The 57,033-nt window shown below is 63.6% G+C and carries 53 protein-coding genes, 2 tRNA genes and 1 other RNA gene (2 of these 56 running past the window's edge); 28 read left to right on the top strand and 28 right to left on the bottom strand.

The features are described from left to right. A protein-coding gene (locus tag D4Q51_RS06560; RefSeq protein ID WP_205689453.1) for a TonB-dependent receptor crosses the window boundary here: on the bottom strand, positions 1-288 show its beginning. Its footprint begins 2,100 nt before the window's first position; the window shows 288 of its 2,388 coding nt (coding positions 1-288); its start codon is at positions 286-288; the stop codon falls past the left edge of the window. A 265-nt stretch (positions 289-553) separates the two neighbouring features. On the opposite strand from D4Q51_RS06560, the gene D4Q51_RS06555 reads away from it, so the two are divergent. Further along, positions 554-3,004 carry a PhoX family protein gene (locus D4Q51_RS06555; RefSeq protein ID WP_120076945.1) on the top strand — a complete coding sequence of 817 codons (2,451 nt, stop codon included), beginning with the start codon at positions 554-556 and terminating at the stop codon, positions 3,002-3,004. A 299-nt stretch (positions 3,005-3,303) separates the two neighbouring features. On the opposite strand, the gene D4Q51_RS15930 is transcribed toward D4Q51_RS06555, so the two are convergent. The 3 genes from D4Q51_RS15930 to sppA form a co-directional block, all read right to left on the bottom strand. Continuing rightward, positions 3,304-3,828 (bottom strand): hypothetical protein, encoded by a 525-nt coding sequence (locus tag D4Q51_RS15930; protein WP_240624588.1) that lies wholly within the window; start codon positions 3,826-3,828, stop codon positions 3,304-3,306. Positions 3,829-4,139: 311 nt separating this feature from the next. After that, positions 4,140-4,214 (bottom strand) — tRNA-Val (locus D4Q51_RS06545). Between the two features lie 81 nt (positions 4,215-4,295). Then, positions 4,296-6,200, bottom strand: a complete 1,905-nt coding sequence (gene sppA, locus D4Q51_RS06540; RefSeq protein WP_120076944.1) for a signal peptide peptidase SppA — start codon at positions 6,198-6,200, stop codon at positions 4,296-4,298. 112 nt (positions 6,201-6,312) lie between these two features. Between sppA and D4Q51_RS06535 the strand changes: the two genes are divergently transcribed. From D4Q51_RS06535 to D4Q51_RS06525, 3 genes are read left to right on the top strand one after another with little or no spacing between them, the layout of a single operon-like run. Then, a complete protein-coding gene (locus tag D4Q51_RS06535) occupies positions 6,313-7,344 on the top strand; it encodes an aspartate carbamoyltransferase catalytic subunit (RefSeq protein ID WP_120076943.1) in 1,032 nt (343 codons plus the stop codon). Further along, positions 7,341-8,564, top strand: coding sequence for a dihydroorotase (locus D4Q51_RS06530; RefSeq protein ID WP_120077048.1), 1,224 nt, complete (start codon positions 7,341-7,343; stop codon positions 8,562-8,564). The genes D4Q51_RS06535 and D4Q51_RS06530 overlap by 4 nt, the downstream gene beginning before the upstream one ends. Further along, the gene (locus D4Q51_RS06525) at positions 8,557-9,315 is read left to right on the top strand and encodes an SDR family NAD(P)-dependent oxidoreductase (protein ID WP_120076942.1); all 759 of its coding nucleotides are present in this window, start codon (positions 8,557-8,559) and stop codon (positions 9,313-9,315) included. The genes D4Q51_RS06530 and D4Q51_RS06525 overlap by 8 nt, the downstream gene beginning before the upstream one ends. Positions 9,316-9,382: 67 nt before the next feature. Here the strand turns inward: D4Q51_RS06525 and D4Q51_RS06520 are convergent, their stop codons facing one another. From D4Q51_RS06520 to D4Q51_RS06510, 3 genes are read right to left on the bottom strand one after another with little or no spacing between them, the layout of a single operon-like run. Then, positions 9,383-10,846, bottom strand: coding sequence for a tetratricopeptide repeat protein (locus tag D4Q51_RS06520; protein ID WP_120076941.1), 1,464 nt, complete (start codon positions 10,844-10,846; stop codon positions 9,383-9,385). A 14-nt stretch (positions 10,847-10,860) separates the two neighbouring features. Beyond that, complete coding sequence (locus D4Q51_RS06515) at positions 10,861-11,316, bottom strand: hypothetical protein (RefSeq protein ID WP_120077047.1); 456 nt, start codon at positions 11,314-11,316, stop codon at positions 10,861-10,863. Between the two features lie 11 nt (positions 11,317-11,327). Continuing rightward, positions 11,328-12,050, bottom strand: coding sequence for a ParA family protein (locus D4Q51_RS06510; RefSeq protein ID WP_120077046.1), 723 nt, complete (start codon positions 12,048-12,050; stop codon positions 11,328-11,330). A gap of 264 nt (positions 12,051-12,314) precedes the next feature. On the opposite strand from D4Q51_RS06510, the gene D4Q51_RS06505 reads away from it, so the two are divergent. The 4 genes from D4Q51_RS06505 (at position 12,315) to bfr (ending at position 15,669) form a co-directional block, all read left to right on the top strand. Next, positions 12,315-13,379, top strand: a complete 1,065-nt coding sequence (locus D4Q51_RS06505) for an SPOR domain-containing protein (protein WP_120076940.1) — start codon at positions 12,315-12,317, stop codon at positions 13,377-13,379. Between the two features lie 75 nt (positions 13,380-13,454). Continuing rightward, entirely contained in the window at positions 13,455-14,732 is a 1,278-nt protein-coding gene (locus tag D4Q51_RS06500) for a DUF418 domain-containing protein (RefSeq protein WP_120076939.1), read from the top strand. A 109-nt stretch (positions 14,733-14,841) separates the two neighbouring features. Next, positions 14,842-15,033 carry a (2Fe-2S)-binding protein gene (locus D4Q51_RS06495; RefSeq protein WP_120076938.1) on the top strand — a complete coding sequence of 64 codons (192 nt, stop codon included), beginning with the start codon at positions 14,842-14,844 and terminating at the stop codon, positions 15,031-15,033. A gap of 132 nt (positions 15,034-15,165) precedes the next feature. After that, a complete protein-coding gene (gene bfr / locus D4Q51_RS06490) occupies positions 15,166-15,669 on the top strand; it encodes a bacterioferritin (RefSeq protein ID WP_120076937.1) in 504 nt (167 codons plus the stop codon). 6 nt (positions 15,670-15,675) lie between these two features. On the opposite strand, the gene D4Q51_RS06485 is transcribed toward bfr, so the two are convergent. The 6 genes from D4Q51_RS06485 to D4Q51_RS06460 form a co-directional block, all read right to left on the bottom strand. Then, complete coding sequence (locus D4Q51_RS06485) at positions 15,676-15,876, bottom strand: hypothetical protein (RefSeq protein ID WP_120076936.1); 201 nt, start codon at positions 15,874-15,876, stop codon at positions 15,676-15,678. A 134-nt stretch (positions 15,877-16,010) separates the two neighbouring features. Further along, positions 16,011-16,520 carry a DUF2721 domain-containing protein gene (locus D4Q51_RS06480; protein WP_120076935.1) on the bottom strand — a complete coding sequence of 170 codons (510 nt, stop codon included), beginning with the start codon at positions 16,518-16,520 and terminating at the stop codon, positions 16,011-16,013. Positions 16,521-16,541: 21 nt separating this feature from the next. After that, positions 16,542-18,026, bottom strand: coding sequence for a ribosome biogenesis GTPase Der (der, locus tag D4Q51_RS06475; RefSeq protein WP_120076934.1), 1,485 nt, complete (start codon positions 18,024-18,026; stop codon positions 16,542-16,544). Positions 18,027-18,074: 48 nt separating this feature from the next. Beyond that, on the bottom strand, positions 18,075-18,650 hold the full coding sequence (locus tag D4Q51_RS06470; RefSeq protein WP_120076933.1) for a DMP19 family protein: 576 nt from the start codon (positions 18,648-18,650) through the stop codon (positions 18,075-18,077). 28 nt (positions 18,651-18,678) lie between these two features. After that, on the bottom strand, positions 18,679-19,116 hold the full coding sequence (locus D4Q51_RS06465; RefSeq protein WP_120076932.1) for a VOC family protein: 438 nt from the start codon (positions 19,114-19,116) through the stop codon (positions 18,679-18,681). 202 nt (positions 19,117-19,318) lie between these two features. Next, complete coding sequence (locus D4Q51_RS06460; protein WP_120076931.1) at positions 19,319-20,065, bottom strand: TorF family putative porin; 747 nt, start codon at positions 20,063-20,065, stop codon at positions 19,319-19,321. Between the two features lie 287 nt (positions 20,066-20,352). Here D4Q51_RS06460 and D4Q51_RS06455 point away from each other — a divergent pair, with 287 nt between their 5' ends. Beyond that, complete coding sequence (locus tag D4Q51_RS06455) at positions 20,353-21,177, top strand: metallophosphoesterase family protein (protein WP_120076930.1); 825 nt, start codon at positions 20,353-20,355, stop codon at positions 21,175-21,177. A 1-nt stretch (position 21,178) separates the two neighbouring features. Here D4Q51_RS06455 and rnpB read toward each other — a convergent pair. From rnpB to D4Q51_RS16055, 4 genes are all read right to left on the bottom strand, one after another. Further along, an RNA gene (gene rnpB / locus D4Q51_RS06450) (RNase P RNA component class A) lies at positions 21,179-21,584 on the bottom strand. A gap of 46 nt (positions 21,585-21,630) precedes the next feature. After that, a complete protein-coding gene (locus D4Q51_RS06445) occupies positions 21,631-22,338 on the bottom strand; it encodes an N-acetylmuramoyl-L-alanine amidase (RefSeq protein ID WP_120076929.1) in 708 nt (235 codons plus the stop codon). Continuing rightward, positions 22,335-22,988, bottom strand: a complete 654-nt coding sequence (locus D4Q51_RS06440; RefSeq protein ID WP_120076928.1) for a histidine phosphotransferase family protein — start codon at positions 22,986-22,988, stop codon at positions 22,335-22,337. The genes D4Q51_RS06445 and D4Q51_RS06440 overlap by 4 nt, the downstream gene beginning before the upstream one ends. Before the next feature lie 138 nt (positions 22,989-23,126). Next, positions 23,127-23,822 (bottom strand): Mov34/MPN/PAD-1 family protein, encoded by a 696-nt coding sequence (locus D4Q51_RS16055; RefSeq protein ID WP_338068458.1) that lies wholly within the window; start codon positions 23,820-23,822, stop codon positions 23,127-23,129. A gap of 62 nt (positions 23,823-23,884) precedes the next feature. Between D4Q51_RS16055 and D4Q51_RS06425 the strand changes: the two genes are divergently transcribed. The 5 genes from D4Q51_RS06425 (at position 23,885) to D4Q51_RS06405 (ending at position 28,092) form a co-directional block, all read left to right on the top strand. Beyond that, positions 23,885-24,847 (top strand): RluA family pseudouridine synthase, encoded by a 963-nt coding sequence (locus D4Q51_RS06425; RefSeq protein WP_120076927.1) that lies wholly within the window; start codon positions 23,885-23,887, stop codon positions 24,845-24,847. Positions 24,848-24,970: 123 nt separating this feature from the next. Then, complete coding sequence (gene rpoH, locus D4Q51_RS06420) at positions 24,971-25,873, top strand: RNA polymerase sigma factor RpoH (protein WP_205689452.1); 903 nt, start codon at positions 24,971-24,973, stop codon at positions 25,871-25,873. Between the two features lie 95 nt (positions 25,874-25,968). Then, positions 25,969-26,640, top strand: coding sequence for a monofunctional biosynthetic peptidoglycan transglycosylase (mtgA, locus tag D4Q51_RS06415; protein ID WP_120076925.1), 672 nt, complete (start codon positions 25,969-25,971; stop codon positions 26,638-26,640). A gap of 4 nt (positions 26,641-26,644) precedes the next feature. Beyond that, positions 26,645-27,598, top strand: coding sequence for a cation diffusion facilitator family transporter (locus D4Q51_RS06410; RefSeq protein ID WP_120076924.1), 954 nt, complete (start codon positions 26,645-26,647; stop codon positions 27,596-27,598). Further along, complete coding sequence (locus tag D4Q51_RS06405) at positions 27,595-28,092, top strand: GFA family protein (protein WP_120076923.1); 498 nt, start codon at positions 27,595-27,597, stop codon at positions 28,090-28,092. The genes D4Q51_RS06410 and D4Q51_RS06405 overlap by 4 nt, the downstream gene beginning before the upstream one ends. Before the next feature lie 40 nt (positions 28,093-28,132). Here D4Q51_RS06405 and D4Q51_RS06400 read toward each other — a convergent pair whose 3' ends face one another. The 3 genes from D4Q51_RS06400 to D4Q51_RS06390 all read right to left on the bottom strand — a co-directional run bounded on the left by D4Q51_RS06400 (position 28,133) and on the right by D4Q51_RS06390 (position 30,668). After that, positions 28,133-28,345, bottom strand: a complete 213-nt coding sequence (locus tag D4Q51_RS06400; protein ID WP_120076922.1) for a hypothetical protein — start codon at positions 28,343-28,345, stop codon at positions 28,133-28,135. A gap of 152 nt (positions 28,346-28,497) precedes the next feature. Next, on the bottom strand, positions 28,498-29,772 hold the full coding sequence (gene clpX, locus D4Q51_RS06395; protein WP_120076921.1) for an ATP-dependent Clp protease ATP-binding subunit ClpX: 1,275 nt from the start codon (positions 29,770-29,772) through the stop codon (positions 28,498-28,500). Between the two features lie 200 nt (positions 29,773-29,972). Then, positions 29,973-30,668, bottom strand: a complete 696-nt coding sequence (locus tag D4Q51_RS06390) for an ATP-dependent Clp protease proteolytic subunit (RefSeq protein ID WP_120076920.1) — start codon at positions 30,666-30,668, stop codon at positions 29,973-29,975. Between the two features lie 226 nt (positions 30,669-30,894). Between D4Q51_RS06390 and D4Q51_RS06385 the strand changes: the two genes are divergently transcribed. From D4Q51_RS06385 to D4Q51_RS06375, 3 genes are all read left to right on the top strand, one after another. Further along, positions 30,895-33,021, top strand: a complete 2,127-nt coding sequence (locus tag D4Q51_RS06385; protein ID WP_162925181.1) for a TonB-dependent receptor plug domain-containing protein — start codon at positions 30,895-30,897, stop codon at positions 33,019-33,021. A 75-nt stretch (positions 33,022-33,096) separates the two neighbouring features. Continuing rightward, positions 33,097-34,626, top strand: coding sequence for an amidase (locus D4Q51_RS06380; protein WP_120076918.1), 1,530 nt, complete (start codon positions 33,097-33,099; stop codon positions 34,624-34,626). Positions 34,627-34,774: 148 nt separating this feature from the next. Continuing rightward, positions 34,775-36,817: a TonB-dependent receptor plug domain-containing protein gene (locus D4Q51_RS06375; protein ID WP_162925179.1), complete on the top strand. Its 2,043-nt coding sequence runs from the start codon at positions 34,775-34,777 to the stop codon at positions 36,815-36,817. 66 nt (positions 36,818-36,883) lie between these two features. On the opposite strand, the gene tig is transcribed toward D4Q51_RS06375, so the two are convergent. Both tig and D4Q51_RS06365 read right to left on the bottom strand, forming a co-directional pair. Next, entirely contained in the window at positions 36,884-38,482 is a 1,599-nt protein-coding gene (gene tig / locus D4Q51_RS06370; protein WP_120076916.1) for a trigger factor, read from the bottom strand. 65 nt (positions 38,483-38,547) lie between these two features. Then, positions 38,548-38,632, bottom strand: a tRNA-Leu gene (locus tag D4Q51_RS06365). Positions 38,633-38,793: 161 nt separating this feature from the next. Between D4Q51_RS06365 and D4Q51_RS06360 the strand changes: the two genes are divergently transcribed. Together D4Q51_RS06360 and D4Q51_RS06355 are read left to right on the top strand one after the other, a co-directional pair. Further along, the gene (locus tag D4Q51_RS06360; protein ID WP_240624587.1) at positions 38,794-39,087 is read left to right on the top strand and encodes a hypothetical protein; all 294 of its coding nucleotides are present in this window, start codon (positions 38,794-38,796) and stop codon (positions 39,085-39,087) included. A gap of 33 nt (positions 39,088-39,120) precedes the next feature. Next, positions 39,121-39,414, top strand: a complete 294-nt coding sequence (locus D4Q51_RS06355; protein ID WP_120076915.1) for a DUF3297 family protein — start codon at positions 39,121-39,123, stop codon at positions 39,412-39,414. A 150-nt stretch (positions 39,415-39,564) separates the two neighbouring features. Here the strand turns inward: D4Q51_RS06355 and D4Q51_RS15660 are convergent, their stop codons facing one another. Both D4Q51_RS15660 and nhaA read right to left on the bottom strand, forming a co-directional pair. After that, entirely contained in the window at positions 39,565-40,170 is a 606-nt protein-coding gene (locus D4Q51_RS15660; protein WP_162925177.1) for an SMI1/KNR4 family protein, read from the bottom strand. A 26-nt stretch (positions 40,171-40,196) separates the two neighbouring features. Then, a complete protein-coding gene (nhaA, locus tag D4Q51_RS06350) occupies positions 40,197-41,423 on the bottom strand; it encodes a Na+/H+ antiporter NhaA (RefSeq protein WP_120076914.1) in 1,227 nt (408 codons plus the stop codon). A gap of 147 nt (positions 41,424-41,570) precedes the next feature. Here nhaA and D4Q51_RS06345 point away from each other — a divergent pair, with 147 nt between their 5' ends. The 5 genes from D4Q51_RS06345 (at position 41,571) to D4Q51_RS06325 (ending at position 47,730) form a co-directional block, all read left to right on the top strand. Further along, positions 41,571-42,974 (top strand): glycosyl transferase family protein, encoded by a 1,404-nt coding sequence (locus tag D4Q51_RS06345; protein ID WP_120076913.1) that lies wholly within the window; start codon positions 41,571-41,573, stop codon positions 42,972-42,974. A 35-nt stretch (positions 42,975-43,009) separates the two neighbouring features. After that, positions 43,010-44,140, top strand: coding sequence for a hypothetical protein (locus D4Q51_RS06340; protein WP_120076912.1), 1,131 nt, complete (start codon positions 43,010-43,012; stop codon positions 44,138-44,140). A gap of 55 nt (positions 44,141-44,195) precedes the next feature. Then, complete coding sequence (locus D4Q51_RS06335) at positions 44,196-45,113, top strand: sulfite exporter TauE/SafE family protein (protein WP_120076911.1); 918 nt, start codon at positions 44,196-44,198, stop codon at positions 45,111-45,113. Beyond that, positions 45,110-45,871 carry a TIGR02186 family protein gene (locus tag D4Q51_RS06330; RefSeq protein ID WP_120076910.1) on the top strand — a complete coding sequence of 254 codons (762 nt, stop codon included), beginning with the start codon at positions 45,110-45,112 and terminating at the stop codon, positions 45,869-45,871. The genes D4Q51_RS06335 and D4Q51_RS06330 overlap by 4 nt, the downstream gene beginning before the upstream one ends. A 98-nt stretch (positions 45,872-45,969) precedes the next feature. Continuing rightward, complete coding sequence (locus tag D4Q51_RS06325; RefSeq protein WP_240624586.1) at positions 45,970-47,730, top strand: ATP-binding protein; 1,761 nt, start codon at positions 45,970-45,972, stop codon at positions 47,728-47,730. Between the two features lie 257 nt (positions 47,731-47,987). On the opposite strand, the gene D4Q51_RS06320 is transcribed toward D4Q51_RS06325, so the two are convergent. The 3 genes from D4Q51_RS06320 to D4Q51_RS06310 are packed head-to-tail and all read right to left on the bottom strand — an operon-like array spanning position 47,988 to position 52,880. Continuing rightward, a complete protein-coding gene (locus tag D4Q51_RS06320; RefSeq protein WP_120076908.1) occupies positions 47,988-49,448 on the bottom strand; it encodes an MATE family efflux transporter in 1,461 nt (486 codons plus the stop codon). Then, a complete protein-coding gene (locus D4Q51_RS06315) occupies positions 49,445-50,179 on the bottom strand; it encodes a 7-carboxy-7-deazaguanine synthase QueE (protein WP_120076907.1) in 735 nt (244 codons plus the stop codon). Before D4Q51_RS06315 ends, D4Q51_RS06320 begins: the two co-directional genes overlap by 4 nt. Position 50,180: 1 nt before the next feature. Beyond that, entirely contained in the window at positions 50,181-52,880 is a 2,700-nt protein-coding gene (locus tag D4Q51_RS06310; protein ID WP_205689451.1) for a valine--tRNA ligase, read from the bottom strand. 86 nt (positions 52,881-52,966) lie between these two features. On the opposite strand from D4Q51_RS06310, the gene D4Q51_RS06305 reads away from it, so the two are divergent. From D4Q51_RS06305 to D4Q51_RS06290, 4 genes are read left to right on the top strand one after another with little or no spacing between them, the layout of a single operon-like run. After that, on the top strand, positions 52,967-54,076 hold the full coding sequence (locus tag D4Q51_RS06305) for an MlaE family ABC transporter permease (protein WP_120076905.1): 1,110 nt from the start codon (positions 52,967-52,969) through the stop codon (positions 54,074-54,076). Continuing rightward, entirely contained in the window at positions 54,073-54,930 is an 858-nt protein-coding gene (locus D4Q51_RS06300) for an ABC transporter ATP-binding protein (RefSeq protein ID WP_120076904.1), read from the top strand. Before D4Q51_RS06305 ends, D4Q51_RS06300 begins: the two co-directional genes overlap by 4 nt. 9 nt (positions 54,931-54,939) lie before the next feature. Next, positions 54,940-55,887 carry an MlaD family protein gene (locus D4Q51_RS06295; protein ID WP_120076903.1) on the top strand — a complete coding sequence of 316 codons (948 nt, stop codon included), beginning with the start codon at positions 54,940-54,942 and terminating at the stop codon, positions 55,885-55,887. 17 nt (positions 55,888-55,904) lie between these two features. Beyond that, the gene (locus D4Q51_RS06290; RefSeq protein WP_120077043.1) at positions 55,905-56,489 is read left to right on the top strand and encodes an ABC-type transport auxiliary lipoprotein family protein; all 585 of its coding nucleotides are present in this window, start codon (positions 55,905-55,907) and stop codon (positions 56,487-56,489) included. 1 nt (position 56,490) lies between these two features. Here the strand turns inward: D4Q51_RS06290 and D4Q51_RS06285 are convergent, their stop codons facing one another. After that, positions 56,491-57,033, bottom strand: the 3' portion of a protein-coding gene (locus D4Q51_RS06285) for an ATP12 family chaperone protein (RefSeq protein WP_120076902.1). Its footprint extends 153 nt past the window's final position; the window shows 543 of its 696 coding nt (coding positions 154-696); its start codon lies off the right edge, out of view; the stop codon is at positions 56,491-56,493.

Raw genomic sequence — 57,033 nt, 5'->3', positions numbered from 1 at the left:
GGCGCTCTGTTCCTGGATGTTGAGGCCCGGAACGTAGTTCGAAAGCTCGTCGAGATCCGTGACGCCCAGTTCCTCGATCCGCTCCCCGCCAAGGGCCGAGACGGTGATCGGCACATCCTGCGCCCGCTGCTCGAATTTCTGCGCGGTCACGATGATGTCATTGCCGGAAGTGCCGGTGCCTTCGCGGTCGACCGTGTCGGTCGACGCAGCTTGCTGCGCCAGCGCAGGATTTGCGACGAGCGCCGTTGATGCCAGTAGCGATACGATGGCGAATTTACGAATGATCATGTGTTTAGCCCCGATCCAATGGTTCGGAGCCGCCAGTATGCGCGGTAAATTACGCTTGGGAGGCGGTTTGATGACCGGAAAATGAAAAACGCCCTAAGGTCAGGATCCCTCTGCAAACGCCCAGGACTTGGCCGAGGTCGCCCGCATCGAAGAACTTGTGACCCCAAGTCCCAGATCGGTCATGTATCGATACCGAACCCGTCCCGAAAACTTCGCGCATCGTACTTAACAAATTCGATGCAACCGAATCGATGGGAGGTTCATCATGGGTGATATGTCGTTCAAGGCTGGTTATTCGGATGGTGATGTGGACACCAATTCCACGGGCAATCTGCATCTCAATGAAATCATTTCCGACCGTTTCTCTCGTCGACAGACGATGCTTGGCGGAATGAAGGCGAGCGCGGCAGCGTTCTTCGGCACTTCGCTGCTCGCTGCCTGCTCCGACGACGAGCTGGCCGGGCTCGCGCCTTCGCCCGTCGCCCAGGCTGGAGCCACCACGACCGCAACTGCAGGGCAGATGGTCACCCTGGCAGCGATCGATGGCCAGTGGACGCAGAGCCGCGGTCCGCAGGTGGAACTGATCGAGCGTGATGGCGCCATCGGCTTCATCGCCCCCGCGGTGTCGGAAGCGACGCCGATCGAGTTCACGATCAGCGGCGGCGGCGCCAACAGTGCAGGCGCAAACAGCATAACCAAGGTCAACGTCGGTCCTGCAAAGCTGACGTTTGCCGCAGTGGCGAAGAATCAGAACGACCTGGTTACCGTCCCTGCCGGCTACTCGGTAAAGGTCATGACGGCTCTCGGCGATCCGCTGGCGGCGGGCTTTCCGGCCTATGCCAACGATGGCAGCGACACCGATTTTGCCAACCGCATTGGCGATCATGGCGATGCGCTCTATTACTACGGGCTCGGCCCGAACAATCGCCGCAACGACAATTTCTCGAAGCGCGGCCTGCTGGTGCAGAACCACGAGAACCTCAACGTCCAATACCTGCACCCCAACGGTCCGACCAACGTGTCCACCGGCCCGCGGCCTGCGGCAGAAGCGATCAAGGAAATAGAGGCCCACGGCGTCAGTATCACCGAGTATCGCGATACCGGCGACCGGGACTGGGAATGGGTGCAGGGCAGTCCTTTCAACCGACGTATCACGCCCAACACCCCGGTGGTCTTCAATGGCCCGGTTGCAGGGTCGGACTATCTCAAGACGGTTTTCTCTCCCGACGGACGTCGTGGTCGTGGCACGATCAACAACTGCGCCAACGGGCACACCGGCTGGGGCACCAACCTCACCTGCGAGGAGAACTGGGCATTCTATTTCCGTCGTAGCGGAGACGATGCCGCGCGCACGACGCGTGAACTGACCGGCCTCAACCGCTACGGCGTGCGCGGCGGCATCGGCAACTATGCCTGGTCCACCGTTCCCGAAAGCGAAGATCCGAGCCAGATTTTCCGCCGTTGGGATGCGCGGGCCGATGCCAACCGAACGGCCTTGGAAGACTATCGCAACGAGCCGAACCAGTTCGGCTGGGTGGTCGAGATCGATCCGTACGATCCCTCCGCCACTCCGCGCAAGCGCACCGCGCTTGGCCGCATGGGCCACGAGGGCGCATGGCTCGGGCCGCTTCGCAACAACCAGAAGGTCGCCATTTACATGGGCGACGATGCGCGCCGCGAATACTTCTACAAGTTCGTTTCCGACGCCACCTGGGATCCCCGCGACGGCAACCGGTCGGACCACCTGGCGGTTGGCGACAAGTACCTCGATGCAGGCACGCTCTACGTTGCGCGCTTCAACAGTGATGGCACGGGCGACTGGTTACCACTGGTATTCGGCAGCGTGCCCGCGCGGCCTGCGGTGGGCAGCACGCCTGCATACGAGTTCGAGGATCAGGTCGACATTCTCGTCCACTCGCGCCTTGCCGCCGACGCGGTGGGGGCAACGCCGATGGACCGCCCCGAGTGGACTGGCACGAACCCGCAAACCGGGGAAATCTATCTCACCCTCACCAACAACAACGCCTCGAATCGTCCGCTGGACGGAACCGATGCGGCCAATCCGCGGCACTACAGCGATCCCCGCAACGGCAATCCCAACTTCGGCAACCCGAACGGTCACATCATCCGCATCCGCGAAGGTGGCGACAACACGGCTGCCACGCGGTTCCTGTGGGATATCTACCTGTTCGGTGCGGACTCGGCCGATGCGTCGAGCGATGTGAACCTTTCCGGCCTCGGACCGGAAAACGACTTCTCCTCGCCCGATGGCTTGTGGTTCTCCCGGCCGCAGAATCCGGCGGGCAATATCCGCCCGCTGCTGTGGATCCAGACCGACGACGGTGCCTTTACCGATCGCACCAACAACCAGATGCTGGCAGGCCTTCCCGGCTTTGTGGGCGATGGAGAATCGCGCACCATCACCAACGTCGGCGCAGGCGGGGCGACTGCGATCCAGTCCACCCATGTCGGCAACCAGGCGAGCACCGCCACGCTGAAGCGGTTCCTCACCGGGCCGGACCAGTGCGAGATCACCGGCGTGGACACGACGCCAGACGGTCGCACGCTGTTCGTCGGCATCCAGCACCCCGGCGAAGATGGCTCACCGTCAGATTTTGGCAGCAACTGGCCGGCCAGTCAAACCGGCGGCACCGGGCGCCCGCGCTCGGCCGTTGTGGCGATCACCAAGGATGACGGCGGGGTCGTAGGACTGTAGCCAAATCACGCTATCTGGCCGGGCTATCTGGAGATAGCCCGGCCCCGGCAATCATCGGTTCTCAGCCCGTTGATTGCTAGACCTTGGTCAACACGGTGTAAGCGCCAAATCAGTATCGCCCAGCCACTTCGGTCGGACCGTCGCTCCGAAACGATATGGCACGCGCTGCTGAGAACTGCTGGGTGAAATGTCTGCTTCCGGGGGACCAGAATTGGAAGGGCGAATGTCCAATTTGAGGGCGCAAAGCGGTCGTTGACGGCCGCAACATCTAAGGACACCTCGCCTGTCCAGCGCAGCAGCTATCTTGCTACTTTTGCACCAAACAAACGCTCGATGCTTTCCACGGTGACTAATGTTCGTCTTCCGACTTTCTTTCTAACGAGCGGGCCTTCTCGCATTAGCTTGTCGATTGTGGTCCGACCCAATCCGGTCGCTTGTTCTGTCTGTGCAACCGATGCGGTGGGGTCGCCGGGTCTGATTGGCTGCAAAACTTCCTTGTGAGGTTCGACGGCTTCAGTGGATGAATGAGCACATTCCATCATGGCCTGCGCATTGCAGCCGCCAGACTGCTTCGTAATGTTGGCACGTAAGTACACGCAATATCGATCAAGAACTTTGACGAGCGCCGCTTCGGAGAAGCTAATCCCGGTTATCATCACTGACGGTATCCCTTCTCGGAGGGACGATCCTTCGAGCCGGACGGTTCCGCCGGTCAATGCGATTTGGATATTTCCTGAAACCACGATCCTCTCCCAATCTTCGGACGGGATCTGGCCATCGCGAACAATTTTAGTTTGGCACCCTGCACGTTTTATCTCCTGCACGAGTGCATAAGTCTTTGTGAGACCTGCAGCCGCGAGGTCGGCGAGGAGAGCCTCAGCTCTATCGAGGTTCCTGGATCTAACGAGTTCGATGGCTTTGGAAGGAAGGATCGGCTAATGGACAGACATACTTTCTCTCGGTTTTGGGCAGCAATGTGCCAACCATTCGTGAAAAAGCGGTAACAGGCTGCGCTGACGATGGATCAAACTCTCAACGCAGCGAGATCAACGCCAACGTTCGCCGATGCCCACCCAAGTTTTTCATGTTTTTTTCCATGGAAACGCGATCCATCTCTTCTAATTGCTTGAAAAGATGGTGGGCGCGGCAAGGATTGAACTTGCGACCCCACCCGTGTGAAGGGTGTGCTCTACCACTGAGCTACGCGCCCGCCGATTCACGGCAGGGGCGGGCCTTTGCCATTTTCACAGCGCCAAGACAAGGACTGTTTGTGCGGCCTGGCGATCCGGTGTCAGTCGAGCCCCAACCGGGCCAGCAATGACAGCCATGATGGGGGCCTCGTCGGAGCATGCTGGCCGCGCATCGCGCCGGGCACTGCAACGCATTCGAGACAGCGGGCCTGTACGCCCTCGACGGCCATGAATCGGTCGAGACCGTCCACCACCTGTCCCAGACGCGCGGCTTCCCGACGCGCGAAAATCGAAGCGACGTCTCGCGCGCCTTCGTCGCGGGCTTCGTTGCCGCCCATCAGCATCTGCGCCAGCAGCGTGTCGTAGCTGGGCGTGTCCTTGCCGAGGTATCGCACTTCGTAGGAGCCTTCCTCGAGGTTTGCGCGCCCTGCCGCCCAGGCGATGGCAGTGTCGAGATCGCCGAACTGGTCCACCAGGCCAAGTTGCCGCGCCGCGCCGCCGTCCCACACGCGGCCCTGGCCCAGCTCGTCTGCCCGTTCGGGAGTGATGTTGCGGGCCTCGGATACCAGCGTGAGGAAGCGGGTGTAAAAGTTCTCGGTCGATGCTTGCAGCACCGCGTCTGCTTCCGGGGTGAAACCGCTCAGGATGTTGGGTTGGCCGGAGAGGCCCGTCGTGCGCACGCCATCGGTGGTCACGCCGTATTCGGCCAGCAAGTCCTCGAAACTGGGCACCACCAGGAACACGCCGATGGAGCCGGTGAGCGTCTCTGGCTCTGCAAAGATGCGTTCTGCAGGCGTTGCGATCCAGTAGCCACCGCTGGCAGCGTAATTGCCCATGGATACCGCCACGGGCGTGCCCGCTGCACGGTGGCGCATGATGGCGCGGCGGATGGTTTCGGAGCCGGTGACGGTACCGCCGGGCGAATTCACACGAACCACCAGCGCATCGAGATCGTCGTCCAGGGCATCGTCCAGCAGGCCAGCGATACGTTCTGCGCCGGCGGAACCGGGGCCGGCTTTGCCGTCGCTGATCTCGCCATCCACGGTGACGACGGCAATGCGGCCATCGCTGCCGAATTCCAGATTGCGCTGCACCTCGGCCAGCCAGGGGTCGTACTGCGTGTTGGCGAAAGTGCCGGGTTCGTCGGACCAGTCATCCTCGCCTACTTCATTGGAGATACGCTCTCCCCATTCGACGCGCGTGCCGAGCCGGTCGACCAGACCTGCGGCGAGGGATGCCTGCGCGATATCGTTGTTCGAGGCGGCGAGCCATGCGGCAACGTCCTGCGTCACAAGGTCGATATCGGCTTGCGGGCGTGCGGTGGAGACATTGGCGCGCCATTCCTGCCACAGCGTTGCGAGCAATTGCGACAGGTTCTCCCGCGCTTCGGGTGACATGCCGGACTGTGTGTAGGGCTCCACCGCGCTCTTGTAAGTACCGACGCGGTAGACGTTGGCCGTCACGTTGAAGCGTTCCAGCGCCTGCCCGAAATAAGGGCTTTCGCCGCCGGGGCCCATGATCGCCACGCCGCCCATCGGATCGAGCCAGATCTCGTCGGCATGGGCTGCCAGCAGCATGGAATCGTCGCCATAGGCATAGGCATAGGCATAGATCCGCTTGTCCGCGGCGCTGAAGCGGTCGAGGGCGCCGGCAATTTCGCTCATGTGGACGGCTCCGCCACCCAGGAAGCCGGTAAGGTCAAGCGCAAGGGCTTCGATCCGTTCGTCACCCGCCGCCTCGTCAATGGCATGGACAAGATCGCGCGCGGCGTACTCGCGGACGGGCACGGTTTGAGAAATAAGCGCCTGGATGGGATCGACGGGCGCGACTTCTTCCACCACCGATCCGTTGATATCCAGCAGCAGCGCGCCATCGCGCACCATGCCGGGGTTGGGGCGCATGCTGAGAATGGCGAACAGCGACGCGAAGAACAGCAACAGGAACAACAGCGCCAACGCGTCCTTGATGCCGACCAGCAGCCGCCAGACCTTGCGTGCAAATGCCATGTAATCGCGATCCCTTCAGCGAATGATTGCACACATCTAGGGACCATGCGGCACGAGTGCCAGCGATAAGAGCTTGAGCGGTCGATGCGGCTCGACTAAGGGCCATGCTTTAATGACATTGCCGCAAAACGCCTCCTCCGGCAGCCGCTTTCCCAAGGGCGGAAGAGCCTTCCCGCATCGCGACCTGATCGGGATTTCGTCGCTGGAGCGGCACGAAATCCTCTACCTGCTGGCAGAGGCGGAGCAGTACGTGGCGTTCAATCGGCAGGCCGCCAAGCATTCCGAGCAGCTTGCGGGCCTGACGATCATCAACGCCTTTTTCGAGAATTCCACCCGCACGCTGCTGTCTTTCGAGATCGCGGGCAAGCGGCTGGGGGCGGACGTGGTGAACATGTACGCCGCGCAGTCGAGCGTGAAGAAGGGCGAGACGCTGATCGATACGGCAGTCACGCTGAATGCCATGCGCGCCGATGCCATCGTGATCCGTCATGGCAGCAGCGGCGCGGTGGGCCTCATCGCCAGCAGGGTCGATTGCCCGGTGCTCAACGCGGGCGACGGGCAGCACGAGCATCCGACGCAGGCGCTGCTCGATGCGCTGGCGCTGCGACAGAAACTGCGCGAGCGCGGGCATGACGCAGAGGACTTTACCGGCATGACGGTGACGATCTGCGGCGATATCCTGCACAGCCGCGTCGCCCGGTCGAACATCCTGTGCCTGCAGGCGCTGGGTGCCACGGTGCGCTTGTGCGCGCCTCCTGCGCTGATGCCTGCAGGGATCGAGCGGATGGGCGCGGTTCCCTTCCACGATTTCGATGCCGCGCTGGATGGCAGCGACGTGGTGATGATGCTGCGCCTCCAGAACGAGCGGATGGACGGGCAGTTCATCCCGTCCCCGCGCGAATACCGCCACCTCTATGGCCTGACACCCGAACGCCTCGCGCTGGCGAAGGACGATGCCATCGTGATGCATCCCGGCCCGATGAACCGCGGCGTGGAGATCGACAGCACGGTTGCCGACCTGGAGGATCGCTCGATCATCACCAGCCAGGTGGAAATGGGCGTTGCCATTCGCATGGCCTGTCTCGACGTGCTGACGCGCAAGGCGCGCGGCGTACCGGGCTGGGGTGAGGGGGAATGGGTATGAAGCAGGTGCGGCCTCTTTCCATTACCGGCGGCACCGTCGTCAAGCCCGGCGGCCCACGGGATGCGACGCTGCGCTGTGCGGACGGCGTAATTGTCGAAGACGATGCGCAGGACGGTGACGATGTTATCGATGCCAAAGGCAAGCTCGTGGTGCCGGGGATCGTCGATCTCGGCGTGTTCGCGATCGACAAGCCGGCCTTTCACTTCGGCGGCATCACCCGAGCGGCGCTGATGCCCGACCAGTCGCCTCCGCTGGACCATCCCGCGCGCGTTCGTTTCATGGCGCAGAGCGGCAAGCCGGATCTGTGGGTCCATCCGCTGGCCGCGGCGACACAAGGGCTGGACGGCGCGCAACTTGCCGAAATCGCGCTGATGCGCGAGGCCGGGGCCAGGGCGATTGCGACGGGGCGCAAGTGGATCGCCGATAGCGGCGTGATGCTGCGGCTGATGCAATACGCGGCGATGCTGGACATGGTCGTCGTTACCCACTCCGAGGATGGCGGCATCGCGGGGAAGGCGGCAGCCACGGCTGGGGAGATGGCCACGCGGCTCGGTCTGCCCAGCGCGCCGAAGGAGGCGGAAACGCTTGCCCTGGCGCGTGACATCGCCCTTGCTGAAATGAGCGGCGCGCGCGTCCACGCGCGGCAGGTAACAACCCGCGCCGGTTGTGAACTGGTGCGACAGGCAAAGGCGCGCGGCGTGAGCATCACCGCCGGTGTTACGCCCGCGCATTTCATGCTCAGCGACATTGCGATGGGCGACTACCGCACCTTTACCCGGCTTTCCCCGCCCCTTCGCGAGGAGGATGACCGGCAGGCCGTGATCGAGGCCATCGGCGATGGCACGATCGACGTGATTGCCAGCGGCCATGATCCGCGCGGGCCGGAGGACAAGAACCTGCCCTTCGCCGATGCTGCGCCGGGTATGGCCGGGGCGGAAACCTTGCTGGCGATGACACTGACGCTGGTGCGCGAAGGCGTGATCGACATGGTCCGCGCCTTCGACCTGCTGGCGCGCAACCCGGCCCGGTTGCTGGGCGTTCCGGCCGGTTCGTTGGAGATAGGGCAAGAGGCGGACATCGCGCTGCTCGATCCCGAAGCGCCGTGGGTGGTGGATTCTCGGGAAATGGCGGCAGCGGCGGGCAACACGCCGTTCGACCGTCAGCCGGTGCAAGGCCGGGTGACGGCTCTCTGGAAAGGGGGGGTGGCAATCGATGTATGATTTCTCTGGCAAGCGCGTTCTGGTGACGGGCGCGGCTTCGGGCATCGGCGCGGCAGCAGCGAAGGCGCTGGCAGAAGCAGGCGCGGCACACCTCGTGCTGGTCGATCTGGACGAGAGCCGGCTGGCCGCGATGGACCTGCCCTGCGAAACGACATGTCATGCAGGCGACGTCGCCGACGAGGCGCTCTGGAACGCGATCGAGGAGGAGGGCGCAGCACTGGATGCGGCCTTTCTGAATGCGGGCATCGCCGGAAGTCCTGCACCTTTTGCCAAGATGTCTCTCGAAGATTGGCAGGCTGTCATATCGGTCAACCTCGACGGGCTGTTCCTGTCGCTGCGCACGGCGATGAGGTTGGCGAGCGACGGGGCCGCGATGGTGGTTACCGCCTCCGTCGCCGGGGTAAAGGCGGAGCCGGGCATCGGCCCATACGGCGCATCGAAGGCTGGCGCGATCCACATGGCGAAGATTGCCGCCAAGGAAGGTTTCGCACGCGGCATTCGCGTCAACGCCATCGCGCCGGGCGGTGTCGATACGGCGATCTGGGACGGTGTGCCCTTCTTCGACGACCTCGTTGCGAAGCACCAGGGCGACCGTGCGGGTGCCCTTGCGGAAATGGCACGCGCCATGACGCCGATGGGCCGTTTCGAAACCGCCGAGGAGATCGCCGGGCAGGTGCTGTTCCTGCTTTCCGAAGCTTCGGGCACCATCACCGGCACCACGCTCGTCACTGACGGCGGCTATTCGCTCTAGCCAATGAAAAGCCCCTCGTTCGCGCCATGCGAAGAGGGGCCAATCGGAATAGCTATGGTTTCCGCTATCAGCGGCGGGCGAGCATCACACCGCCGCGATCCACTGCGCCGGGCAGCGGGCTGTTCGCGGCCCAGGTGATGCAGCCTTCCCCGGACGAGGAACTGTTCACGCTGGAGCACATCGAGCGGCTGGACGCGACGTTGAAGCCACCTGCCGACACGCGCCAGTAGCGCTTGCCGCGCACTACTGCCTCGGTGATGACCATCTCGTGATCGGCCAGCTCCGGATGGCGGCTGACGTAAATGCCCCAGGCACGGCGGGCGCCCTGCTCGCTGGAGAAGCTGCCGAGTTGCACGAGGTGCGTCGGATCCGCGACCGGACCGGCCGTGGCCACGCTGGCGCGAGCCGTTGCTGGCACGGGTGCGGAAGCCGCTTCGGACGAGCGTGCCACGGCCTGACGGGGGGCCGGACGCGGTGCCGTGCTGGACGAATTTTCGCCAACTGGAGCAGTCGCGCGCCGACGGGCAGGCACTTCCTGCACCAGCGGGGCGCGGGCGAAAGACATGGAGTCCGTCGTCACCGGAGCCAGCGCAGCGACTTCGGGAGAAGGCGCGGCAAACGATTCGGCGAAGTTTACCGGCGGCGATGCTTCGGCCTGGTTGGTATCGAGACCGATTTCCGGCTCGCGACTTGCGGCCACGGGAGCGAACGGTGCGGCGGACACGGAAGCATCGAGCGCGGCCAACTCGCCGACCGGGGCGGGGGTCTGCACGCTGTCCTGCGCGGCAAGCTGTTCCATGTCGTCGCCAAGATTGAGGGCGAGGTGAACCGGCTGGCCCATGTCACGAACGCCTGCGGGTACGCCCAGCAATCCCGCTACGCGGTGCTGGTAAGCCTCGCTATGGGTCATCTGCGCCCATTCCTGCATCCGTGCGCCGACCTGGTCGGCAGGCACGTCCTGCTCCACCATCAGGCGGGCGTCCCGCCAGCGACCGGCCACGGCATAGGCGTAGGCGAGGTTCTGCCGCACCTTGACCGTGTTCTGGCCTTGGCGAATGGCGTTGGAAAGGATGTGGATGCCGCGTTCCGGCTCCCCGGCAAGCGCGAAGGCGAGGCCAAGGTCGGGCGCGGCGATTTCGCCTTCCCAGTCGCGCAGCAGCGCGCCGGCTTCGGCAAAGCGGCCTTCGCCGGTGAGGGCGAGGGCAAGGCTAAGCGCGGCACGCGGGCTGTTGTCGCCCAGCGCCATCGCATCCTGGAAACTCGTGGAGGCGGAGGCGAAGCGGCCTTCCTGCAGGTAGGCATTGCCCAGCGTCAGGCGATACTGCGCGTTGTGCGGCTCTGCCGTTACCGCCAGTTCGGCGTGCTGGATGGCTTCGCTGGTGCGGCCCTGCTGGATGGCGTGCTGTCCATCGGAAGCGGCGACTTCGGCGCGCGGCGTGCTGTTGGCTGTGCAGCCGGTCAGAAGGACAGCGGCCATGGCAGTCGTGACGCCAAGGCCAATCATCGGATTGCGGTTTGTGTTACCGTTCATCGGATAGGTCCCCCTCAGGACTTGCTTTTGTTGCCAGCGACATGCGCGGCGATGGAATCGAGTTCGGGAATGTCGGACAGGAAGCGATCCAGCGCCTCGGTCACAAGTTCCTGCGCGCTGCAATCCTGCATCGTGCTGGCGAGGCGCAGCTTGAGGTGGCGTTCGACATCGAGGCGCAGCGTGAAGGCCGCGCGGCGGCCCTGCTGGATTGCCTTCTGCCGAGCCTTGCCGCCCTTCGCGACAGGCGAACCGGCGCTGTCGTTGGCAATGCGCAGGGGAACGACCGAGTCGTCCATTCCCATGTCGTTCCAGCCAAGCGCCGACTGGCTTTCGGCCAGGTCGTCGAAATCATCGCCCAGCGTTGCCGTGCGATCGTTCTGCGTGAGTTGGGCCCGCATGGCGGGCTTTGCCGTGCCCTTGCGGGCTAGGAGCATGGGGCCGAGCGAGGCGAACGAGTTGCTCTCTGTCATGGCGCGCCCCATTACTGCGCTACGCGGCGACCGAAGCCCCCGCCCTGGGCGCGGGCAGCGCCGTTCGCCTGTGCGGCCTTGCTGCCGGGAGCGGCAAAGACGGTGCGGCGAAAGTTCTTTTCCAGCCGATCGGCAACGTAGTGCCACAGCGCCGTCACTTCCTGCGCGCTGCGACCCTCGGGATCGACTTCCATCACCGTGCGGCCGTCGATCATCGAGGCCGCGAAATCGGTGCGGTGGTGAATGGTGATCGGGGCCACCGTGCCGTGCTGCGACAGCGCGACGGCGGCTTCCGACGTGATCTTTGCCTTCGGTGTTGCGGCGTTGACCACGAAGATCAGCGGCTTGCCTGCGCGTTCGCACAGGTCGACCGTGGCACCCACGGCGCGCAGATCGTGCGGGCTGGGGCGGGTAGGTACGACCATAAGTTCCGCCACCGAGATCACCGATTGGATAGCCATGGTGATGGCGGGCGGTGTGTCGATCACGGCGAGCTTGAAACCCTGCTGGCGCAGGATGGCCAGGTCGTTCGCCAGCCGGGCAACGGTGGTCTGGGCGAAAGCGGGATATTCCGCCTCACGCTCGTTCCACCAGTCGGCAAGCGACCCCTGCGGGTCGATATCGATAAGCACTACCGGGCCAGCGCCAGCGCGCTGCGCCTGGACAGCGAGGTGTCCGGATAGGGTGGTCTTGCCAGATCCGCCCTTCTGCGATGCCAATGCCAAAACGCGCAACGCGATTCCCCCTTGGAACAAACGACCCGACCAAGTCTCAATGCGGGCCTTCGCCTAAGGGCTTCGCAGACTACCCTTTATTTTGAGTTAATGCGGGCTAACCAGGGACGCGCTTTTTTCCTTTCAGTAGGAGCCATGGCGGGCGGGGATTACGGCCGGGCGATGCATCTTCTCCGCTCCAATAGTCGCGCCCGATAAACGCTTTGCTAACGCCTTGTTTACTATGGCATCGTGCACACCGCCTGCCAGGGGGATGAGAATATCATGGCCGACCGCACGATTTCAGTTCTGACGAAAACCGCCGGCGCGCTCGCCCTGTTCGCGCTCGCTGCCCCATTGGAGGCCACGGTGCGCGACGGCGTGGATGCGTGGTCGCGCGGCGACTATGCGGGCGCCATTGCCGAGTGGCAGGGACCTGCCGAGGCAGGCGATCCCGATGCCATGTTCAACATGGGGCAGGCTTACCGTCTGGGCCGCGGTGTGCCGACCGACTTGGCGCGCGCGGAAGAACTCTATCGCGACGCGGCCCGCGCCGGGCACGTGCAGGCGGCCGATACATACGGCCTGATGCTGTTCCAGGACGGCCGCCGGGAAGAGGCGCTGCCCTATGTCCAGGCAGCGGCGCTGCGCGGGGATCCGCGGGCGCAGTATCTGATGGGCATTGCCCATTTCAACGGCGACTTCGTGGAGCGCGACTGGGAGCGCGCCTATGCCCTGCTAACGCTGGCCAACGGGGCAGGGCTGCCGCAGGCTGGCCCGGCGATCGAGGAGATGGATGGCTTCATCCCGCTGGAACAACGGCAGAGCGCGGCGGCGCTCGCCCGGCAGATCGAGCTTGAGGCGGAGCAGGCGCGGACGGCGCAGCTGACAGCGGCCGATTTTTCCGCGCCGGCGACGGTCGCAGAGACCGTTGCCCCTTCGGTTGCGCAATCCCCATCAGTTGCCGCGGCCCGCGATGCCGTGCAGCAGGCGCGCGAGGCGACCGGCACGGAAGACCCGGCAAGGGCAGGGGCCAGTTACGCCCGGTCCGAGACGCCGCGCGCTGCAACTCCGGCATCGGCTGCCCAGCCTCCCGCTCCGCGTCCGGCAGCGGTGGCAAGCGGACCGTGGCGCGTGCAGCTTGGCGCGTTCGGCGTCCCCGGCAATGCCGAGCGTTTGTGGAACAGGGTGGCGAGCCGTCCCGAGATTGCCGGGCGCGAGCGCTTTTTCCTGTCACGCGGGCGCGTGACGGTGGTGCAGGCTGGTGGCTACGCCTCGCAGGGCGATGCACAATCGGCTTGCGCCGCGTTGAAGCGCAGCGGGTTCGATTGCTTGGTGACGCGGGACTGAAGCCCACGCCGCAGCGCTTCCCAAATCCCATTGCTGCCTGCATAAGGCCGCCGGGACGGACAAAGGGGAAGCGGCATGGTTGAGAACACGGCGACGCCCGATGGCGACGCTCAGGCGGTTGCTCCTGCGACCGGGGGCGAACGCATTGCCAGCCTGGATTTCATTCGCGGTGTGGCCGTGCTGGGTATCCTCGCTGCCAATATCGTCGCTTTTGGCCAGCCGTGGAGCGCCTATGCCTGGCCCGACGGTTTCCTGAGCGGTCACGATGCCACGGACGAGTGGCTGTGGGTGGCCCAGTTTGTCCTCATCGATGGCAAGATGCGCGGCCTGTTCACGCTTCTGTTCGGCGCGGGGATGGCCCTGTTCATGGAAAAGGCGTGGGAGCGCGGCGCATCGCGCCGCCTGCTGGTGCGGCGACTGGTCTTCCTGCTGTTGTTCGGCCTCGCCCATTTCTTCCTGATCTGGCGCGGCGATATCCTCGTTCTCTATTCGGTAGCCGGTTTCGCTGCGATGCTGTTCCTACGGATGCCTGCGCCACGGCTCCTGACGCTCGGTCTGATCGGCTACGTGGTCGGGGCGCTTGTCTACGCCCTTGCCATCGGCTCGGCTTACGTCATTGCCGATACCTCCTTCGGGCAGGCCGAGGGGATGGAGGAAGCGCGCGGTTCCATCGCAGAGGGCAAGCAGGCCGCGATTGCCGACGATCAGGCCGAGATCCCAATCATGACGGAGGGCACCTATGCCGACTTCGTGGCGCATAACTTTGCCGAACACGCAGGCGATCCGCTGAACGCGATCCTCCTGATGGTGTTCGAGACAGTGCCGCTGATGCTGATCGGCATGGCGTTCTACCGCTTCGGCTGGTTCGGCACTTCGACGAGCCAACGTAGCCGCAGGGCATGGGGCTGGGGCCTGTTCCTTACCGGCGCGGGCCTCACCTTATGGATGGCTCTCTGGGTGAGATCGGAAGGCTTCACCTACTGGGGGACGCTCTCTGCGATGATGGCATTCTCCATGCTGCCGCGACTGCCGATGATACTGGGGCTGGCCCTGCTGCTGGCGCTCCACGGAAACTCCGCGAGCGGCTGGCTTGCCGAGCGGGTTTCGGCGGCGGGCCGGGCGGCTTTTACCAACTATATCGGCACGTCGATCCTGATGATGCTGATCTTCCACCCGTGGGCAGGAGGACTGTGGGGCGAATTGACGCGGCCTGAACTCTACCTGGTGGTGGCGCTGGGCTGGGCCGTGATGCTGACATGGTCCCGTGTATGGCTGGCGAAATACCGCTACGGGCCGCTCGAGTGGCTGTGGCGCTGCCTGACTTATGGCCGGGTCTTTCCCCTACGCCGCTGAAGACGCCGACAGTCTTGAGAATTATTCTCAAATAGCTTGCTAATGCAATTTATTCGCATTAACTTCGTGGCAGTTCACAAGGCCCCGTCGCAAGGGATTCGCGCACCATATGTATACCTGCATCTGCAACGCCATTCGGGAAGACGACCTGCGCAAGGCTGCGCGGCAGCACCGTGGCGGCGCGGAATCGGTCTACGCAAAGCTGGGCAAGCGCCCCAACTGCGGCCAGTGCCTTGAAGAAGCGGAATATGTGATCGCGGAGGAACGGGAAGCTCTTCCCTGTCCGCTCGCCGCTGCCTGAGAATTCCTGATTCGCATTCGCAATAGCGCGGTTTTCCGCCATTTTTCGGCAATTGTCCGGTCGGTTTCACTTGCAAACGACAGGCGATCCTGACCAACTGAGCGCACGAAAATCACACGCAGGAGACAGGCCATGAAGGGCGACGCCAAGGTCATCGAATATCTCAACAAGGCCCTCACCAACGAACTGACGGCGATCAACCAGTACTGGCTGCACTACCGCGTGCTGAACGACTGGGGTGTCTACAAGCTGGCCGAATACGAGCGGCACGAATCGATCGACGAGATGAAGCACGCCGACTGGCTGGCCGACCGCATCCTGTTTCTGGACGGGCTTCCCAATTTCCAGGCTCTGCACAAGCTGAAGGTGGGCGAGACGGTCGAGGAAATCCTCAAGGCCGACCTTGCGCTGGAGAATGAGGCGATCCCGCTGCTGAAGGAAGCGGCCGAGTATTGCCAGGAGGTCAAGGATTTCACCTCCGGTCAGCTGTTCGAGAACATCCTCGCGAGTGAGGAGGAGCACGTCGATTTCCTGGAAACCCAGTTCGACATGATCGAGCGAATGGGCATCCAGAATTACGTGCAGCTCAACTCCAAGGCTGCCGGTGAAGGCGAGAACGACGCGGGCGCCGGCTGATCGAGGTCAGCTCACGCGCCAGTAGGAGGAGCCGCCAACGTGGCGCTTCTCCAGCCGGGCGACCAGTTTTTCACCATCGCGAATGTTCGCCTTGCCGTCGGACAGGTTGATGTCCGCGACAACGAGCGCTGTCGCGATGTCTGGAACATCGAAGCTTTGCCGCGCGCCATCGGGGCCGGCCTGAAAATCAAGCTGCAAGCGCTGCATGGTTGTAATTCTCCTCGCGGGCACTCGGGAGGCCCTGTTATTACAACAACATAACAGCGTGACGGGGGTGTGGCAGTGGCCTCGTTCTGCCTTGTAAAGCACACGCCTTGCCGCAGGCCGTGCATGCGACAGGGTTAGTCCAGTTCCTTCTCGCGCTTGCGCGCCAGAATCTCGCGGCTGCGCTTGCGCCGCTCGCGCGCCGTCGCGCGGGCGAGGTTCGTCTCGCGGAAGAAAAGCAGCAGGGCGGCCGAAAGCTGCACCATGGTCGCTACCCACAGGATCGCCACCAGCGTGCCGATGCGAGGCTCGATAAAGGCGCTGATGAACAGCACGGCCACGACCACGCAGATGGTTAGCGCAGCCGACGTCGACAGGTTGACCGCCATCTGCGCGTAGCTCTGGCGTTGGATCAGTGCGGGTAGTTCTTCCGCCTCGCGCCCTGCCTCGCCGGTTTCGTCCTGCCGTTCGATGAATTCGATCCGGTCGAACAGCCAGGTGAGGCGCAAATTCATTACGTTCAGCATTGCGCCGATTGCGGCCAGCAGGAACACCGGCGCAAGGCTGAGTTGCACGATCTCCTGCACGCGCACCGTGCTGGAAGTGCGCTCGATAAGTTCGCCGGTAATGGAAAAGGTTTCGAACATGGGTCTTGCACTTCAAAGCCGCTAGTCGCGGCCCTGGCCACCGCTGAATTTGCCACCGCCGCCGCGGTTGGAATCGTAGGGGTTCTTCGGCGACTTCAACGTGAGGCGCACGGGCACCGCGCCGAAGCCCAGCTTGCGGCGAATATCGTTGAGCAGGTAGCGCTCGTAGCTGGCGGGGAGGTCATCAAGGCGGGAGCCGAAGATGACGAAGCGCGGCGGTCGGGTGCCGACCTGTGTGATATAGCGCAGCTTGATCCGGCGGCCGCCCGGTGCGGGCGGGGGATTGGCTGCCAGCGCGTCGTCGAACCAGCGGTTGAGCGCGGAGGTGGGCACGCGGCGGCTCCACGCATCGCGCAGCTCGAATGCCGCGCCCAGCATCGTGTCGAGGCCCTTGCCAGTCATCGCGGACACCGCGAACAACGGCACGCCCTTCAACTGCGACAGGCCCTCTTCCAGTGCGCTGCGAATGCCGTTGAACAGGGCGCTGGGATCTTCAGCGATATCCCACTTGTTGATCGCCACCATCAGCGCACGGCCTTCGTCGATCACCTGGCTGGCGATCTTCAGGTCCTGCACTTCCAGCCCGCGCGTCGCATCCAGCAATAGCACCACGACCTCGGCATAATCGACCGCGCGCAGGCCATCCTGCACCGATAGGCGCTCCAGCTTGTCGACCACCTTGGCGCGCTTGCGCATCCCGGCGGTGTCGATCAGCTTGATGATCCGGTCCTCGCCGGTCTTGGGATCTGTCCATTCCCAGTCAATGGCGATGGAATCGCGGGTGATCCCCGCTTCCGGCCCGGTGAGCAGCCGGTCCTCGTCCAGCAGGCGGTTCACCAAGGTGGACTTGCCCGCATTGGGGCGCCCCACGATGGCGAGGCTGAGGGGGGCGGAAGGATCGACTTCTTCCAACTCCTCGCCCGCTTCTGCAGCGGCCCTGGCCTTGTCGGCGGCGATGGCGGCTTCGGCCTCGTCCTCCAGCTGCATCTGTTCGGCCTTGTCGCCGATCAGCGGGATCAGCGCGCTGTAGAGATCGGCCACGCCTTCGCCGTGTTCGGCGCTGACGGGCACCGGTTCGCCAAGGCCCAGCGAGTAGGCTTCCAGAATACCGCTTTCGCCTGCATTGCCTTCGGACTTGTTTGCGATCAGCACCACGGGCACTTCCTGCTGCCGCAGCCAGCGTCCGATTTCCTCGTCCAGTGGCGTGAGGCCTGCGCGCGCGTCAATCACGAACAGCGCGGCATCCGCGCCTTTCAATGAGACCTGTGTCTGCGCGAGCATCCGGCCGGGCAGCGACTTGTCGTCCTCGTCTTCCCACCCGGCGGTATCGACAGCCTCGAACTCCAGACCTGAAAGGCCGGCGAGACCCATGCGGCGATCACGCGTGACGCCGGGCTGGTCGTCGACCAGCGCCAGACGCTTGCCGACCAGCCTGTTGAACAGGGTCGACTTGCCGACATTGGGGCGGCCGATGATGACCACCTGGGGGAGCCTGCGCTTTCTCATGCGCCGCAGGTGGCGCTTGTTTGCGCGAATCGCAAGCTAAGAACGCTGCTAGTGGCCCTTGTGCCCCTGCGGATCGCGGTTGCGAGCGGCCAATTCGTAAACGACGCTGTGCCAGTTCTCGGCAGGAACGGGAAACAGCACGAGGCTTTCCTGCAGCCAATCTGCCAGCGGCGCGAAGATGCTTGCGCGGTCCAGCGCGAACAGGCGCTTGTCGAGAGCATCGAGCACGTCGTCGCGCCAATCGGCCTTGTGAAACGTTTTCGGACTGGCGCGCTCGTATGCCAGCAGGTCGGCGAAGATCGCCTGCACTTGCGGAATATCGACGCGTTTCAGGCAGGCGGATACAAGGCCGACATCGTCTTCGCCCCATTCGGAATTGCCGATGAACTGGACGTGCCCGCCATTGTAGACCTCACCTACGTAGATCTTGAAGGCCGTGCCCATCAGCGCGGGCTGCGGGATGGCCGCCATCGGATAGCGGCCACTCTGCATCATCGCGAGGGTGAAGTCCGCGACATCCATACTCAATGATTCGGGATCGTCATCGCCCGTGCGCCCGGCACGAACGATGACCGTATCGATGACCACATTCGTGGCAGCCTTGGGATGATCCCAGAAGAGCATGGATCGGACGAGCGAGGACCCTTCGAGCCTACCAGCTGCCAGTGTTTTCCATGCTGGCCCATGGTTCCTGCGCTTCAAGGTGTCCCTCTTGGAGCAGTTCCACGCTGATACCGTCAGGCGAACGGACGAAGGCCATGTGCCCGTCGCGCGGCGGACGATTGATCGTCACGCCTGCGTCCATCAGCTTCTGGCACGTCTCGTAGATGTTATCCACGCGGTAGGCGACGTGGCCGAAGTTGCGGCCGCCGTCATACCGTTCCGGCTCGCTGCCGTCTTCGGGCGGCCAGTTGTAGGTCAACTCCAGTTCCGCCGTGCCTTCCTGCCCCGGTGCGGCCATGAAGATGAGCGTGAAGCGCCCCTGCGGCACGTCCTTGCGGCGCACTTCCTCCAGCCCGATCAGATTGAAGAACTTAATCGTCTCCTCGGCATCGGTGACGCGGATCATGGTGTGAAGATAGTGGGTCATCTGGGAGGAAACTCCGTTTGTCGCGGTTCATTCGTGGCTCTCCTTCCTGACCGAAAGAGCACTCGTGGCCGGATATAGCGACGACCCGGCCCCATCCAAGCCGCGATTGTACTGTTTCCGGTGAGGTGGTGTCCAGACGAAGAGAAGGCCCGCACCGTTGCCGGTACGAGCCTTCCCGTTCCTCGCTTTACGCGATTAGCTGTCAGATGCTGGCCGACACGGTGAAAACCAGCGCATCGTCGGTGAAGACGCCGCCCGGATCGACCAGCGCATCGCCTTCGACGCCGATGTAGGCAACGCCCAATTCCAGCGGCGTGCCGGGCACGGCCACGGACGCTCCCAGCGACCAGTCGATCGCTTCGCTGTCAGTCGTGAAGGTCAGGAAGCCGTCGGTGTAGCCGACGTGGCCCGACAGGCTGACAGGCGTGCCGGGAATGCCGACACCGGCATCGGCATAGATGTAGAAGTTGTCGGTGCCGCCCAGCGAATCCTGGTCAGGCGCATAGGCGACGCCAACGGTCACATCGGCGGGGCCGAGGGCCGCGCCGACCGAGCCGTAGAACTCGATGTAGTCGAAATCGCCGGCACCGGCATCGGGATAGATGTACATGATCACACCGACATCGGTGGTGATGTTGCCGAATTCGCCGGCCCAGCCGCCGTAAACGTCGAGTTCGGTGCTGCCGTAACCGACAGTCTGCTCGTCAAGCGACGAGGCCCAGGTGCCGACATAGAAGCCGGCGGGCAGGCCGACATCGACGCCGCCCTGGATGGCGAACTCGCCACCGGAGAGGTCGACACCGCGGAAGCGATACTCGCTAACCATCGCGACATTGGCCGAAACTTCGACGCCAATGCCGTCATCGTCCTGCGCCATGGCAGGAGCTGCGAAGGCAGTGGAAAGTGCAAAAACAGAAGCAGCCGTAAGACTGCGGACGGACGTAAGCATGGGCAATTTCCTCAATTGCTTGTGGTGAACTAATGCTTCGTCCCACCTGCGCCATTCGCGTGTTGGCATCTTTTAGTGCGCCAATTCGCCGCGAAAGCACTGCTATCTTGCATAGCTATTGTGCATTGCACAAGGAAAATTACGCGGCGTGGCATTCGCTGCCTTGGACTGTGTGATTTTGGCACCACATTCAGGGTCGCGACAGCTTTGACAATGAATGAGCGCGCTGCACACCTACCGATTGCGTGCTCACGCGTTATCACTATGTGGGCAAGACAAGTCTGAGCATGTTTCAATTCTTTCGATCCAGGAAAGCGGAGCCGGAGCTGCCGCAAATCGAGGCAAGCGTGCCCGAGGGGCAGCGCGTATACGCAGTTGGTGACGTTCACGGTCGCAGCGATCTGCTGATCGCTCTCATCGAAGCCATCGAGGTCGACAACCGCGAGAGCGGTGTGGCGGAAACGACGATCGTCCTGCTGGGCGATCTGGTGGACCGCGGGCCGGACAGCATGAACGTGCTGGCGCTGGCCAGGGAATGGCAGAAGTTTCGCACCGTCCGCATCCTTGCCGGCAATCACGAGGAAATGTTCCTGCGCAGCTTCGAAAGCGTCGACATGATGCGCCATTTCCTGCGCCATGGCGGCAGGGAAACCCTGCTCAGCTACGGTCTCGACAAGCGCGAATACACGCGTTCCGATCTCGAAGAACTGCAGGAAGCGATGATCAGGGTGGTGCCGCAGGCTGACATCGATTTCATCGCCGGCTTCGAGAACGTGGTGACGATCGGCGATTACGTGTTCGTACACGCCGGGATTGAGCCGGGGCGTCCGCTGGAGGAACAGGAAATCGCCAAGCTGCGCTGGATTCGCGAGCCCTTCCTCAGCCACCGCGATCCGCACGACGCGGTGGTGGTGCATGGCCACACGATCACGCAGGCGCCGGAGGACCGGGGCAACCGCATCGGCATTGATACCGGGGCCTATTGCCACGGTCGGCTGACGGCTCTCGTGCTGGAAGGCAGCGATCGCCGCTACATCAATGCTGTCGACGACGGGGAAGGCAACATCTCCATCACGAAGGAATCGCAGGCCGACCTGGTGCAGGCCCAGTAAAATTGCCGGGGAGCCTGTAAGCCGGGTTCTGTCCCGCGACCGGTATCGTTTCCGACCAGCGTGCGCGGGGGCAGCCATTCATCTTACGCGGCGGATTGCTCCGACCGCTCCAGCGACCAACCCGGATCTCTCGGAGCGAAACGCTCCTGCCTCCGAAGAGGCGCGAGACCCCTATGCGGTCTTGCTCCGGGTGGGGTTTGCCAGGACGGGAACCGTTACCGGCCCCCCGGTGCGCCCTTACCGCACCCTTTCACCCTTGCCTGTGCTGCCGGAGCAGCCATCGGCGGTTTGCTCTCTGTGGCACTTTCCCTGCGGTTGCCCGCGGCGGGCGTTACCCGCCACCCTTGTTTCGTGGAGCCCGGACTTTCCTCGCGGCCCGAAGGCCACGCGGCTGCCCGGCTCCCCGGCGATCAGCGATATAGGCGCGGGCGACGCGGTAGGGAAGTCTGCGATTCAGCGGGTGTGGCCGCGGTCGCGATCCAGCAGGAGCTGGAACAGGATCGCGCGCACTTCGCCATCGATCATGCCATCGATGCGTTCGGGCCGCCAGCGGCGCTGGAACGCTTCCACCGCCTTGCGTCCGTCGGTGATGTCATAACCGAACCGCTCCAGCGCCAGGTAAAAGGCCGCATCGTTATCGAACACTGGATCGGGGGAGAGCTTGTCCGGACGCGGCAGGCACAGGCCGTATTCGGCCAGCCTTTCCCAAGGGAAGAGCTCGCCGGGATCAAGCTTGCGCAGTGGGGAGACATCCGAATGGCCCACCACGTTGGCGCGGGGAATGTCGTATGCCTTCACGATGCGGTGGAGCAGTGGCACCAGCGCCTCGATCTGCGCATCGGCGAAGCCGCGATAGCCCAGCGCGTGGCCGGGGTGATCCAGTTCGATCCCGATGCTGGCGGAGTTCACGTCCTTGTGGCCGCGCCAATACGAAACCCCCGCGTGCCAGGCGCGCTTGTCTTCCGGAACGAGGCGGATGACATCGCCTTCCTCGGTGATGCAGTAGTGCGCCGAGACCTCGGCCTCCGGATCGCACATTTTCTCCAGCGCGGTCTCGACCGGCTTCATATCGGTGTAGTGCAGCACGACCATCGAGATCGGCAGCTGTCGCTCGTTGAAATTGGGCGAGGGCTGTTCCCGGTGGACGAGCGGGTCGGTCAACCGATCATACCCTCCGGATCGGGCAGCATGGCGCCCAGCACAAGTGCTTCCTTGCCGTGGTGATACTGCACCGCGCCGCCGTCACGCTCCACGATCAGGCGGATGAGGTGGGCAGGGGCGGTGCGGCCCGAAAGTTCGTCTGCCGCTAGCGAACCGTCCAGCGCCTTGCCGATGTTCTCGTCGAAAGCGACGCGCGGGCCGCTGGCGCGAATGGCGATTTCCGTCTGGCCGCCATTGCGCTCAGCACCCACGGCCAGCGTTCCACCGCGCACCAGCGAATCGAGACCCATGGCGGCAAGGTTCAGCAGCACCTTGATCGCGGGCTTCGACAGCGTCTGTTCGCTCACCGCCCAGTCGAGCGTAAGTCGTTCGTCAGCCGAGGTCAGCGAAGTGAGCAGTTCGTGCGGTTCCTCCACCGGCACCTGCTCTCCGAATCCCCCTGCCGCGCCGTAGGCGAGGCGGAAGAACTTGAGCTTGTTGGCGGAGATGCGCGCGCTCTGTTCCAGCAGGTCGAGGCAGCGCTGACGCATCGCTGGGTCCTTCTCGTCCGCCAGCAGTTCCAGCCCGTTATTAAGCGCGCCCACGGGGCTGAGCATGTCGTGGCAGAGGCGGGAGCAGAGCAGGGAAGCAAGATCGAGGGAGGAAGTCATTTGAACAGTTCGTGGCCTTGGTCTGGCGTTAATGTGGAACACCTGGAACACAGTCCTAGGGCAAAATTTCTACGCTGCCACCCGCACTTGTCGAAAAGTGCAACGATGCGTCGGGTAGGGCAGGGCATGGCCGGGTATCTAGGCGCGGACGAGCGGGTAGGGAAGCTCCGTAAAACCGTCTGGCGTATCGCGCCACCAGCCAATCGCATCTTCGCAGACGATAGCCCAAAGCTTGCCGTCATGCGCAGCCTCGGCGCGGTCGGTGGCTGACGGGTGCGGCGGTCCGGCCGGGTGCGAGTGGTAGTAACCCAGCACCTGCGGGCCGCCGGATCGCGCGGCACGGTGCGCGTCGATCAGGGCCTGCGGATCGATCTCGAAATGGGTTCGCGGCGCGGAATGCACGTTAGGAGCTGGCAGGGCATCGGTGATCGCTTCACCTGCTCCGAGCAGGATACCGCAGCATTCGTCAGGGTATGCACGCTGTGCTTCCTCGCGAAGCAATGCGATCACTCTTTCTCTAACAACTACCGACTGCCCTGAGCTTGTCGAAGGGCTGCCCTTGCTTTTCGTGTAGCGCGAGACTGAAGCCCAATCGCCACGGATCAGCGCCAGCTTTTTCTTCCGCGACCAACCTTTGATCTGCTTCTCCGCAGCTTTCGCCTCCTCGCGCGTCGTGAATTCCTGAGACCAGACAAGCTTCACCGGAAGGAAGTTTCGCGTGAACCCGGGGATTACCCCATTCTCGTGTTGCCAGATCCGCCTTTCGAGATCGTCTGTGTGGCCGGTGTAAAAGCGGCCAGCATTGCAATGGAGGATGTAGGTCCAGAAAGGCACTGCTCTGCGCTAAGTGAAAGACAGCCCTTCGACAAGCTCAGGGCAGTCGGTAAAGAGAGGCTGTGTCCGACAAAACAACCACTCAAACCCTCACCGGGATTATCCACACCGCCACCCGGTTGGACAAGGCGCTGGCGGAAGTGGCCGATCTGTCGCGGGAGCGGATCAAGTCCTTGATTACAGAGGGAAAGGTGGAGGTGGACGGCAAGGCCGTCACCAGTGCCAGCGCCAAAGTTCAAGCGGGCTCGAGCTTTTTCATCCACTTGCCGCCCCCAAGTAATCCACAGGCTGTTCCACAGGATATCCCGATCCCGGTGGTGTTCGAGGACGAGCACCTGATCGTGGTCGACAAGCCTGCCGGGATGGTGGTCCATCCGGCTGCGGGTAATCCCCACGGCACGCTGGTGAACGCTCTGCTCCACCACTGTCGGGGCCAGCTTTCCGGCATCGGCGGCGTCGCGCGGCCCGGCATCGTCCACCGGATCGACAAGGACACATCCGGACTGCTGGTGGTCGCCAAAAGCGACGCGGCGCACGAGGGGCTGGCGAAGCAGTTCGCCGATCACTCGCTCGAGCGGGCCTATCTCGCGGTATGCGGCGGACATCCCAATCCTTCTTCCGGAACCGTAGATGCGCGACTCGGGCGTAGCGACCGGGACCGCAAGAAAATGGCTGTGCTGCCCGACAATTCGAGGCGTGGGAAACACGCGGTCACGCACTACCGCACGCTGGAGCGCCTCGATCACTGTTCGCTGATCGAATGCCGCCTTGAAACCGGGCGAACCCACCAGGTCAGGGTTCACCTTGCGTCAATCGGTCATGCGCTAATAGGAGACCCTGTGTACGGACGCACTCCAGCCGCTTTACGGCCTGTTATCAAGGCCCTGGGTTTCGAGCGCCAGGCTCTCCACGCCGCGCGACTCGGTTTCATCCATCCCGTCACCGGTAACGCCCTGTCGTTTTCCAGCGAAATACCGACCGATATGCGGGAACTGATCGACCAAACAGGTCATTCCAATCGATGAAATGCACCCTATATCGGCCCGTGGTGCGCTATAAGAGAGTTGCACCCAATGTGACCGCCAAGACCGGGTGCCCAGAAGGGGCCCGATACGAGTGGTCGACAAAGAAGAAAGGTTTGGGACAAAGTGAGTAACAATCGACCCACGGTGCCGGCACTCGGCGGTGAGCAGGGACTCAACCGCTACCTGTCGGAAATCAAGAAATTCCCCGTGCTGACGCCAGAGCAGGAATACATGCTCGCCAAGCGTTACGAAGAGCACGAAGACCCCGATGCAGCAGCCCAGCTGGTGCAGAGCCACCTGCGGCTCGTGGCGAAGATCGCCATGGGCTATCGCGGCTATGGCCTGCCCGTCTCGGATCTCATTTCCGAAGGCAATGTCGGCCTGATGCAGGGCGTGAAGAAGTTCGAGCCCGATCGCGGGTTTCGCCTGGCAACCTATGCCATGTGGTGGATCAAGGCCAGCATCCAGGAATTCATCCTGCGTAGCTGGTCGCTCGTCAAAATGGGCACCACGGCCGCGCAGAAGAAGCTGTTCTTCAACCTTCGCCGGATGAAGAAGCAGCTGGAGGCTTATGAAGACTCCGACCTGTCGCCGGAAGACGTCACCAAGATCGCTACCGATCTGGGCGTGCCGGAGCAGGAAGTGGTCAACATGAACCGCAGGATGATGATGGGCGGCGACGGCTCGCTCAACACGCCGATGCGCAATGGCGAGGAAGGCAGCGGCGAATGGATGGACTGGCTGACGGACGACCGTCCGTTGCAGGACACCATCGTTGCCGATGCCGAGGAAGCCGACGTGCGCCGCGAAATGCTGGTGGAAGCGATGGGCGCGCTCAACGAGCGTGAGCAGCACATCCTGACCGAGCGCCGCCTGACAGAGAACCCGCAGACGCTGGAAGAGCTGTCGCAGGTCTACGACGTCAGCCGAGAACGCATCCGCCAGATTGAAGTGCGCGCGTTCGAGAAGCTACAAAAGGCCATGCAGCGGATCGCCAGCGAAAGGCTGATGCCGCAGGCTGCCTAAAGCCTTGCTGCAACGAACATGAAAGGGCCGGGCGGAAACGTCCGGCCCTTTTTCTTGCTTTTGCTGCGCGCTGCAAATCTAGTAGAGGCACGCGGATGGTCCTGCGCATCCTCAAATTCCTCGCAAAGTTCGTCCTGTGGTTCGTGATCATAAGCGTCGCGTTGGTGATCCTGCTGCGCTTCGTGCCCGTCACCTACACCGCGACCATGCTGATGGACGAGCGTAGCGTGACGCGGAACTGGGAACCGCTCTCTCGCATCGACCGCAACATGGTGAGCGCGGTGATCGCGGCGGAAGACGGCAAGTTCTGCACCCACAACGGCTTCGATACCGAGGCCATCGAGCAGGCCCTGGAAGAACGTGCGCGCGGCGAACGCCAGCGGGGCGCATCGACGATCAGCCAGCAGACCGCCAAGAACGTGTTTCTGTGGCAGGGCGGCGGCTGGTTCCGCAAGGGACTGGAAGCTTATTTCACCGTGCTGATCGAGAACCTGTGGGACAAGCGGCGGATCATGGAAGTCTACCTCAACGTCGCGGAAACCGGGCTCGGCACCTACGGCGTGGAAAGCGGGGCGCAGCGGTATTTCGGACACTCTGCCGCGCGCCTCTCGCCGGACGAGGCCAGTCGTATTGCTGCCGTCCTGCCCAGCCCGAAAACGCGCGAGGCGGTGAATCCGGGTGGCTTTACAGCACGCTACGGGAACACCATCGAGGCACGAATTGACGTGGTAAGACGTGACGGCCTCGATTCCTGCGTCTACGAGTAGGTCGATGGGGTCAGGACATTCTCACGCGCATTCGCATTCGCATTCGCACGGGCACGATCATGGGCACGGACATGGCCACGGCCATTCTCATGCGCCTGCCGATTTCGGGCGCGCCTTCGCCATCGGCATCGTGCTCAACGCGGCGTTCGTCATCGTCGAGGCGACTTTCGGCTTCCTATCCGGTTCGATGGCGCTGGTTGCCGATGCCGGACACAACCTGTCGGACGTGCTGGGCCTGCTGATTGCCTGGGGCGCCAGCGTGGCGGCGAAGAAGCCGCCTTCGGGCAGGTTCACCTACGGCCTGAAAAGCTCCACCATCCTCGCCGCTTTCGCCAACGCGATGCTGCTGCTCGTGGCCATCGGTGCGATCCTGATCGAGACCGTCGACCGGCTGATCGATCCCGTCGAACCGGAGGGCTGGACCATGATCTGGGTGGCGGGCGTGGGCATCGTCATCAACACGGCAACCGCGCTGATGTTCATGCGCGGGCGCAAGCACGACCTGAACATTCGTGGCGCTTTCCTGCACATGGCCGCCGATGCGCTGGTATCCGTCGGCGTGGTGATCGCGGGCGTGGCGATCCTTATGACGGGCTACGTGGTGATCGACCCGATTGTCAGCCTGGTGATCGTGGCGGTGATCGCCTGGGGCACATGGGGCCTGCTGAAAGACAGCGTGAAGATGGGCCTGCTCGCCGTGCCCGACGGGATCGACGACACCGAGGTGCGCGCATACCTGCGCGGCCTGCCGGGGGTGGAAGCGGTGCACGACGTGCATATCTGGCCGATGAGCACGACAGAGACAGCGTTGACCGCGCACCTCGTGATGCCGGGTGGCCACCCGGGCGATGCCTTCCTGCGCGAAGCCTCGCATGAACTGGAGCATCACCACGCGATCGGCCACGTGACGCTGCAGGTCGAAACCACGTTCGAGGACTGCAAGGAGGATTGCGGGTGAGCGGTGGGGCGGTGCGCGAAGGAGGCTGCGCCTGCGGCAGGACCCGCTATCGCATCACGGGCGAGCCGATCATGGTGCACCACTGCCTGTGCTGCCAGTGCCAGCAGCAGACCGGCTCCACCGGCGTCGTCAACGGCTTCTGGGAGAGCGACCGCGTCGAACTGCTATCGGGCGAACTGGCGGAATTCTGCGTGCCCGGCGGCAGCGGGGAGCCGCACACCATTGCCCGATGCAAGGACTGCGGCACTGCCGTGTTCAGCTATTACGGTCGGCTGGGGAGACTGATGACGGGCGTTCGTACCGGTTGTCTGGACGAGCCGGGCAGTATCACGCCCGATGTCACCATTTTTACGGCCGAAGCGATGCCGTGGGTCCGTTTCGATGGCGATATCCCGCAGTTCGAAGGATATTACGACCCGCGCGAAGTGTTGCCGGAGGAAAGCCTCGACCGGCTTCGCGCGCTGGGACAGCGGCGCAAGGCCGGAGAGGGCTGAAACAAAAAGGGCGGCCCTCAAGGCCGCCCTTCGTGGCAGGTCAACCGCCCTGCTGGTGCTCTTCGCCCTCGGTGGGCTCCTGCGTCGGCACTTCGCCGGTGGGATCGCTTTCGACCAGCTGGGCCACCTGTTCGTAAACGGCGGCGTTCTGGTTCATCTGATCGGCCACGGGCGGGTTCTGTTCGCCTACCTGGCGGAAGAACATCGAGGCATCACGCAGCATCTTGGCGGCGAGTTCGTTGTTGGTCGGCATAGTTTAACTCCTTGTGGGGGTTGCCCCTGCGCCGTGCAGGGGAGGTCAGGCGCGCCGGGTCGTCAGGCACGCGGAAGGGCGGCCCCGAGGGACCGCCCGTGATCTTCCGGAAAAGTGGGTGAACCGGGTGGGAGGCTGGATGCGGCAGGCGATTACGCTGCCGCTTCCTTCTTGCCCTTGCCGTTGTCGTTGGCGAGCACGCGGACGGGTTCCTTGCGGCCCTCCACCACGTCAGCATCCACAACGACTTCGGTCACGTTATCCATGCTCGGGAGGTCGAACATGGTATCTAGCAGCAGGCCCTCGACGATGGAACGCAGGCCACGCGCGCCGGTCTTGCGCTTGATTGCCTTCTTGGCGATGGCTTCCAGCGCCTCGTCCGTGAACGTGAGTTCCACGTCTTCCAGCTCGAACAGCTTGGCGTACTGCTTCACCAGCGCGTTCTTCGGTTCCTTCAGGATCGTCACCAGCGCATCGGTATCGAGATCGTGCAGCGTGGCGATCACCGGCAGACGACCGACGAATTCGGGGATCAGGCCGAACTTCAGCAGGTCTTCCGGTTCGCACTTCTCCAGCATTTCGCCGATCTTGGCCTTGCTGGGATCTTCCACGTTGGCACCGAAGCCGATGGAACGCTTTTGCAGGCGGTCACCGATGATCTTTTCCAGGCCGGCAAAAGCGCCGCCCACGATGAAGAGGATATTGGTGGTGTCCACCTGCAGGAATTCCTGCTGCGGATGCTTGCGGCCGCCCTGCGGCGGAACGGAAGCAGTGGTGCCTTCCATCAGCTTCAGCAGCGCCTGCTGCACGCCTTCGCCCGACACGTCGCGGGTGATGGAGGGGTTTTCCGCCTTGCGCGTGATCTTGTCGATCTCGTCGATGTAGACGATGCCCTGCTGCGCCTTCTCGACGTTGTAGTCGGAGCTTTGCAGCAGCTTGAGGATGATGTTCTCCACGTCCTCGCCCACGTAGCCCGCTTCGGTCAGCGTGGTGGCATCGGCCATGGTGAAAGGCACGTCGAAGGTGCGCGCCAGCGTCTGCGCCAGCAGGGTCTTGCCGCTGCCGGTGGGGCCGACGAGCAGGATGTTGGACTTCGCCAGTTCAACATCGTTGCCCTTGCCGGAATGCTTCAGGCGCTTGTAGTGGTTGTGCACGGCGACGGAGAGCACGCGCTTCGCGCGGTCCTGCCCGATCACGTAGTCGTTCAGCGTTTCGCAGATGTCGATGGGGGCAGGCACGCCGCCATCCTTGCGTCCGCCAAGGCCGCTCTTGGCCTCTTCACGGATGATGTCGTTGCACAGCTCCACGCATTCGTCGCAAATGAAGACCGTGGGGCCTGCGATAAGCTTGCGAACCTCGTGCTGGCTCTTGCCGCAGAAGCTGCAGTAGAGGGTGCTTTTGCTGTCGGTTCCGCTCAATTTCGTCATTACTTTCGTCCTGTGCGCCCGAACTATGGCCCTTTTGCGGGGCGTGAGCGCGGGATTCGGCCTGCCAATCTAGGGCAGGCACGATGAATATCAAACAAATGAAACCCTATCATCCCCGGCTTGCGCCAGCCTGAAGGTTCAGGGTTGCCAAAATGCTACAACTCTCATGCGGGCTATCAACGCGCATGAGAGCCGCCCACCTATTCGCTTTCCTGCGTGGGAGCGCCGCCGCTACCGTCGCGGTCGTGCTCGCCATCGTCCTTCGGGCGGTGGGCGAAAACGGCATCCACGATGCCGAATTTCTTGGCTTCCTCGGCTTCGAGGAAGGTATCGCGGTCCATCGCCTTCTCGATGTCGGAAAGGCTCTGGCCGGTGTACTGCACGTAGAGATCGTTCATCCGCTGGCGGATGCGCAGGATCTCGCGTGCCTGGATCTCGATGTCGCTGGCCATGCCGCGCGCGCCGCCGCTGGGCTGGTGCACCATGACGCGGGCGTTGGGCAGGGCCACGCGCATACCGGGTTCGCCTGCGGCCAGCAGGAACGAACCCATCGAAGCCGCCTGGCCTACCACCACGGTGCGCACCTTCGGCTTGATGTACTGCATGGTGTCATGGATCGCCATGCCAGCCGTCACCACGCCGCCGGGCGAGTTGATGTACATGGAGATATCCTGCGAATTCTCGGATTCGAGGAACAGCAACTGCGCCACGATCAGCGAGGCCATGTTGTCTTCCACCTGGCCGGTGACAAAGACGATGCGCTCGCGCAGCAGGCGGCTGAAAATGTCGAAGCTGCGTTCGCCGCGGCTGGTCGATTCGACGACGACTGGCACCAGGGCGCCGGTGACGGGATCGGTGGTGAAACGGTCTTTGTTGTCGCCGAACAGGTCGAACATGCGTGGTCCTCTTAACTCGTGTTTCAGGGCCTATGTCGCCTCTAGGCCGCTTCGGTTCAAGGGGGTTGGCGCAGCAACCTTCAGATTCCGTTTATCGGCCCGCAATCGCCCCTCGTCGATTGATCGGGTGATGATCGCCATTTGTCGATGAGTGCGGGCCGAGCGCGCAAGTTTCCCCTGTAACGACCTCAACGACTACAAGTGTCATTGAGGGATGGGACTGAACTTGCGCAATTTTCTCGGCAGCACCGCAGCCATCGCCCTGCTTTCCGCGGCATGGCCCGCACAGGCGCAGGAAGCGGCAATCGAGCCGCTGGCCGACACATCGCGCAGCGGCACGGCCGAGGAGCCTCTGGCGCCCGCGCCCGACGCGACCGAAGTCGCCAGTGGCAAGCGCATATTCACGCCGATTGACTTTTCCCGCTTCGCCCCGCGCAACGCGCTGGACATGCTGGAGGAAGTGCCCGGCTTCACCATTCGTGGCGAGGACGGCGCGCGCGGGCTGGGGCAGGCAACCGCCAACGTGCTGATCGACGGCGAACGTATCACCAACAAGTCCGAAGGGGTGTTCACCCAGCTCAGCCGCATCGGCACGGACCGGGTGGAGCGCATCGAGATCGTCGACGGCGCAACCTTGGGCATTGCGGGACTTTCCGGGCAGGTCGCCAATGTGATCACCCGGCCCGATCCGCTGAGCGGCCGCTTCACCTATCGCGCCAGCATTCGCCCGAAATATGCCAAGCCCAGCTTCATCGGCGGCGAGGTCTCGCTGAGCGGGGCGAGCGAAGTGCTGGAATGGACCGTGGCGCTGGCCAACGGCACGGGGCGCGGCGCGGCGGGCGGGGGCGAGCACCTGATCATAGGTCCGACGGGCGAGATTCTCGAAAGGCGCGACAGCCGCTCGCAATTTGTCGGGGACTTCCCGCGCATTTCAGGCCAAGTGCAATGGACCAGCCCCGGCGGCACGGTGATCAACGCCAATGCGAATTACCGGCGCTCCTACCAGAATTACCGCGAGGATCAGGACCGCGACCTCGTGGACGGCATCGACCGCTTCCGCGCGTTCGAGGATCGCTACCGCGACTGGGGCTACGAACTGGGCGCCGACGTGCAATTCGATCTCGGGCCCGGCCAGATCAAGCTGATAGGGCAGGAAAGCTACACCCGCGCCCGCTCCCGATCGGATTCCATTCTCGACTTCGCCGACGACAGCCCGGATGCAGGCAGCCGCTTTGCCGCTTACAGCGAACGCGGCGAACACATTGCCCGTGCGGAATACAGTTGGGCGATGATGGGCGGCGACTGGCAACTGGACGGGGAGGCCGCGTTCAACCGGCTGGAGCGCGTATCCTCGCTGTTCGATCTCGACCCGTCGGGCGAGTTCGTGGAGGTCGCTTTCCCCAATGGCACCGGCGGGGTGACGGAAGATCGGTACGAGATGATCCTCACCCACTCGCGCAGCCTTGCGAGCAATCTGACCATGCAGATCGGCGGCGGCGCGGAATACTCGACCATCGCACAGACCGGGGCAGGGGGGCTGACACGCAGCTTCTGGCGGCCCAAGGGCTCGGTCAACCTCGCCTGGCAGGTGGAGGACGGGCTCGACCTGTCCATCGAAGTGGCGCGCACGGTGGGCCAGCTTTCTTTCGGCGATTTCCTCGCCAGCGTTTCCCTCAATCAGGGGCAAGCCAATGCCGGGAACGTCGAACTGGTGCCGCCGCAGACGCTGGAGGTGAAGCTGGATGCGACGAAGGACCTCGGCAACTGGGGCAGCACCGAATTGCGCGTGTTCGCCCAGCGGATTGAGGATTACATCGAATTCATCCCCGTGCCGGGCGGACTGGAAACGCGCGGCAATATCGACAGTGCGACGCTCTATGGCATCCGCTGGAACAGCACTTTCCAGCTCGAACCCATCGGCTTTCGCGGGGCGCAACTGGAAGTGACGGTGGAGCTTGAAGAAAGCGAACTCACCGACCCGCTGACCGGCGAACGCCGCAGCATCGGCGGGCACCAGGACCGCGAAGTGGACGTACAACTGCGCCACGATGTACCCGGCAGCGACTGGGCCTGGGGCGTGGGCGCGGAATACAACCACACCCTGCCCTTCTATCGGCTGGGGGAGACCGGCGTGAACGACGAAGGGCCGACCTACACCTACGCTTTCATCGAGCACAAGGACGTGTTTGGCATGACCGCCGGCCTTACCGTCTTCAACCTCACCGACGGGCGCGCGCGGCTGGATCGCTACGTGTACGATGGCTATCGCGACCGCAGCCCGCTGCTGTTCCGCGAGGTGCAGGACCTGTCGGTGCAGCCGATCTTCAATTTTCGGTTGAGTGGAGACTTCTAGTATTTGCTCGCCTATCGCTTCGCTACTTGAGGCTGGGTATTGCGGAGCGCCGGAATGCAGCGCAAAAGGTTGCCCATGAAAACAACCTTCGGGCTGCTCGCCGCCACCGCACTCCTTTCCGCCACAGCTGCCGCGCAAGATGTTGTCCCCCGAGCCGATGCCACGCCAGGCACCCTGCGCGAGCCGGTGGTCGTCGACCCGTGGACCGGACGATCCGAAGGCGACATTCGCCACCTGGACCAGCGGCTCAATTCCATCATCGTTGCCGATTTCTCCGCGCTCGAAGCGCCGCAGGTGCCCGACACGCTGCTGGACGGGCGCACTGTTTTGCTCAAGGACAACATCGAAGCTCGCGAATGGCCGACGACGGCAGGCTCGCTGGCGCTTGCAAACAACGCCACGGGCCGCGATGCGCCGCTGGTGGCCAACCTGCGCCGCAACGGCGGGGTGGTGCTGGGCAAGACCAACCTGTCCGAGTGGGCCAATTTCCGCAGCACGAATTCCACTAGCGGGTGGAGCGGCGTTGGCGGGCAGACGCTCAATCCCCACGCCACCGATCGCAACGCCTGCGGCTCTTCCAGTGGCAGCGGCGCGGCCGTGGCGGCGGGTTTTGCCTGGGCGGCCATCGGCACGGAGACGGACGGCTCCATCACTTGTCCTGCCAGCGTGAACGGTGTGGTCGGCTTTAAACCCACGGTCGGCATGGTCAGCCGCGCCCGCGTGCTGCCGCTGAGCGAAAGCCAGGACACCGCCGGCCCGATGACGCGCAGCGTGCCCGATGCGGCGTTGTTGCTGACGGCTATCGCGGGCAGCGACCCGCTGGACCCGGCAACGGTGCAGGCAGACCAGTACTACGGCGATTTCACCGTCGGGCTGGCCGATGCCTCACTTGAAGGCGTGCGCGTGGGCGTGGTGCGCAATCGCTATGGCGGGTTCGAGCCGCTTCGCGTGGTCTGGGAACAGGCGCTGGAAGACCTGCGCGCTGCCGGGGCCGAACTGGTGGACGTGGAATTCACGCCCAACGGCGAGATGGGGGAGGCCGAGTACACGGTGCTGCTCCACGAATTCCAGCGCGATATCGACACTTACCTGAAAGATAGCCCGGCGGACATTCCGGTGCGTTCGCTGGAAGACCTGATCGCGTTCAACGAGGCCAATGCCGATCGCGAAATGCGCTGGTTCGGGCAGGAGATTCTTGAAGCCGCGCTCGAGACGACAGATACCGAGGCTTACGAAGAGGCCCTCGCCACGTCGCGGCGGCTGGCGCGCGAGGAAGGCATCGATGCGATGCTGGCCGCAAACGACGTCGCATTCCTGGTGGTGCCGACGCGCGGCCCCGCGTGGAACGTGGACCTCGTCCTTGGCGACCATTTCAACGGTGGCATCGGGATCGGCAGCCTTGCAGCGATTGCGGGCTACCCGCACCTCACCGTGCCGATGGGCCATATCGAGGGCCTGCCCGTCGGCCTTTCCTTCATCGGCCGCCAGTGGGACGATCACGCCATCCTGAAAGCGGGCGCAGCTTACGAGCGTGCTCGCAGCGCCGAGATACCCGAGCCGCGTTTCGCGCCGTGGCAGCCCTGGCCCGTAGCGGCTGAACAATAACCCCTCGCGATTGATCGTCCCGCTTTACCTCGATCGCTTTTCGGTATAGCGCGCCGGACAAAATCAATCTGGGAGGGTTTTTCGCGTGTCTATCCGCTGTCCACGGGCCGCCTTGCGGGCGCTGGCCGTGGCGCTTGTCTTTCCATCGGTGCCGGCCCTGGCCGACGATGCCGACACCGCCTCCGCGCCGCCGCAACTGGCGGAGCGCGAAGGGGAAGGCGCGACTGCACGCGAAATCTATTTCCCTGCCGATTTCGAACGCTTTGCCCCGCGCAATGCCGCCGACCTCGTCGAGGAAATTCCGGGTTTCGAGATCGACGACAGCGGTGACGGCAGTCGCGGGTTCGGGCAGGCGCAGGGCAACCTGCTGATCAACGGGGCGCGGATATCCAGCAAATCGACCAGCACGGCAGCGGCGCTGGCCCGCATTCCCGTCAGCAACGTGGTGCGGATCGAGGTTGTCGACGGGGCCACGCTGGATATTCCGGGCCTGTCGGGCCGGGTGGCCAACATCATCGTCCAGCAGGGCGGCCTGACTGGCCAGTTCGAATGGCGGCCCGAAGTCTACTCAGGCATCGCCAATCCCAACCTGTTCGATGGCGAACTGTCGATCTCTGGCAGCAGGGGGCCTCTCGATTTCACCGTGGCGCTGGAAAACAGTCCCTTCTATCGCGGCTCGCAAGGGCCGGCGATCTTCACTGACGCGCTGGGTGTGGTGGACAAACGCAACAATGCCTCCTGGGGAGATTCCAATCGCCCGACGCTTACCGGCCGGTTCGAATTGGCCGTCTCGCCGAATGTGACCGCAAACCTCAACCTGAGCGGCGGCATCGGCATCTTCCGCAGCGGAGAAACGGAACGGCGGGTGGAGGGAAATCCTCTCGATCCTTTCCTCGAACAGTTTCGCGCGACAAACGACGAGTTGTTCTACGAGATCGGGGCAGACATCGAGTTTCCATTCGGTCCCGGCAGGCTGAAGCTGATCGCGCTGGAGGCGTTCGAGGACGGCGACTTTCTGACCCGCTCCCTGCTGGACGTGGGCGTGCTTCCCACCAGCGGCACCCAGTACACCCGCGACCGGCAGACCGGAGAGCGGATCGGGCGCGCCGAATATACCTGGCGCATGTGGGGCGCGGACTGGCAGGCCTCTGGCGAGGCTGCCTTCAACCGGCTGGACCAGGTGGGGCGCCTCTTCGCCTTCGATCCGGTGGTCGGGGAATATGCCGAGCTTGACTTCCCGCAGGGCGTGGGCGGCGTGCGGGAGGACCGCTATGAAGGTCTGCTCAGCGTCGGCTTTCCGATCACCGAGAACCTTTCGGTGCAAATGGTCGGCGGCGGCGAGTATTCGCAGATTTCGCAGACTGGCAGCAACGCCCTCTCGCGCACGTTCCAGCGGCCAAAGGGCTCGCTGGCGCTGGCATGGGCACCGGCGCAAGGGCTGGATATCAACCTGGAGATCGCGCGCCGCGTAGGGCAGCTCGATTTCGGTGATTTCCTCGCCAGTGTGAACCTGACGGAAGACCAGCAGAACGCGGGCAACAATTCCCTGCGCCCGCAGCAGAACTGGGACGTCACGCTGGAGGTCGCGAAGAATTTCGGTATCTGGGGATCGGCAACGCTGACCCTCTTCGACGAACGGATCGAGGACCTGGTGCTGATCGTGCCGGTTGCAGGCGGCGGCGAAGCGCGTGGCAATATCGCCGATGCCCGCCGCACGGGTGCCAGCCTTACCGGCAGGCTTGAGCTGGAGCCGCTGGGGTGGCGCGGCGCCCAACTGGATATCCAGATGGACATTGAGGGTTCATGGCTGGACGATCCGGTAGAGGGCTTCAGTCGCCGCTTTGATGGCAACAATCCGTTCGAGCTGCGGCTCGATTTCCGCCACGACATTCCCGAAACCGACTATGCCTGGGGTTTCGATTTCCGCGATACTGAGCGCGCGCTGTTCTACCGCGTGGAAGAGGTGTTCTTCGATCACGCGCCCAGCACGTTCGGATCGGTGTTCGTGGAGCACAAGGACGTGCTTGGCGCCACGGTGCGTTTCCGCGTCGGCAACGTGTTCGATGCGAACACGACCCTGATCCGGACTGTTTATGCCGGGCCACGCGGCGATGCGCCGGTATTGTTCACGGAAGATCGCCGCCGGGATATCGGGCAGACGTTTCGCCTGAGCATAGCAGGCAACTTCTAGGAAAATTCCAGCAAAAAGGCCGATCCTCCCCATGCCGCGGGCACGGGGAGGAAATCAGGCAAGCGCTCAGCTGTCCTTCTTGGCAGCAGTTTTCTTGGCCGCAGCTTTCTTGGCCGGAGCTTTTTTGGCCGGTGCCTTCTTGGCCGCAGGCTTGGCATCGGCATCGTCAGCCTTCTTCGCTGCCGCCTTCTTGGCAGGTGCCTTCTTCGCAGGAGCCTTCTTGGCGGCGGGCTTCTCGTCGGCGTCCTTCTTGTCGTCGGACTTCTTGGCGGCAGCCTTCTTGGCCGGAGCCTTCTTCTTGGCGGCGGGCTTCTTCGCCTTGTCGGCTTCTGCCTCTTCCTCTGCCTCGATCGCGGCTTCCAGTTCCTCGCGCGTCACTTCGCGTTCGGTCACTTCGGCCTTGTCGAACAGGAAGTCGACGACCTTGTCTTCATAGAGCGGGGCGCGGAGCTGGGCCTGGGCCATCGGCTCGCTGCGAACATACTCCACAAACCGCTCGCGGTCTTCCGGGCGATACTGCTGCGCGGCCTGCTGGATCAGCATCTGCATTTCCTGCTGGGTGATCTCCACGCCGTTGGCCTGGCCGATTTCCGACAGCAGCAGGCCAAGGCGCACGCGGCGTTCTGCGATGCGCTTGTAATCGTCCTTCTCGGCTTCGATTTCCTTCAGCGCGGCTTCGGGGTCTTCTTCCTTGGCGGCTTCGGCCTGAAGCTGGTTCCAGATCTGCTCGAACTCGGCTTCCACCATGGTCGGCGGCACGTCGAAATCGTGGTCGGCAGCCAGCTTGTCGAGCAGCTGGCGCTTCATCTGCGTGCGGGTGAGACCGGCGCTTTCCTGCTCGATCTGGCCCCTGATCAGTTCCTTCAGCTTGTCGAGGCTTTCGAGGCCAAGGCCCTTGGCGAACTCGTCGTCGATCTTGCTCTCGGTCTCGACTTTCACCTGCTTCACGGTGACGGCAAACTGCGCGTCCTTGCCCGCCAGGTGCTCTGCCGGGTAATCTTCGGGGAAGGTAACGGTGATGGTCTTCTCATCGCCGGTCTTCACGCCGGTCAGCTGTTCCTCGAAACCGGGGATGAACTGGCCCGAACCGATCACCAGCGGCGCGTCTTCCGCCTTGCCGCCTTCGAATTCCTCACCGTCGATGCTGCCGACGAAGTCGATGATCAGTTGGTCGCCGTCAGCGGCCTTCTTGGTCTTGGCGGCGTCCTTGTAGCTCTTCTGGCCCGATGCGATGCGCTCCAGCGCTTCGTTCATCTGCTCGTCGGAGACGGGCACGGTCAGCTTTTCCAGCTTCAGACCTTCGACGGAGGGCGCTTCGATTTCGGGCAGCACTTCCACTTCGACGGTCAGCTCGGCATCCTTGCCCTGCTCGTAACCGTCGGCCATTTCCACTTTCGGCTGCAACGCGGGGCGCAGCTTCTTGTCCTTGATCAGGCCATCCACCGATTCGCGCACCGTGGTGTTCAGCACGTCGGCGTGCAGGGCGTCGCCGTGCATCTTGCGCACGAGGTTGGCCGGCACCTTGCCGGGGCGGAAACCGGGCATGCGCACCTGCGGGGCGACCTTCTTCACCTCGGCATCGATCTTCGCATCGATATCCTTGGCCGTGATGGTGAGGGTGTAGGCGCGCTTGAGGCCTTCGTTGGTGGTTTCGACAATCTGCATGGTCAGCCTTTGCTCAATACTCTTTCAAAGGTTCGCACAGGGCGGATAAACCAGCCTTGCGGAACTGGTGCGGGCGAAGGGACTCGAACCCCCACATCTTGCGATACTGGTACCTAAAACCAGCGCGTCTACCAATTCCGCCACGCCCGCGGCCCGACGAACCTTGCAGGTGGACACCTGCGAAACGAAGCGGTGCCCATAGGGGGATGAGGCGAAAAGGGCAAGCAGCACGATCAGCGGAATTTGCAGGCGGAACGCAGTAATCGCACCGTCCGTTCAACCGGTGCGTCCAGATGAAGGAAAAACGGACCATGCAAGCAAATGAATCGGACCTTTCCCAGGAAGCCACCGTGCCGCAGCAGCAGGCTGGCTCACCCCAGATGGCCGAAGGCGAATCACCCGTCGATGCGGACCGTACTGGCCCCAAGCCGGGCGACAGCGACTTTCCGGGCAATGCACCAGATGAAATCGACCCGACGCCCGACAGCGAAGACCAGCCCGGCGCCAATCCCGACGAGATCGAGCCATTGCCCAACGACACGCGGGAGCCGGGCGTGTCGCCCGACGAACTGCCCGCCGATATCACCAAGCTGCCGCCCGATTGATTTTTGCGCCGATGCGGCTAGTGGCATTGGCCCATGAGCGAAGAAAACACTCCCGCCGCCTCCGGCGATACCCCGCCCGATCACCTTTCGATCGACCCGCGCAGCGAACACTTCGATGCCGATAAGCTGCAGCGCGGCGTCGGCATCAAGTTCAAGGACCGGGTGCGCACCGATATCGAGGAATACTGCATTTCCGAAGGCTGGGTGCGCGTACAGGCGGGCAAGACGGTGGACCGCAAGGGCCGCCCGCTGACGATCAAGCTGAAAGGCCCGGTCGAAGCGTGGTACGAGGATCTCGGCGAAAACCCGCCCGTCGCGAAGGCCTGATTCCCCACACCCTTCCGAGCGTTGGCGGGGTTTGGTTGATGAAATACATTCTGGGGATCGGGCATTTGGTTTTCCAAAGGGCGCGGCATGTGCCGTCGGTTGAATCGCCGGGGCTAAGCCGGGTTCGACTCTGTAGGAAAATGCCTGCGTTTAAGAAGATATCGACCGCAGCTTGTCCGGGGCCATTCGATCGCTAAGCCAAGCTGCTAAGCTATCCCATTGACCACATTCGCCGGGGGCTTCCGCCTCTCCGTTTCCCCGGCCGATGATCTCCCCAGCTTTGGTAATGAAATACCCGACTTGACCTTCGAAGCTTACGTTCTCCGAAGCAAAGAGGATCGCATCGCTGTCGCAAGCCGCATAGCTTGATCGCCAAAGCGGCCCCATTTGCAATTCCAGCGGTTGTCGCCTTCTTCGAGTAAATTCAGATAATATCCCATAAACCGACAATTCGCCGAACCGCAGACCATTGGCGTGCGTATAAAAATGACGAAGTGAAGGCGGTAGCTCTTGCCCGAATTCCGTCTCGAAGGCCTGAATTTCGGCAAAGGTGAGCGGTTCGAACAGCACGACGCCAAAAGCTGCCGGTCCTACGTTTGGCCAATAGGACAATAGTACCGCGTCGCTTCCCGGCTCCGTCCAGGCACCATCCTGAGCGACCCTGGTCAGTTGCTCGTAAAATGTTTCGTATCCCGCCGTAAACCTTTTAAGCAGGCGCTGTGCCTCCGCGAACGATATTTCAGTTGCACCAAACACTTAGGTTGCCTTCCGACGACTAGCCCTCAGACCACCGGGCTGGTCGGATCGTCCGCTTCCTCTTCCGGGTGCGTCGTCGTCAGACGCAGGACGGTGTAGCCCAGCACGGCCGAGATCAACGAGCCCATGAGGATGCCGATCTTGGCCTCGTCACGCAGAAGGCGGGCGGCCTCGTTGGTGCCTTCGAAGGCTAGTTCGCCGATGAACAGGCTCATGGTGAAGCCGATGCCGCACAGGATCGATACGCCCCAGACTTCCGCCCAAGAGCACGCCGGCGGCATTTTCACGATACCCAGCTTCACCGAAGCCCAGACCGTGGTGAAAATGCCCACTTGCTTGCCGATCACCAGGCCGGCGCCCACGGCCAGCGGCAGCGGATCGAGCAGCGCTTCCAGCCCAAGCCCGGAGAGGCTGACACCTGCGTTGGCGAACCCGAAGATGGGCACGACCAGATAGGCGCTCCATGGCACCAGCGTATGCTCGACATTATCGAGCATCGAATAGCCGTCCTTGGTCTGCATCGGGATGGTGAAGGCCGCCAGCACGCCCGCGATGGTGGCGTGGACGCCGGAATTGAGCACGCAATACCACAGCGCGATGGTGGCGATCACGAACAGCGAGACGTGACGCACCTTGTAGCGGTTCATCGCCAGCATGACGATGAAGACGCCCAGCGAGATGAGCAGCCACATGATCTTGGGCTCGGAATAGAAGATGGCGATGATCGCCACCGCGCCGATATCGTCGACGATGGCGACTGTCAGCAGGAACAGGCGCAGCGACTTTGGCACGCGGGTGCCCAGCAGGCCGATGACGCCCATGGCGAAGGCGATGTCGGTCGCCGCCGGGATCGCCATGCCCGCGCGATATTCCGGCGCGCCGCCCGTTACTGCCAGGAACACGCCGATGGGAACGGCCATGCCCGCAGCCGCCGCCAGGATGGGCAGGGTGCGCTGCTTGGGGTCGGCGAGGTTGCCGCTGATCAGCTCGCGCTTCACTTCCAGTCCGACGACGAAGAAGAAGATCACCATCAACCCGTCGTTGATCCACAGGTGGAGGGTGTTCAGGTAGAACACGTCCTTGGACCACAGGTAGCCGTTGAACAGCTCGAAATAGGGTGCCGCGATCCCCGAATTTGCCACCACCATGGCGACGACGGCGACGGCGATCAGCAGGATCCCCTCGAATGCGTCGGCCTTGAACAGGGCCTTGAAGTTGCGGACTGCGGAGCGGACGATACTGGGTTCTGCCATGCTGAAGGCCCTTCACCAAAATCGGCGGCATATGCAAGCCCGCAAAACGGCCATGCGATTTTGAACGCGTGATTAACGCACCCGTGTTGCCTTTTGCGTCATGAAGTTTATCCCTACGCGCAAATACTTAGGGGGCAGGGTTATATCATGGGCGATACCGCGGCGACCGCGCTGTATTGGCTGGCGCTGGTCGAGCACGAATTGCTGCTGTTTGCGGGCGTTTTCTTCCTGGTCGGCGCGATCGACGAATTTGCCATGGACATTGCCTGGTTCTGGCTGCGCCTGACGGGCCGGGCCGAAACGCCCGTGCTCAGCCGCCGAGAAGTGCATTATCGGCAATTGTGTGGACGGGCCGCGGTCCTGGTACCGGCATGGCAGGAGGCCGCCGTGATCGGCGACACGCTGACCCACGCACTCGACGTATGGCCGCAGAGGGACCTACGTATCTACGTCGGTGTCTATCGCAACGATCCCGCCACGCTGGAAGCCGCCGCGCGCGGAGCGCAGGAAGACAGGCGCGTGCGGATCGTGGTGCACGACCGTGACGGCCCTTCCACCAAGGCCGATTGCCTGAACCGGCTCTACCATGCGCTGCGGCAGGACGAACTGCGCGAGGGGCGCGAGGCGCGTATGGTGATCCTGCACGACGCAGAAGACATGGTCGATGCCGCCGCGCTGGCTTTGCTCGACCGTGCCATCACCACCGCCCATTTCGTCCAGCTTCCAGTCCTCCCGATGCCGCAGAAGAATTCGCGCTGGGTGGGCAGTCATTACTGCGAGGAATTTGCCGAGGCGCACGGCAAGGCCATGGTGGTACGCAACGCGCTGGGCGCCAGCCTGCCCGCAGCGGGTGTCGGCTGCGCGTTCGAGCGAGGCATCCTGGCCCGGATCGCCTTCAAGGCGGGCCGCGATGCGCCGTTCGACGAGGATTCGCTTACCGAAGACTACGAGTTGGGCGTGAAAGTCGCCGCGCTCGGCGGGCGCTCCCGCTTCCTGCGGGTGCGCGGAGAGGACGGGCAGCTTATCGCCACGCGGGCCTACTTTCCCGGCCAGCTTGGCCCTGCCGTTCGCCAGAAAGCCCGCTGGATGCACGGTATCGCCCTGCAGGGGTGGGACAGGCTGGGCTGGACCGGCGGCCCTTGCGAATGGTGGATGCGCCTGCGCGACAGGCGCGGACCGCTCTCCGCACTGGTGCTGCTGACGGGCTATTCGCTGCTGGTGCTCGCGCTGGTGCTGACCGGCCTTCATGCAGCCGGGTATGTTTCCCCTTGGGAGCCGAGCGGCCTGATGCTGGTACTGCTGGGCCTCAACCTCGCGAGCTTTGCCTGGCGTGCCGTGATGCGCTTCAGCTTCACCCGCGCCGAATTCGGCTGGCGCGAAGGTCTGCGTGCCGTGCTGCGTATTCCGGTGGCGAATGTCATCTCGATCATGGCCGGTTACCGCGCGCTGTTCTCCTACTCGAGAACTCTGCGCGGCGCAGTACCCGAATGGGACAAGACCGCGCACGATACACACCCTGCGCGCAAGGTTGCGCTTGAGGGCGTGCAGTGAGAGCTGCTCCTCCGGCAAGGCGCGGATGGCCGCTGATGTCGCTCGGCCTGGTACTGGGCAGCTGGGTGCTCGTGCGCGTTGCCTTGTGGGAAGCGCCTTTTACCGCCGCCCTGCCGCGGAGCGAGCCTGCGCCGACAAGCGCCCATGTCGCGGCTCAACCGGCTGCGCCCGAAGCCCAGTCGATCCCGCAAAGCACGGTCGCGCCGAACTGGTTGGACCAGGGCGCCGCACCCTATGCACCGATCGAAAAGCCCTTGCCGGACATGCTCGAACGGCCCCATTTCGCCCCGCTTCCGATGGTGGGCGAAGCGCAAGGGCCGCAGCGCTCTGCCGTGAGCAGGGCCGGATTTCGCGGAGTCGATCGCATCATTGCGCATTCCATGCTGCTGGCTGCCGGATACTCCGTCGGTCGCCGAGACGCTCAGGCGCAGCCCTACCAGAGCGGTGTCGGACCCGTAGCGCCAGGCGTCATCCAAGCACCGGAAGCCGCGCGAGACTTCGCGCAGGGTTCGTCCCGCAGGCGCTGGTCGCTGGACCTGTGGGCGCTGTGGCGAGAGGACACCACCACGCCGATCACGTCCGGCAGGCCGAGCTATGGCCGTAGCCAGGCGGGCGCCGTGCTACGCTACCGGCTCGATCCCGGCAGCCGCCATGCGCCGCAACTGCACCTGCGCGCCACGCGCGCGCTGGATGGCGAGCGTGAAACCGACGTCGCGCTGGGCGCATCGGCCAGGCTGCTGACCTCCCTGCCGGTGCGCTTCGCCGCCGAAGCGAGAGTGAGCGAGACCGATGGCGGGACCGAACTGCGCGGCGCTGCCTACGCGGTTACCGAACTGCCGCCGGTCAGCCTGCCTGCCGGGCTGACGGGCGAGGCCTATGTCCAGGGTGGCTACGTCAGCGGCGAATTCGCCACGGCGTTTGTTGACGGGCAAGCGCGGATTACGCGAGAACTGGCCTCGGCGGGCGACTTCCGCCTGACTGCCGGTGGGGGCGTGTGGGGCGGGGCGCAAGAAGATGCGGAGCGACTGGACGTTGGCCCAAGCGCAGGCGTGAGTTTCCGCATCGGTGCTGCGCGCGGGCGCGTTTCTGCCGATTATCGCTTCCGCGTGGCGGGCGATGCGGAGCCAGCGAGTGGCCCTGCGCTCACACTCACGGCAGGTTTTTAGTCGCAGCCCACCATTCACCTTCTATCCACCGCGCCTTTGCATTAGGCGCAGGGTCATGGATGTCTATCTTCCCATTGCCAATCTTGCTGTAGACGGTCTCGTTATCGTCGCGCTTGGCGTGGCGACCGGCATCCTTTCGGGGGTGTTCGGCGTGGGCGGCGGCTTCCTCACCACGCCGCTGCTGATCTTCTACGGTATTCCGCCGACCGTTGCCGCCGCCTCTGCCGCCACGCAGGTGACGGGGGCGAGTGTATCCGGCGTCTTCGCGCACAGCCGCAAGGACGGGGTGGACTACCAGATGGGCGCCGTCACCGTTGCCGGCGGCATGGTGGGCGCGCTGTTGGGGGCGCTGATCTTCAATCTGCTGCGCTCCGCCGGTCAGATCGACGTGGTCATCAACGTGCTCTACGTCCTGATGCTGGGCACGATCGGCGGCCTGATGGCGCGCGAGAGCCTTGAAACGCTGCGCGGAAGCAAGGACGGCAGCACGGGCAAGCGCGCGGCCAAGCGCCGCCACCACCCGATGATCGCCAGCCTTCCTTACCGCTGGCGGTTCTACAAGTCGGGCCTCTACATCTCGCCGCTGGGACCGCTGATCCTGGGCGTGGTAGTGGGCATCCTGACCATGCTGATGGGTGTGGGTGGCGGCTTCTTCATGGTGCCGGCGATGCTCTACATCCTCGGCATGAGCGCGAAGGTCGTGGTCGGCACGAGCCTGTTCAACATCCTTTTCATCACCATGCTGGTGACTATGGTGCACGCCTTCACTACTCGCGCGGTGGATATCGTGCTGGCGGGCCTCCTGCTGATCGGTTCCGTCACGGGCGCGCAGCTGGGCACGAAGATCGCCAACTTCGCCAAGCCCGAGCACCTGCGCCTAGTCCTGGCGATGATCGTGCTGGCGATTGCCCTGCGCATGGCCTTCGGCCTCGGCGTGCGACCGGACGAGGTCTATACGGTGGTGCCGTTATGACGCGCCTTCTCGCTTTCCTGATGGCTCTCCTGCTAGCCATGCCCGCCTTCGCGCAGAGCGAGGACCCCATCCTGGTGCCCGACATCTCGCAGCACGAGATCGTTCTCCAGCAGGGCTTCACCGGCGCGACGCTGCTTCTCTATGGCGCCGTGCTGGACCCGGCGGACAGCGATGCGCAATACGACGTGGTCGTGGTGCTCAAAGGGCCGAGCGAGCCGATCCTCCTGCGCGAAAAGGAGCGGATTTTCGGTATCTGGGTGAACTCCGAGGAATCCGCCTACCGCTCCGTCCCCTCGTTCTACGCCATGGCCAGTTCCCGTCCGGTGCTGGACATCGTGGATGAACGCACGGCGGCGATCTACGAACTTGGCTTGGACTATCTCCAGCTCTCCCCGTCAGGCTCCATCGACCCGGCGGAGCAGCAACGGTTCTCCGAAGGGCTGGTAGACCTGCGCCAGCGGCAGGGCCTCTATGCGCAATACGACGAGGGTGTGGAGATTTCGCAAGGCGTGCTCTACCGCGCCGACATTCCCATCCCCTCCAACGTGGTGGCGGGCCGCTATGTCGCGGAAACCTTTGCCATTTACGATGGCCGGGTGATTTCGTCCGCCACATCGGAAGTGCAGGTATTCAAGGAAGGATTCGAACTGGGCGTGGAGGAAGCGGCGAACGACTATTCCTTCTTCTACGGCCTGTTTGCCGTCGGCCTTTCGGTCTTCATGGGCTGGGCCGCCGGGCGGTTGTTCGCGTTGGTATAGCCGCGCCTCGTTCTTTCCCAAGCATTTGTGATTTAGGCGATCTTAACCCCGATCGCGCTATCGCCTGCGGGTATTCACCAAGGGCGAGAGCTGTATCCATGACTGAAATGCCGGGTCACATGACGAGTTTCAATTCAGTGCCTGCCGCAAATGGCGGTGCGCGAACGGGCGCCGAGCAAGCTCCGGCTCCTGCGGCTCAGGCTTCTGCGAATTTTCAAGCGGAAGCTCCGGGCGCCCACGAAGCCTCGCTCGAAAGTGCGCGCCAGCCTATCGGCGTTGTGCTGGACGTTGCCGGTTCGGGTTCGCAGATCGCACTCGACCTGGAGCGACTGAACGAGTGCATGGACCATGACGACCCTTCCATCGCGCTGGCAGGGCAAGTCGGCAGCCAGATCAAGATTCGCACGCGCGACGGCTGGCTGCTAGCCTCCGTTCGCGATCAGAAGCAGGATCGCAGGGGTGCCGGCAATTCGGTGATCGCCAATATCGATTTCATGGGGGAGGGCCTTGAAGAGCGCCTGACCGGCAAGATCCACAGCTTCCGCCGCGGCGTGACTCGCTATCCTGTCCCCGGCGCGCTGGTGTTCCCCGCGACGACCGAGGACCTTCGCCAGATCTATTCCAGCGACGGACGCAGCGCGATCCAGATCGGCACCGTCTATCCCACCACGGATATTCGCGCCGGCATGTATATCGATGCCATGCTCGGCAAGCACTTCGCCCTGTTGGGCTCTACCGGTACGGGTAAATCCACCAGTGCTGCGCTGATCCTCCACCGCATCTGCGAGGCGGCACCGCAGGGCCATGTGCTGATGATCGACCCGCACGGCGAATATTCCGCGGCGTTCAAGAACTACGGGATGATCTTCGACGTCTCGAACCTGCAGATGCCCTACTGGCTGATGAATTTCGAGGAACACTGCGAAGTGCTGCTGAAATCGAGCGGCAACGACCTCCAGAACGACCGCGACATCCTCGCCAAGTGCCTGCTCGCGGCCCGCAGCAAGAACCGCCTTGCGCAGTCGATGGGCAAGATCACCGTGGATTCGCCGATCCCCTACCTGCTGTCCGATCTTACCAGCCTGATCCAGGACGAGATGGGCAAGCTGGACAAGGCGACCAACACCGCCCCCTACATGCGCATCAAGACCAAGATCGAGGAACTGAAGGCCGATCCGCGCTACCAGTTCATGTTCTCTGGCATGCTGGTGGGCGACACCATGGGCGAATTCATTTCCAAGATCTTCCGGATGCCCGGCGATGGCAAGCCGATTTCCATCGTCGACGTGTCGGGCGTGCCGTCCGACATCACCAGCACCGTGGTGGCCGTGCTCAGCCGTCTGGTGTTCGACTTCGCCATCTGGGGCCGCAACGAGCGAACTGCCCCGATCCTGCTGGTGTGCGAGGAAGCGCACCGCTACGTGCCGAGCGAGAAGAATGCCGACGGCAACTCGGTCGGCCGTGTCCTCTCCCGCATCGCCAAGGAAGGCCGTAAGTACGGCATCTCGCTGGGCCTCATCACGCAGCGCCCGTCCGACCTTGCCGAAGGCGTGCTGTCGCAGTGCGGCACGATCATTTCGATGCGTCTCAACAACGATCGCGACCAGGCGTTCGTAAAAGCGGCGATGCCCGAAGGCGCGCGCGGTTTCCTCGATTCCATCCCGGCTCTGCGCAACCGTGAATGCATCATCTGCGGCGAGGGCGTGTCGATCCCGATCCGCGTGGCGTTCGACAATCTCGAGGAAAGCAAGCGTCCGGCATCCGAAGACCCGAGCTTCGTCGACCTGTGGAACCACGGCGGTGGCGAGGAAGAGGCGGTCTACCGCACCGTCCAGCGCTGGCGCGCGCAGGGTGCCTGATTTGTTTTCGCTCCGGCCCCCGCCGGAGCGTCCTCGGTGCTATTCGCTCCGCTTCGCTGCGCGGCACCTGCGGTCGCGCAGTCGCGCTCTGTCGTTCGCTAGTCGCGACCGAATTGCGCGCCTCAAATAGATTTGTAATCAGGACGCCATGCGCTTGGCAGGGCGCAAGGCCGGAAGGCCGCCCGCAGCGGGCGCGTAGCGTAGTGAAGCGCGTCTAGCGAGGACGATCCGACGGAGATCGGATCGAAAAACAAACCTTACAAATCAGGCGTCATGCGTCCCGCGGGCAGTGCGTCCGCGTGGCTGCCTTCTTCCGCCTCCCTGGGGCCAATCGGCAATTCGCGGCGCCAGTCCCAGTAGTGATAGAACCACCATCCAAGCGCAAGGCCACTTGCGGCGGAGACGGGGTAGGACAGCCACAGCGAGTCCGCGCCCAGCCAGTTGTATGTGGCATAGTAAAAGCCAAGCCGCACCGGGAACAGCGCAATGCCGACCACCGCCAGCGGCACCCACACCGCGCCTGCCGCGCGCATGGTGGCGGTGTAGATCTGCGTGACGCCAAAGATCACGAAATTCCAGCTGGCAAGGAGCTGGATATGGCGGGCAATGTCCACCGCCGGGCTGTCCGGCCCGAGGAACAGGACCAGTACCGGCCTGTCGAACAGGATCAGCATCACGGTGACGGAGCCGGTGAAGACGAGGTTCATCACAAGGCCTGCGCGGGTGACGGCGTGCAGGTTATCCCACTTGCGCGCGCCGATGTACTGCGCAGCCATTGCGCTCACCGCGCCGCCGATCGCCATGGCGGGCATCTGGATATAGGTGAACAGTTGCATGGTCGCGCCGTAGGCCGCGGTCGTCATCAGTCCCTCGCGGTTGACGAGGCCCACCAGCACGATCCCTGCCGCCGCCATCACCGCCATCTGCGCACCCATCGGCAGGCCCTTGGTGACGATGTACCGCAACTCCTCGCGCGCCGGCTTCAGGTAGTGCAGTTCGGCGCCGCGCAGCCGCAGCGGCAGGTCCTTGCGATAGACATAGATCACCATACCGACGAAAGAGAGCATCGAGGCAGCGATGGTCGCCGTGGCGGACCCGGCGATGCCCATCGCGGGAAGCGGGCCGAGCCCTGCAATGAACACAGGGTTCAGCACCGCGTCGATCAGCACGGTCACGCCCATGAAGATGAGCGGAGTGCGGGCATCGCCTGTGCCGCGCAGGCCCATCGAAAGGATGATCGAAACCATGCCGAACGGCATCGAGAGGAAGATCAACCGCAGGTAGATGAGCGCCAGCGGATAGGCCCCTTCCGGCGTTGCCAGCAGGCGCAGCAGTCCCGGAGCAAACGCAAAGCCCACGCCCGCAATCACCACCATGAGGAAGGCGCAGAAGCCCACCGCGCTGCCGAAGGTGCGCCGTGCCCCGTCCACGTTGCGCGCGCCCCAGCGCTGCCCGATCATCACCGTGCCCGCCATGCCGAAACCGAAGGAAAGGCTGGCGACGAGGAACATCACGATATTGGCATTGGCCGTGGCGGCGAGCGCCTCTTCGCCGATCAGCCGCCCCACCCAGATCGAATTGATCGTGCCGGACAGTGATTGCAGCACGTTTGTCAGCAGCGCGGGCACCGCGAACACCAGCAGGGTGCGCGGGATCGGTCCCCGGGTCAGGTCTCCGCGCATGGCGGCGGGCGGTTTCGCCGGGTCGCCCTCGCTCATGTCCCGCGCGTGTCACCGAACAGGTGGATGTGCAGGCGGTCACTCATGCGAAAGCCATGCTCGAGGCAGAGCGGCACCAGCCATTCCTCGCGCTGGCGCACGGTTTGGCTGTCCGTGCCTTCGGGCATCAGGAACACCCGGTGCGCCGGGATCATGTGCGTTTTCACGAGGGCGAGAACCTCGTCCACATCGCCAGGCTGCGCGATCACGAACTTGCAGAAGGCTCGTTCGTCCGTGGCCCAGCGGTCTAGCATCTCGGGCTTCAGCGCCAGCTCCGCCGGGTTACCGCTGTGCGCCAGCTTGGGGCTGACATTGTACTGGTCGACGCGGAAATCGAGCCGAGCGGGCGGATCGACGGTGCCGTTGGTCTCGATCTCGACCTGCATGTCGGGCAGGTGCTCCAGCATCGCCGCCAGCTTGCCCGCCTGCATCGTCGGCTCACCGCCGGTGATGACGAGGCGCTTCTGCCCCAGCGCCGCAATGCGGGCGGCGACATCGGCCTCGTCCAGTTCCACCTGGTTGGCCTTGCGATCGAAATGCTCGCCCGAACGGTGCGGGCGTTCGTCGCCTTCGAAATGCCAGGTGTAGGCCGTGTCGCACCAGACGCAGGCGAGGTTGCAGCGCGAGAGGCGCAGGAAAGCGACAGGCGTGCCCGCGCTCGGTCCTTCGCCTTGCACGGAGGCAAAGATTTCCGGCTCTCCCGGAGCCTGCGTGGCGAGGACCAGCGTCAAGCTACCCCAGCCGTTCCAGTGCCGCTTCCAGCCTGGCAATTTCGTCAAGATGGAAGGTGTGGTCGGCCTTGGCTTTCTCCACCGCTTCGGGCTTGGCGCGTTCGACGAAGTTGGCGTTGCCGAGGCGGCCTTCGAGCGATTTCGCTTCCTTCTGCGAGGCGGCCAGCGCCTTTTCGAGGCGGGCGCGCTCCGCATCGACATCGATCACGCCTTCCAGCGGCACGATGAACACGTCGCTGCCCGAACTCACCTGCATCGCCGCGCCTGCGGGCGCTTCACCGACGGTGATGGGCGACAGGCGGGCAAGGCGTTCGATGGCGGCGCTGCTGCGATCGATCACGCCCTGCGCCAACGGCGAAGGATTTTCAATGAAGGCAGACAACTTCTCGCCGGGCGAAATGCCCAGTTCGTTACGCGCGCCGCGCGTGGCGGTGGTGAGGGCGATTACCCAGTCAATGGCGTCGGTCGCGTCCTTGCTCACTGCGGCGCGCGGCTCCGGCCACTTCGCATGGATAAGGTCGTACTTGCGCTCACCCTGCGCGTGCCAGAGTTCCTCCGTCACGAATGGCATGAAGGGGTGCAGCATGACGAGTATCTGGTCGAGCGCCCACCCGGCGACGGCCTTTGTTTCCTGCTGGATCGGGCCATCTTCGTCCGACTGGAGCACGGGCTTGATAAGCTCCAGATACCAGTCGCAGAACCTGTCCCAGGTGAAGTGATAGACGGTGTTGGCGGCGGCATCGAAGCGCAGTTCGGCCATGGCCTTGTCCAGCGCTTCCACGGTCTGCTGCACTTCGCCGATGATCCACTGGTTCGCGGCGAGGCGGGCGGGCGGCGCCTTGATCGTGCCTGACGCACCGATGCCGTAGCCCTGGCAGAAGCGCGTGGCGTTCCACAGCTTCGTGGCGAAGTTGCGATACCCCTCCACGCGCTTTTCATCCATCTTGATGTCGCGGCCCTGGCTTTCCATCGCCGCCATGAAGAAGCGCAAAGCGTCCGCGCCGTACTGGTCGATCAGGCCGAGAGGATCGACCACGTTGCCCTTGGACTTGCTCATCTTGGAGCCGTCGGCTGCACGCACGAGGCCGTGCAGGTACAGCTTCTCCCACGGGCGCTCGCCCATGTTGTAGTAGCCCATCATCATCATGCGGGCATCCCAAAAGAACAGGATGTCGAAGCCGCTGATGAGCAGGGAGTTGGGGTAGTGCTTCACCACCCGCGCCTCGGCATCGGGCCAGCCGAGCGTGGCGAAGGGCCAGAGCGCGGAGGAGAACCACGTGTCGAGGACGTCCTCGTCGCGGGTGAGGGCAACGCCTTCACCGGCCTTGGCCTGCGCCTCTTCCTCGGTCTCGGCGACGAACACGTTGCCGTCCGCGTCGTACCACGCCGGAATCCGGTGCCCCCACCATAACTGGCGAGAGACGCACCACGGCTGAATGTTCTCCATCCAGTTGAAGAAGGTCTTCTCCCATGTGGCGGGCACGATCTCGATCTCGCCCGACTTCACCGCCTCGATGGGCTTTGCCGCCAGCTTCTCGGCGTCGACATACCACTGGTCGGTCAGCCACGGTTCGATCACAACGCCGCCACGGTCGCCGAAAGGCGTCGCGATGGTGCGCGGTTCGGCGTCGATTTCGACCTCTTCGCCCTTCTTGGTCTTGCTCTTGTGCGTGACGAGATGGCCGCTGACCTTCAGCATCTCCACCACGCGCTTGCGTGCCTCGAAACGTTCGAGGCCGAGCAGTTCTTCCGGGATCAGCCCGTCGGCGGTCTGGCAGACGTTCGCGTCTGCATCGAGCATGTTGAGCATGTCAGCCGGAGCGATCCCGGCGCGCTTGCCCACTTCGAAGTCGTTGAAGTCGTGCCCCGGCGTGATCTTCACCGCGCCGCTGCCAAGTTCCGGGTCGGCGTGCTCGTCCGCCACGATGGGTATTTCGCGGCCCGTGATCGGCAGCTTCACCCTCGCGCCGCGCGCCACCAGATCACGATAGCGTTCGTCCTCCGGATGCACTGCCACGGCCATGTCGGCCAGCATCGTTTCGGGCCGTGTGGTGGAGACGCGGATATCGCCGCTGCCGTCGGCCAGCGGGTAGATGAAGGTCCAGAACGAACCCTGCACGTCGCGCGTTTCCACCTCCAGATCAGAGATCGCGGTGCGCAGCTTCGGGTCCCAGTTCACCAGCCGCTTGTCGCGGTAGATCAGGCCGTCGTTGTAGAGGTCCACGAACACCTTGAGCACCGCCTTGGTGAAGTGGTCGTCCATGGTGAACTGTTCGCGGCTCCAGTCCATCGAACAGCCCAAGCGGCGCAGCTGGCGGGTAATGGTGCCTCCGCTTTCTTCCTTCCACTCCCAGACCTTGTCGACGAATTCCTCGCGGCTGTAATTGGTGCGCTTGTCCTGTCGTTCTTCCAGCTGGCGCTCCACCACCATCTGCGTGGCGATGCCCGCGTGGTCCGTGCCCACCACCCACAGCGCGTCCTTGCCGCGCAGGCGCTCGTAACGGATCACGATATCCTGCAGCGTGTTGTCGAGCGCGTGGCCGATGTGCAAGGACCCCGTCACGTTGGGCGGCGGGTTGACGATGGTGAAGGGCTCCGCATCCGGGCGATCCGGGCGGAACGCGCCGGTCTCTTCCCAGTGGGAATACCATTTCGCCTCGATGGCGACGGGATCGAAGGTCTTGCTCAGTTCACTCGTCATGGCAAAGGCCACTGCCACCTGATTCCCCCAAGGGCAACACGCTAAAACCTTGCTGCCGGCCTGAATAATGCCCATAGCTGCCCGCAATGCGCGAATGGGCTGAATACACTATCGAGGAAGCTGGGGGGCGGGCGACCGTCACCATCACCGGGCCCATGGTGGTTTCGGGTGTGGGCGAGATCGATCCTGGGCTGCGCGACATCACCGATTCGATCCAGACCATCGACATTTCCGGCGTCTCACGTATCGACACGGTGGGCGCATGGATCATATTCCGGTTCGCCCAGCGCACCGGGGCCGACGTGGTCGGCGCCAGCGAACAGGCAGAAGTGCTGCTCGATGCGGTGGAGGAATGCGAGAGCGAGGCCGCCATCGCCCCGCCGCGCCGGCGCAATGCCAAACAGATTACCGAGCACGTCGGCATCGCCGTAATTGAGTTCTTCAAGGGCGTGCTATCCTCGATCGGCTTCCTCGGCTCGGTCATCGGCGCGTTCTTCAGCCTGATGCTCCATCCGCGCCGCTTCCGGATGAAGGCCCTGGTGCGGCAGATGGAACTGGTGGGCGTCCAGTCGCTACCGATCATCGGCCTTATGAGTTTCCTTATCGGCATCGTCATCGCGCAGCAGGGCGCGGTGCAATTGCAGCAGTTCGGCGCGGAAACGCTGACGGTGAACCTCGTCGGGCGCATTACCCTGCGCGAACTGGGCGTGCTGATGACGGCGATCATGGTGGCGGGCCGCAGCGGTTCTGCCTTTGCCGCCCAGATCGGCACGATGAAGCTGACCGAGGAAATCGACGCGATGCGCACCATCGGCGTCTCGCCGATGGAGGCGCTGGTCATTCCGCGCATCCTTGCCGCCGTTCTGATGATGCCGCTGCTCGGCTTCTTCGCATCCGTCGTCGCCATCATTGGCGGCGCGGTGATTGGCGATGTGATGCTGGGCATTCCTTTCCTCACCTTCCTTGCCCGCGTGCAGGAAGTGGTGCCCGTCACCGATTTCTGGGTGGGCATGGTAAAGGCGCCGGTGTTCGGCCTGATCGTGGCCATGGCTGGCTGCTATCAAGGCATGCAGGTCAAGGGTAACGCCGAGGAAGTGGGCCTGCGCACCACCGCTGCCGTGGTGCAGGCGATCTTCATGGTAATCGTGCTCGATGCCTTCTTCGCCGTCTTCTTCGAGAGGATCGGCTGGATATGAGCGAGCACATCGACAACGAGACCACGCACGAAGCCGCGCCGGGCGGGGAAGACTATCCCATCCGCATCCGCGGGCTGACCAATGCCTTTGGCGATTTCGTGGTGCACGAGGACCTCGATCTCGACGTGCGGCGCGGCGAAATCCTTGGCGTCGTGGGCGGTTCGGGCACCGGGAAGAGCGTGCTGATGCGCTCCATCATCGGCCTGCAATTCCCGCAAGCGGGCGAGATCGAGGTGTTCGGCCATAACATTACCGAGGCAGAGCCGGACGAGGACATCGGGGTACGCAATCGCTGGGGCGTCTTGTTCCAGGGCGGGGCGCTGTTCTCCACCCTGACTGTGGGAGAGAACGTGCAGGTCCCGCTGAAACAGTTCTATCCCGAGCTGTCGCAGAAGCTGCTGAACGAGATCGCGCGTTACAAGACAGTGCTGACCGGCCTGCCAGCCGATGCCGCCAGCAAGTTCCCGTCGGAGCTTTCGGGCGGCATGAAGAAGCGCGCCGGTCTCGCCCGCGCGCTCGCGCTCGATCCCGAACTGCTGTTCCTCGACGAGCCCACGGCCGGTCTCGATCCCATCGGCGGGGCCAAGTTCGACGAACTGCTGCGCGAACTCACCGACACGCTGGGGCTTACGGTATTCCTGATCACGCACGATCTCGATACGCTATACGCCATCTGCGACCGCGTGGCCGTGCTGGCCGACAAGAAGGTGATCGCGGTGGGGACCATCGACGAACTGCAGCAGAACGATCATCCGTGGATACAGGAATACTTCAACGGACCGCGCGCACGGGCGGCCACTGCAACCCACGAGCGGGGGAAAGCGTTGGACAAGCAAGGCAGCGAGAAGGCATAGGCGAGACGGATGGAAACACGGGCAAACCATATCTGGGTCGGCGCTATCACGCTGCTGCTGCTGGCAGCGGCGGCGGTGTTCTTCGTCTGGCTGGCGCGACTGGGCGAGCGGAACAACAAGGAATACGACATTTTCTACGAACAGTCCGTCGGCGGCGTCGCCGAGGGGTCTGTTGTCACCTATTCGGGCGTTCCTGTAGGTCAGGTCGCGGATATCTCGATCTGGGAGCGTGACCCCGAATTCGTGAAGGTGCGCATCAAGGTGAACGGGGAAACGCCGATTCTCGTGGGCACAACTGCCAGCATTTCGGCCAGCTTCACCGGCGTATCCAACATCAGCCTGTCCGGCGGCCGATCCAACCAGCCGCCGATCACCTGCGACACCACCGATTGCCCAGAAGGCGTGCCGGTCATTCCCCCGGCGCAGGGTGCCGTAGGCGAAATCCTCGCCAGCGCGCCGCTGTTGCTTGAGCGACTGGCGACCCTGACCGATCGCCTGACCCGCGTTCTGGATGACGAGAACCAGGATTCCATTTCGGGCATCCTCGCCAACACCAATGCCATCAGCCGCGAGCTGGCAAATTCCTCGCCGGAAGTGCAGCGCACCTTGCAGGAATTGCAGACGACGCTGGCGCAATCGACAGAGACGCTGGCCGCGTTCGAGGACACGCTGGAAACGACGGACCAGCTGCTTGAAGGCGAAGGTCCTGCGCTCGCATCGGACTTGCGCGCAACGCTGGCATCGGCGCGGCAGGCGGCCAATTCGCTTGAAGGCTCGCTCGCCAATGTCGAGCCGCTGACGCGCCAATTGAACGAAGATACGTTGCCCGCCGCCAACGCCACATTGCGCGACCTGCGGCGGACAAGCGAGAACCTGCGCAGCATGACGGAGCGGCTGGAGAACGAAGGCGCGGGATCGCTGCTGGGTTCGCAGCCGTTGCCCGATTACGAGCCTTGAGGGCGGAAACGATGATCATGATGAAGAGCAAATTCCTCGCCGCCGCAGCTTCGCTTGCCGCGCTTTCGGGCTGTATCAGCCTTGGTGGCGGCGATCCGCCCGACCAGTTGCTGACGTTGACCCCGTCTGCCTCCATCCCGGCCGGCGCTGCCGCCGAAGGAGAGGCTTCGGCCGCGCTGGCCGTGCAGGTGCCCACCGTCACACAGCGACTGAATGTCACCCGCGTGCCCGTCACCACCAGCGACAGCTCGCTCGCTTACCTGCAGGATGCCGTGTGGGTGGAAAAGCCCGCGCAACTGTTCCGCAACGTGCTGGCCGAGACGATCAGGGCCAAGGGCAATCGCCTTGTCGTAGGCGGCGGAGAGCTGGAATATGTCGCGCAAACCCAGCTTTCGGGCCAGCTTGTCGACATGGGCTTCGACGCGAACAGCGGCAGCGTGATCGTGCGCTACGATGCCATGCTGGAAATGCCGGACGGCACGATCCGCACGCGCCGTTTCGAGCACAGCGAACCCGCACTGCCCGAAGCAAACGATGTCGGCTCGGCGCTGAACCGCGCGGCCAACATCGTCGCGGACGAAGTTGCGGAGTGGGTGGGCTAACCTAGCCCCGCACCGCCTTCGCGAATTCCGCCGCGCGGCGGAACGCCTCCAGCTTCGCCTTGCGCGCAACCTCGGCCTCGTGATCGTGGCCCCATAGTTCGGCTTGCCAGTCTTCTTCGAGGTTGGTGGCGGCAAACAGGGCGCCAACATCGGCCCCGTCTTCCAGCACTGCGAGAGCGGCCGTCAGCGAAGCGCCCAGCGATGCCAGAGTCACCAGCGCCGCGAGAGTGAAATCGTCTTCGCCGTCCAGACGCGCCTTCAAGGCAGCCAGCGTACCTTCGGATTGCTTGCGATGGATGATGCCGCTCGCCCGTTCTAACCGGATGCCGTGCGCGGACTCGCAAGCGATAACGATCGGCTCCCATACCTCCTGCTGGCGGCGATAGAGCGGCTCGTCCGGGTCGGCGCGGTAGCACAGGGTGTCGGTCTCGACGTAGGAGATCAGCTTGGCGACGTGTGCAGCGCGGTCCTCGCGCACCATGTCGATGGCGAAATCGGCCATGTCTCGGAAAATGAACGACTTCGGGTCTACCTTCTCACCTTG

The sequence above is a fragment of the Aurantiacibacter odishensis genome (assembly GCF_003605195.1).
GTDB classification, from domain to species: Bacteria; Pseudomonadota; Alphaproteobacteria; order Sphingomonadales; family Sphingomonadaceae; genus Alteraurantiacibacter; species Alteraurantiacibacter odishensis.
The sequence above is the reverse complement of the archived record's forward strand: the minus strand, read 5'-3'. Positions and strand labels throughout refer to the sequence as shown.

Coding starts and splice junctions, on each gene's coding strand:
- D4Q51_RS06495 (WP_120076938.1), top strand. CDS start 14,842: ATGTATACCTGCATCTGCAACGCCATTCGGGAAGACGACCTGCGCAAG.
- D4Q51_RS06480 (WP_120076935.1), bottom strand. CDS start 16,520: ATGTTCGAAACCTTTTCCATTACCGGCGAACTTATCGAGCGCACTTCC.
- D4Q51_RS06300 (WP_120076904.1), top strand. CDS start 54,073: ATGAGCGAGCACATCGACAACGAGACCACGCACGAAGCCGCGCCGGGC.
- D4Q51_RS06555 (WP_120076945.1), top strand. CDS start 554: ATGGGTGATATGTCGTTCAAGGCTGGTTATTCGGATGGTGATGTGGAC.
- D4Q51_RS06305 (WP_120076905.1), top strand. CDS start 52,967: ATGCGCGAATGGGCTGAATACACTATCGAGGAAGCTGGGGGGCGGGCG.
- D4Q51_RS06440 (WP_120076928.1), bottom strand. CDS start 22,988: ATGACTTCCTCCCTCGATCTTGCTTCCCTGCTCTGCTCCCGCCTCTGC.
- D4Q51_RS06400 (WP_120076922.1), bottom strand. CDS start 28,345: ATGCCGACCAACAACGAACTCGCCGCCAAGATGCTGCGTGATGCCTCG.
- D4Q51_RS06485 (WP_120076936.1), bottom strand. CDS start 15,876: ATGCAGCGCTTGCAGCTTGATTTTCAGGCCGGCCCCGATGGCGCGCGG.
- D4Q51_RS06380 (WP_120076918.1), top strand. CDS start 33,097: ATGAAAACAACCTTCGGGCTGCTCGCCGCCACCGCACTCCTTTCCGCC.
- D4Q51_RS06410 (WP_120076924.1), top strand. CDS start 26,645: ATGGGGTCAGGACATTCTCACGCGCATTCGCATTCGCATTCGCACGGG.
- nhaA (WP_120076914.1), bottom strand. CDS start 41,423: ATGGCAGAACCCAGTATCGTCCGCTCCGCAGTCCGCAACTTCAAGGCC.
- D4Q51_RS06505 (WP_120076940.1), top strand. CDS start 12,315: ATGGCCGACCGCACGATTTCAGTTCTGACGAAAACCGCCGGCGCGCTC.
- D4Q51_RS06290 (WP_120077043.1), top strand. CDS start 55,905: ATGATGAAGAGCAAATTCCTCGCCGCCGCAGCTTCGCTTGCCGCGCTT.
- D4Q51_RS06530 (WP_120077048.1), top strand. CDS start 7,341: ATGAAGCAGGTGCGGCCTCTTTCCATTACCGGCGGCACCGTCGTCAAG.
- der (WP_120076934.1), bottom strand. CDS start 18,026: ATGAGAAAGCGCAGGCTCCCCCAGGTGGTCATCATCGGCCGCCCCAAT.
- D4Q51_RS06390 (WP_120076920.1), bottom strand. CDS start 30,668: ATGTTCGACCTGTTCGGCGACAACAAAGACCGTTTCACCACCGATCCC.
- D4Q51_RS06325 (WP_240624586.1), top strand. CDS start 45,970: ATGACTGAAATGCCGGGTCACATGACGAGTTTCAATTCAGTGCCTGCC.
- D4Q51_RS06470 (WP_120076933.1), bottom strand. CDS start 18,650: ATGCTCTTCTGGGATCATCCCAAGGCTGCCACGAATGTGGTCATCGAT.
- D4Q51_RS06295 (WP_120076903.1), top strand. CDS start 54,940: ATGGAAACACGGGCAAACCATATCTGGGTCGGCGCTATCACGCTGCTG.
- sppA (WP_120076944.1), bottom strand. CDS start 6,200: ATGGCATTTGCACGCAAGGTCTGGCGGCTGCTGGTCGGCATCAAGGAC.
- D4Q51_RS06310 (WP_205689451.1), bottom strand. CDS start 52,880: ATGACGAGTGAACTGAGCAAGACCTTCGATCCCGTCGCCATCGAGGCG.
- D4Q51_RS06535 (WP_120076943.1), top strand. CDS start 6,313: ATGACATTGCCGCAAAACGCCTCCTCCGGCAGCCGCTTTCCCAAGGGC.
- D4Q51_RS06455 (WP_120076930.1), top strand. CDS start 20,353: ATGTTTCAATTCTTTCGATCCAGGAAAGCGGAGCCGGAGCTGCCGCAA.
- D4Q51_RS06345 (WP_120076913.1), top strand. CDS start 41,571: ATGGGCGATACCGCGGCGACCGCGCTGTATTGGCTGGCGCTGGTCGAG.
- D4Q51_RS06330 (WP_120076910.1), top strand. CDS start 45,110: ATGACGCGCCTTCTCGCTTTCCTGATGGCTCTCCTGCTAGCCATGCCC.
- D4Q51_RS06340 (WP_120076912.1), top strand. CDS start 43,010: ATGTCGCTCGGCCTGGTACTGGGCAGCTGGGTGCTCGTGCGCGTTGCC.
- D4Q51_RS06460 (WP_120076931.1), bottom strand. CDS start 20,065: ATGCTTACGTCCGTCCGCAGTCTTACGGCTGCTTCTGTTTTTGCACTT.
- D4Q51_RS06520 (WP_120076941.1), bottom strand. CDS start 10,846: ATGAACGGTAACACAAACCGCAATCCGATGATTGGCCTTGGCGTCACG.
- D4Q51_RS06320 (WP_120076908.1), bottom strand. CDS start 49,448: ATGAGCGAGGGCGACCCGGCGAAACCGCCCGCCGCCATGCGCGGAGAC.
- D4Q51_RS06515 (WP_120077047.1), bottom strand. CDS start 11,316: ATGACAGAGAGCAACTCGTTCGCCTCGCTCGGCCCCATGCTCCTAGCC.
- D4Q51_RS06525 (WP_120076942.1), top strand. CDS start 8,557: ATGTATGATTTCTCTGGCAAGCGCGTTCTGGTGACGGGCGCGGCTTCG.
- D4Q51_RS06500 (WP_120076939.1), top strand. CDS start 13,455: ATGGTTGAGAACACGGCGACGCCCGATGGCGACGCTCAGGCGGTTGCT.
- D4Q51_RS06360 (WP_240624587.1), top strand. CDS start 38,794: ATGCAAGCAAATGAATCGGACCTTTCCCAGGAAGCCACCGTGCCGCAG.
- bfr (WP_120076937.1), top strand. CDS start 15,166: ATGAAGGGCGACGCCAAGGTCATCGAATATCTCAACAAGGCCCTCACC.
- mtgA (WP_120076925.1), top strand. CDS start 25,969: ATGGTCCTGCGCATCCTCAAATTCCTCGCAAAGTTCGTCCTGTGGTTC.
- D4Q51_RS06355 (WP_120076915.1), top strand. CDS start 39,121: ATGAGCGAAGAAAACACTCCCGCCGCCTCCGGCGATACCCCGCCCGAT.
- D4Q51_RS06465 (WP_120076932.1), bottom strand. CDS start 19,116: ATGACCCACTATCTTCACACCATGATCCGCGTCACCGATGCCGAGGAG.
- tig (WP_120076916.1), bottom strand. CDS start 38,482: ATGCAGATTGTCGAAACCACCAACGAAGGCCTCAAGCGCGCCTACACC.
- clpX (WP_120076921.1), bottom strand. CDS start 29,772: ATGACGAAATTGAGCGGAACCGACAGCAAAAGCACCCTCTACTGCAGC.
- D4Q51_RS06335 (WP_120076911.1), top strand. CDS start 44,196: ATGGATGTCTATCTTCCCATTGCCAATCTTGCTGTAGACGGTCTCGTT.